This window comes from Streptomyces sp. NPDC091289, from assembly GCF_044757365.1.
GTDB lineage: Bacteria > Actinomycetota > Actinomycetes > Streptomycetales > Streptomycetaceae > Streptomyces.
In genome coordinates this window covers 54888-111200 of the sequence record NZ_JBIVUT010000025.1, presented here as the reverse complement: position 1 = coordinate 111200, position 56313 = coordinate 54888, and the positions used below count along the sequence as shown (strand labels likewise).

General features: G+C 72.3%; 53 protein-coding genes and 1 pseudogene (2 of these 54 running past the window's edge). 21 read left to right on the top strand and 33 right to left on the bottom strand.

The annotated features are described in order from the left end of the window. The 3 genes in view from ACIQPT_RS29750 to ACIQPT_RS29740 are tightly spaced (each overlapping or abutting the next) and all read right to left on the bottom strand, a layout consistent with a single transcriptional unit that may run on beyond the window. Positions 1-400, bottom strand: partial view of an error-prone DNA polymerase gene (locus tag ACIQPT_RS29750; RefSeq protein ID WP_401160297.1) — the beginning only. It extends 2825 nt beyond the left edge of the window; only the first 400 of its 3225 coding nucleotides appear in the window; it begins with the start codon at positions 398-400; its stop codon lies beyond the left edge, outside the window. Then, a complete protein-coding gene (locus ACIQPT_RS29745; protein WP_401160295.1) occupies positions 393-1952 on the bottom strand; it encodes a DNA polymerase Y family protein in 1560 nt (519 codons plus the stop codon). The genes ACIQPT_RS29750 and ACIQPT_RS29745 overlap by 8 nt, the downstream gene beginning before the upstream one ends. Then, entirely contained in the window at positions 1949-2566 is a 618-nt protein-coding gene (locus tag ACIQPT_RS29740) for a hypothetical protein (RefSeq protein ID WP_401160294.1), read from the bottom strand. Before ACIQPT_RS29740 ends, ACIQPT_RS29745 begins: the two co-directional genes overlap by 4 nt. Before the next feature lie 202 nt (positions 2567-2768). Here ACIQPT_RS29740 and ACIQPT_RS29735 point away from each other — a divergent pair, with 202 nt between their 5' ends. Both ACIQPT_RS29735 and ACIQPT_RS29730 read left to right on the top strand, forming a co-directional pair. Beyond that, on the top strand, positions 2769-3101 hold the full coding sequence (locus ACIQPT_RS29735; protein ID WP_401160293.1) for a hypothetical protein: 333 nt from the start codon (positions 2769-2771) through the stop codon (positions 3099-3101). Then, positions 3098-3544 (top strand): MerR family transcriptional regulator, encoded by a 447-nt coding sequence (locus ACIQPT_RS29730; RefSeq protein ID WP_401160291.1) that lies wholly within the window; start codon positions 3098-3100, stop codon positions 3542-3544. The genes ACIQPT_RS29735 and ACIQPT_RS29730 overlap by 4 nt, the downstream gene beginning before the upstream one ends. Positions 3545-3616: 72 nt before the next feature. Here the strand turns inward: ACIQPT_RS29730 and ACIQPT_RS29725 are convergent, their stop codons facing one another. The 3 genes from ACIQPT_RS29725 to ACIQPT_RS29715 form a co-directional block, all read right to left on the bottom strand. Next, positions 3617-4567: an arsenic resistance protein gene (locus ACIQPT_RS29725; RefSeq protein WP_401160346.1), complete on the bottom strand. Its 951-nt coding sequence runs from the start codon at positions 4565-4567 to the stop codon at positions 3617-3619. Between the two features lie 131 nt (positions 4568-4698). After that, the gene (locus tag ACIQPT_RS29720; RefSeq protein ID WP_401160289.1) at positions 4699-5142 is read right to left on the bottom strand and encodes a GNAT family N-acetyltransferase; all 444 of its coding nucleotides are present in this window, start codon (positions 5140-5142) and stop codon (positions 4699-4701) included. Between the two features lie 71 nt (positions 5143-5213). Then, the gene (locus ACIQPT_RS29715; protein WP_401160287.1) at positions 5214-5702 is read right to left on the bottom strand and encodes a DedA family protein; all 489 of its coding nucleotides are present in this window, start codon (positions 5700-5702) and stop codon (positions 5214-5216) included. A 469-nt stretch (positions 5703-6171) separates the two neighbouring features. Here ACIQPT_RS29715 and dhaK point away from each other — a divergent pair, with 469 nt between their 5' ends. The 4 genes from dhaK (at position 6172) to ACIQPT_RS29695 (ending at position 8863) form a co-directional block, all read left to right on the top strand. After that, positions 6172-7164, top strand: a complete 993-nt coding sequence (gene dhaK, locus ACIQPT_RS29710) for a dihydroxyacetone kinase subunit DhaK (protein WP_401160285.1) — start codon at positions 6172-6174, stop codon at positions 7162-7164. A gap of 131 nt (positions 7165-7295) precedes the next feature. After that, positions 7296-7907, top strand: a complete 612-nt coding sequence (gene dhaL / locus ACIQPT_RS29705) for a dihydroxyacetone kinase subunit DhaL (protein WP_401160283.1) — start codon at positions 7296-7298, stop codon at positions 7905-7907. Next, entirely contained in the window at positions 7904-8314 is a 411-nt protein-coding gene (locus ACIQPT_RS29700; protein WP_401160281.1) for a PTS-dependent dihydroxyacetone kinase phosphotransferase subunit DhaM, read from the top strand. The genes dhaL and ACIQPT_RS29700 overlap by 4 nt, the downstream gene beginning before the upstream one ends. A gap of 45 nt (positions 8315-8359) precedes the next feature. Continuing rightward, a complete protein-coding gene (locus ACIQPT_RS29695) occupies positions 8360-8863 on the top strand; it encodes an NUDIX domain-containing protein (protein WP_401160279.1) in 504 nt (167 codons plus the stop codon). Here ACIQPT_RS29695 and ACIQPT_RS29690 read toward each other — a convergent pair. The 6 genes from ACIQPT_RS29690 to ACIQPT_RS29665 all read right to left on the bottom strand — a co-directional run bounded on the left by ACIQPT_RS29690 (position 8827) and on the right by ACIQPT_RS29665 (position 15854). Continuing rightward, positions 8827-10575, bottom strand: coding sequence for an ABC-F family ATP-binding cassette domain-containing protein (locus tag ACIQPT_RS29690; protein WP_401160277.1), 1749 nt, complete (start codon positions 10573-10575; stop codon positions 8827-8829). The genes ACIQPT_RS29695 and ACIQPT_RS29690 overlap by 37 nt on opposite strands. A gap of 285 nt (positions 10576-10860) precedes the next feature. Continuing rightward, complete coding sequence (locus tag ACIQPT_RS29685) at positions 10861-11901, bottom strand: NAD(P)-dependent alcohol dehydrogenase (protein ID WP_401160276.1); 1041 nt, start codon at positions 11899-11901, stop codon at positions 10861-10863. A 133-nt stretch (positions 11902-12034) separates the two neighbouring features. Beyond that, on the bottom strand, positions 12035-12847 hold the full coding sequence (locus ACIQPT_RS29680; protein WP_401160274.1) for an SDR family NAD(P)-dependent oxidoreductase: 813 nt from the start codon (positions 12845-12847) through the stop codon (positions 12035-12037). Then, positions 12844-13578, bottom strand: a complete 735-nt coding sequence (locus ACIQPT_RS29675) for a TetR family transcriptional regulator (protein WP_401160273.1) — start codon at positions 13576-13578, stop codon at positions 12844-12846. Before ACIQPT_RS29675 ends, ACIQPT_RS29680 begins: the two co-directional genes overlap by 4 nt. Positions 13579-13653: 75 nt before the next feature. Continuing rightward, on the bottom strand, positions 13654-14853 hold the full coding sequence (locus tag ACIQPT_RS29670) for a PP2C family protein-serine/threonine phosphatase (RefSeq protein ID WP_401160271.1): 1200 nt from the start codon (positions 14851-14853) through the stop codon (positions 13654-13656). Between the two features lie 233 nt (positions 14854-15086). Next, the gene (locus ACIQPT_RS29665) at positions 15087-15854 is read right to left on the bottom strand and encodes a GNAT family N-acetyltransferase (protein ID WP_401160269.1); all 768 of its coding nucleotides are present in this window, start codon (positions 15852-15854) and stop codon (positions 15087-15089) included. 522 nt (positions 15855-16376) lie between these two features. Here ACIQPT_RS29665 and ACIQPT_RS29660 point away from each other — a divergent pair. Next, positions 16377-17270 (top strand): RNA polymerase sigma factor SigF, encoded by an 894-nt coding sequence (locus ACIQPT_RS29660; RefSeq protein WP_401160267.1) that lies wholly within the window; start codon positions 16377-16379, stop codon positions 17268-17270. A 325-nt stretch (positions 17271-17595) separates the two neighbouring features. Here ACIQPT_RS29660 and cobT read toward each other — a convergent pair whose 3' ends face one another. The 6 genes from cobT to ACIQPT_RS29630 form a co-directional block, all read right to left on the bottom strand. Continuing rightward, positions 17596-21255: a nicotinate-nucleotide--dimethylbenzimidazole phosphoribosyltransferase gene (cobT, locus tag ACIQPT_RS29655; RefSeq protein ID WP_401160265.1), complete on the bottom strand. Its 3660-nt coding sequence runs from the start codon at positions 21253-21255 to the stop codon at positions 17596-17598. Between the two features lie 333 nt (positions 21256-21588). After that, complete coding sequence (gene cbiE, locus ACIQPT_RS29650) at positions 21589-22827, bottom strand: precorrin-6y C5,15-methyltransferase (decarboxylating) subunit CbiE (RefSeq protein ID WP_401160263.1); 1239 nt, start codon at positions 22825-22827, stop codon at positions 21589-21591. A gap of 109 nt (positions 22828-22936) precedes the next feature. Then, positions 22937-23623 carry a GNAT family N-acetyltransferase gene (locus ACIQPT_RS29645; RefSeq protein ID WP_401160261.1) on the bottom strand — a complete coding sequence of 229 codons (687 nt, stop codon included), beginning with the start codon at positions 23621-23623 and terminating at the stop codon, positions 22937-22939. Positions 23624-23725: 102 nt separating this feature from the next. Continuing rightward, positions 23726-24592, bottom strand: a complete 867-nt coding sequence (locus tag ACIQPT_RS29640; RefSeq protein ID WP_401160260.1) for a MetQ/NlpA family ABC transporter substrate-binding protein — start codon at positions 24590-24592, stop codon at positions 23726-23728. Between the two features lie 87 nt (positions 24593-24679). Continuing rightward, entirely contained in the window at positions 24680-25351 is a 672-nt protein-coding gene (locus ACIQPT_RS29635; RefSeq protein WP_401160258.1) for a methionine ABC transporter permease, read from the bottom strand. Beyond that, on the bottom strand, positions 25348-26430 hold the full coding sequence (locus ACIQPT_RS29630; protein ID WP_401160256.1) for a methionine ABC transporter ATP-binding protein: 1083 nt from the start codon (positions 26428-26430) through the stop codon (positions 25348-25350). The genes ACIQPT_RS29635 and ACIQPT_RS29630 overlap by 4 nt, the downstream gene beginning before the upstream one ends. A gap of 601 nt (positions 26431-27031) precedes the next feature. Between ACIQPT_RS29630 and ACIQPT_RS29625 the strand changes: the two genes are divergently transcribed. Next, entirely contained in the window at positions 27032-27391 is a 360-nt protein-coding gene (locus ACIQPT_RS29625) for a hypothetical protein (protein ID WP_401160254.1), read from the top strand. A 1-nt stretch (position 27392) separates the two neighbouring features. Beyond that, positions 27393-27833 (top strand): hypothetical protein, encoded by a 441-nt coding sequence (locus ACIQPT_RS29620; RefSeq protein ID WP_401160252.1) that lies wholly within the window; start codon positions 27393-27395, stop codon positions 27831-27833. A gap of 37 nt (positions 27834-27870) precedes the next feature. Here ACIQPT_RS29620 and ACIQPT_RS29615 read toward each other — a convergent pair whose 3' ends face one another. From ACIQPT_RS29615 to ACIQPT_RS29605, 3 genes are all read right to left on the bottom strand, one after another. Next, on the bottom strand, positions 27871-28374 hold the full coding sequence (locus tag ACIQPT_RS29615) for a GNAT family N-acetyltransferase (protein ID WP_401160250.1): 504 nt from the start codon (positions 28372-28374) through the stop codon (positions 27871-27873). A 46-nt stretch (positions 28375-28420) separates the two neighbouring features. Beyond that, a complete protein-coding gene (locus tag ACIQPT_RS29610) occupies positions 28421-28966 on the bottom strand; it encodes a sigma-70 family RNA polymerase sigma factor (protein ID WP_401160248.1) in 546 nt (181 codons plus the stop codon). A gap of 132 nt (positions 28967-29098) precedes the next feature. Then, positions 29099-30253, bottom strand: coding sequence for a glycerophosphodiester phosphodiesterase (locus tag ACIQPT_RS29605; RefSeq protein WP_401160246.1), 1155 nt, complete (start codon positions 30251-30253; stop codon positions 29099-29101). Between the two features lie 263 nt (positions 30254-30516). On the opposite strand from ACIQPT_RS29605, the gene ACIQPT_RS29600 reads away from it, so the two are divergent. Then, on the top strand, positions 30517-31188 hold the full coding sequence (locus ACIQPT_RS29600; protein ID WP_073806017.1) for a 1-acyl-sn-glycerol-3-phosphate acyltransferase: 672 nt from the start codon (positions 30517-30519) through the stop codon (positions 31186-31188). A 97-nt stretch (positions 31189-31285) separates the two neighbouring features. Here the strand turns inward: ACIQPT_RS29600 and ACIQPT_RS29595 are convergent, their stop codons facing one another. Together ACIQPT_RS29595 and ACIQPT_RS29590 are read right to left on the bottom strand one after the other, a co-directional pair. After that, on the bottom strand, positions 31286-32830 hold the full coding sequence (locus ACIQPT_RS29595; protein WP_401160244.1) for an MFS transporter: 1545 nt from the start codon (positions 32828-32830) through the stop codon (positions 31286-31288). Beyond that, positions 32827-33375, bottom strand: a complete 549-nt coding sequence (locus ACIQPT_RS29590; protein ID WP_401160242.1) for a TetR/AcrR family transcriptional regulator — start codon at positions 33373-33375, stop codon at positions 32827-32829. The genes ACIQPT_RS29595 and ACIQPT_RS29590 overlap by 4 nt, the downstream gene beginning before the upstream one ends. 226 nt (positions 33376-33601) lie before the next feature. On the opposite strand from ACIQPT_RS29590, the gene rox reads away from it, so the two are divergent. After that, positions 33602-35029 carry a rifampin monooxygenase gene (rox, locus tag ACIQPT_RS29585; RefSeq protein ID WP_401160240.1) on the top strand — a complete coding sequence of 476 codons (1428 nt, stop codon included), beginning with the start codon at positions 33602-33604 and terminating at the stop codon, positions 35027-35029. A 96-nt stretch (positions 35030-35125) separates the two neighbouring features. Then, positions 35126-37291: an RNA polymerase recycling motor ATPase HelR gene (gene helR, locus ACIQPT_RS29580; RefSeq protein ID WP_401160238.1), complete on the top strand. Its 2166-nt coding sequence runs from the start codon at positions 35126-35128 to the stop codon at positions 37289-37291. A 40-nt stretch (positions 37292-37331) separates the two neighbouring features. Here the strand turns inward: helR and ACIQPT_RS29575 are convergent, their stop codons facing one another. From ACIQPT_RS29575 to ACIQPT_RS29565, 3 genes are all read right to left on the bottom strand, one after another. Next, on the bottom strand, positions 37332-38303 hold the full coding sequence (locus ACIQPT_RS29575; RefSeq protein WP_401160236.1) for an aldo/keto reductase: 972 nt from the start codon (positions 38301-38303) through the stop codon (positions 37332-37334). Positions 38304-38439: 136 nt separating this feature from the next. Then, positions 38440-39867, bottom strand: a complete 1428-nt coding sequence (argH, locus tag ACIQPT_RS29570; protein WP_401160235.1) for an argininosuccinate lyase — start codon at positions 39865-39867, stop codon at positions 38440-38442. A 112-nt stretch (positions 39868-39979) separates the two neighbouring features. Next, positions 39980-41176, bottom strand: a complete 1197-nt coding sequence (locus ACIQPT_RS29565; RefSeq protein ID WP_401160233.1) for an argininosuccinate synthase — start codon at positions 41174-41176, stop codon at positions 39980-39982. Positions 41177-41420: 244 nt separating this feature from the next. Here ACIQPT_RS29565 and ACIQPT_RS29560 point away from each other — a divergent pair, with 244 nt between their 5' ends. Both ACIQPT_RS29560 and ACIQPT_RS29555 read left to right on the top strand, forming a co-directional pair. Then, positions 41421-41846, top strand: coding sequence for a hypothetical protein (locus tag ACIQPT_RS29560; protein WP_401160231.1), 426 nt, complete (start codon positions 41421-41423; stop codon positions 41844-41846). Positions 41847-42097: 251 nt separating this feature from the next. Then, positions 42098-43210, top strand: coding sequence for a hypothetical protein (locus tag ACIQPT_RS29555; protein ID WP_401160230.1), 1113 nt, complete (start codon positions 42098-42100; stop codon positions 43208-43210). Between the two features lie 560 nt (positions 43211-43770). Here ACIQPT_RS29555 and ACIQPT_RS29550 read toward each other — a convergent pair. Then, positions 43771-44898 carry an IS630 family transposase gene (locus ACIQPT_RS29550; RefSeq protein WP_401160228.1) on the bottom strand — a complete coding sequence of 376 codons (1128 nt, stop codon included), beginning with the start codon at positions 44896-44898 and terminating at the stop codon, positions 43771-43773. A 123-nt stretch (positions 44899-45021) separates the two neighbouring features. Here ACIQPT_RS29550 and ACIQPT_RS29545 point away from each other — a divergent pair, with 123 nt between their 5' ends. The 3 genes from ACIQPT_RS29545 to ACIQPT_RS29535 all read left to right on the top strand — a co-directional run bounded on the left by ACIQPT_RS29545 (position 45022) and on the right by ACIQPT_RS29535 (position 47709). Beyond that, a complete protein-coding gene (locus tag ACIQPT_RS29545) occupies positions 45022-46263 on the top strand; it encodes a hypothetical protein (RefSeq protein ID WP_401160226.1) in 1242 nt (413 codons plus the stop codon). A gap of 42 nt (positions 46264-46305) precedes the next feature. Next, a complete protein-coding gene (locus ACIQPT_RS29540) occupies positions 46306-46905 on the top strand; it encodes a pyridoxamine 5'-phosphate oxidase family protein (RefSeq protein WP_401160225.1) in 600 nt (199 codons plus the stop codon). Positions 46906-46992: 87 nt separating this feature from the next. Continuing rightward, complete coding sequence (locus tag ACIQPT_RS29535; protein ID WP_401160223.1) at positions 46993-47709, top strand: L,D-transpeptidase; 717 nt, start codon at positions 46993-46995, stop codon at positions 47707-47709. 10 nt (positions 47710-47719) lie between these two features. Here ACIQPT_RS29535 and ACIQPT_RS29530 read toward each other — a convergent pair whose 3' ends face one another. The 5 genes from ACIQPT_RS29530 to argC are packed head-to-tail and all read right to left on the bottom strand — an operon-like array spanning position 47720 to position 52604. Then, positions 47720-48256 (bottom strand): arginine repressor, encoded by a 537-nt coding sequence (locus ACIQPT_RS29530; protein WP_366821952.1) that lies wholly within the window; start codon positions 48254-48256, stop codon positions 47720-47722. 25 nt (positions 48257-48281) lie between these two features. After that, entirely contained in the window at positions 48282-49487 is a 1206-nt protein-coding gene (locus ACIQPT_RS29525) for an acetylornithine transaminase (protein WP_401160221.1), read from the bottom strand. Beyond that, entirely contained in the window at positions 49484-50428 is a 945-nt protein-coding gene (gene argB, locus ACIQPT_RS29520; RefSeq protein ID WP_164613381.1) for an acetylglutamate kinase, read from the bottom strand. Before argB ends, ACIQPT_RS29525 begins: the two co-directional genes overlap by 4 nt. Then, the gene (argJ, locus tag ACIQPT_RS29515; RefSeq protein WP_401160219.1) at positions 50425-51579 is read right to left on the bottom strand and encodes a bifunctional glutamate N-acetyltransferase/amino-acid acetyltransferase ArgJ; all 1155 of its coding nucleotides are present in this window, start codon (positions 51577-51579) and stop codon (positions 50425-50427) included. Before argJ ends, argB begins: the two co-directional genes overlap by 4 nt. Continuing rightward, positions 51576-52604 carry an N-acetyl-gamma-glutamyl-phosphate reductase gene (argC, locus tag ACIQPT_RS29510; protein WP_401160217.1) on the bottom strand — a complete coding sequence of 343 codons (1029 nt, stop codon included), beginning with the start codon at positions 52602-52604 and terminating at the stop codon, positions 51576-51578. The genes argJ and argC overlap by 4 nt, the downstream gene beginning before the upstream one ends. Positions 52605-52662: 58 nt before the next feature. Here argC and ACIQPT_RS29505 point away from each other — a divergent pair. The 3 genes and pseudogenes from ACIQPT_RS29505 to ACIQPT_RS29495 all read left to right on the top strand — a co-directional run. Beyond that, a pseudogene (locus ACIQPT_RS29505) lies at positions 52663-52782 on the top strand (VOC family protein); the annotation flags it as partial. 132 nt (positions 52783-52914) lie between these two features. Then, complete coding sequence (locus tag ACIQPT_RS29500) at positions 52915-53547, top strand: ArsR/SmtB family transcription factor (protein ID WP_401160215.1); 633 nt, start codon at positions 52915-52917, stop codon at positions 53545-53547. Next, positions 53544-54914 (top strand): MFS transporter, encoded by a 1371-nt coding sequence (locus tag ACIQPT_RS29495; RefSeq protein WP_401160213.1) that lies wholly within the window; start codon positions 53544-53546, stop codon positions 54912-54914. The genes ACIQPT_RS29500 and ACIQPT_RS29495 overlap by 4 nt, the downstream gene beginning before the upstream one ends. Positions 54915-54977: 63 nt before the next feature. Here the strand turns inward: ACIQPT_RS29495 and ACIQPT_RS29490 are convergent, their stop codons facing one another. Next, a complete protein-coding gene (locus ACIQPT_RS29490) occupies positions 54978-55322 on the bottom strand; it encodes a hypothetical protein (RefSeq protein ID WP_401160211.1) in 345 nt (114 codons plus the stop codon). 280 nt (positions 55323-55602) lie between these two features. Between ACIQPT_RS29490 and ACIQPT_RS29485 the strand changes: the two genes are divergently transcribed. Continuing rightward, on the top strand, positions 55603-56313 hold the 5' portion of the coding sequence (locus ACIQPT_RS29485; protein ID WP_401160209.1) for a hypothetical protein. 294 nt of this gene lie beyond the right edge of the window; 711 of the gene's 1005 nt are visible here — the first part of the coding sequence; it begins with the start codon at positions 55603-55605; its stop codon lies beyond the right edge, outside the window.

Here is a 56313-nt window from a genome sequence, read left to right as displayed (position 1 = left end):
CCAGGTCGTGGACCGGGGAGTTCTTCGACCCGGCGAGCTGCGCGGCGGAGATCACCGCCGACAGCAGCTGGAACCCCTCCACGGTGCGGGCGAGCACCACCGGCGTTCCCAGCACGGGGTCGCCGGTTCCCCGTACGGGGTCGCCGAGGGTGAGTTCGGCGCCGTGGACGGTGTCGATCCCGTGCTCGCGGGCGGCGGTGTGCAGGCGGCGCGCGGCGTGGAGACCGTCCACGTCCGTCACCGCCAGCACGCCGATGCCGAGCCGGGCGGCCTCGGCGACCAGGTCCTCCGGACTGCTCGCCCCCCGGAGGAAGGAGAACGCGCTGTGTGCGTGCAGTTCGGCCCAGCCGTCCCCCTCCTCCGGGTGATCGGCGGTGGGGAGGCGCAGGAGTTCACCCATAGTGGGCCTCCACCCACCATCGGCCCCGGTCGACGAGGAGCAGCCATGCGTGCCCGTCGTCGGTGGTGACCTGCATCCGGGCGATCCGCCGGCCGCCGTCCCGTGTCCACCACTGCTCCAGTACGGGCCAGGGTCCGGCCCACCCGTTCACCCCGGCCCGGCGTCGCCCGTCGACCGAGAGGAACGCGGGCTCGGCCGACAGCTCCAGCCGGCCGGCCACGCCGACCGGTACGCCGTCGGTCCCGGTCAGCCGGGCCGGACGCCGCACCGGATAGACCGCGGCCGGGTGCGGGGCGGGCAGCCGTCCCGGCCACGGACCGCTCGCGGCACCCGCGGCACCCGGGCCGTCGTCGGGAACGTCGCCGACCGGGACGAGCCGGATGCGGTCGCCCGGTCCCCGGCCGCCGGCCTCGACGATCCGGGTGACCGCCCGGTGCCCGAGTACCGCCTGCACCCGGGCGGCGGCCCGCTCCACCTCCACCGGGGTGTCCCGTTCACCGTCGAACGCGCCCTGCGAGCCGGTGTCCGGAGAGAGCCCGTCGGGGCGCAGGGCGAGGCGGCGGATTCCCGGTTCGCCGCCGCCGGTGTCCAGCAGGCCCGCCTCGGACCAGGCGGCCAGCACACCGCGTACGCGCTCGGCCACCGCCCGGGAGGACAGCCGCCCCTCGTGCCGGAAGATCCGCGTCAGCGTCCGGCCGTCGGCCGTCTCGATCACGGCCTCCAGCCGCGCGCACACCACCCCCGCCGCCGCCAGGCGCCCATGCAGTTCGTCCGCGAGCGCGACCGCCACGAACACGACCGCGTCCGTCTGCTCCTCGGGGACCTCGAACAGCCGCCGCACCGTGTGGTCCTGGACGGCGGTCCGTACGGATACCGGCCGGGCCGGGCCCCCACGGGCGACGCGGTGGGCGCCGATGCCCTCCGGGCCGAGCCGTTCCGCGATCCGGCCCGTCGGCAGCCGTGCGAAGTCCCCGACGGTACGGATGCCGAGCTGCTTCAGCAGTTCGGCCAGGCCGGGCACGCCCAGCACACCCACCGGGTACGGGGACAGGAACGCGGCGTTCCCGTCCGCCGGGACGATCACCCCGTCGCCGCGACGGGCCGCGAGCGCCGCCACGAACGTGCTGTCGGCGATCCCGACACGGGCGGGCAGCCCCCGTTCGGCGACGGTGGTGACCAGCCGTACGGACAGCTGCGGCTCACCGCCCCAGTACCGCGCGGCGCCGCGAGCCGGGGCCGCGATCAGCCCGGGACGGATCACCTCCAGCCGCGGCACCACGTCGGTTTCCACGCGGTGCACCACCTGTTCGAACATCCTCACCTCGGCGGCGAGGTCCCGCTCGACGACCCGCAGCCCGGGGCACCGGGCCTGTGCGGCCCGCAGCCGCATGCGTCGCCGGACCCCGGCCGCCCGCGCGGCCGCGGAGCACGCCACCACCGCGCCCCGGTGCACCACCGCCACCGGCACACCGTCCTGCGCACCGCACGCCAGCACCGGGAAGTCGGGCACCCAGACCACGACCACCCGTACGGAATCGGATGCCCCGGTCATCCGACGACGCGGAGGTCCGCCCGCGCCCCGCTCCGCACGGCCTCCGCCGTCCCCCGCTCCACCCGGCCCACCCTGCCCACCAGACCGTCCGGGCCGGGCAGCCACAGCTCCGCGCTCCGGGGCGCGGCGGCCGCGCCGCGCCCGCCCGCCGTCACCGTCACCCGGCGGCCGCGCAACAGCCCGTGCCCCCGGCCCACCCCGGCCCAGCCCACCGGCGCCACCCGGAGCTGCACGTCCGCCCCGGGCCACCGGCCCGCCGCCAGCAGCACCGCTCCGCTGCGCCGCATCACGGCCCGCAGCCGGCGCACCGCCCGCTCCGGCACCCGTACCGAGGCGCCGACGAGCACCACCGGCACCGACTCCAGCAGCACGGCGAGCACCTGGGCGGCGCGCGGCCCCGGGTCGCTCACCACCAGGCCGGTGGCCAGATCCAGACCCGCCTGCGCCGCGGCCAGCCCGCCCAGCTCGGGCACCCCCACCGCCGCCCACGCCACCGACTCCGCTGCCGCCAGAGCGGCCAGCGCCAGCAGCAACGGCAGATCCCCGCCCGCGCCTACTGCCGTACCAGGGCGAATACCTCCTCCCGGCAGCAGGCCGGAGAGTGGCGACGCCACCGCACCGGCTCCCGCGCCTCGCTCCTCGACTACCTGCTGACCTGTCCACACTCTTCGATATTCGCTCGAACGTTCGAATAATTCAAGCCAGGCGTATATGGGCGCGGCTACGCATATAGGGGAGGAGTTGCATCCGGTACCCGGGTACAGGTCTACCGTCGGGAGTGTCCCCTGCTGGGCCATGGCGACAGGAGTGAGCACGATGACCGAGCCGGCCTGGGTACCGCCGTCCTGCACCCTGCCCACCGAGGAGCGGCCCCTGCGGGTCGCCGAGTGGGACGCCCTGTTCGCCGAGCGGCTGACCGCACTGTCCCGCCCGAACTCGCTGCGGCTACGCCTCGACCTGGCGGACGGTCCGGGGGTGGCGGAACGGGTCCGTGAACTGGCGTCGCGCGAGGGCGCCTGCTGCTCGTTCTTCACCTTCACCGTCACCAGGGGCAGCGACCTGGTTCACCTGGACATCTCCGTGGACCGGGCCCACGCGGCGGTTCTGGAGGCCCTCTCCGTGAGGGCGGGCGCGGGGGCACGGCGGTGAGCCAGGGCCTGCGCAGCGGGCAGGTGGCCGAGGCGGCCGGGGTCAACGTCCAGACGCTGCGCTACTACGAACGCCGGGGGCTGCTGGCCGAGCCGCAGCGAACCAACGGCGGACACCGGGTGTACGACCAGGACGCGGTGACCACGCTGCGGGTGATCAAGGCCGCGCAACGTCTCGGGTTCACGCTGGAGGAGGTCGCCGAGCTGCTGGAGACCGGCCGTCACCGCCACGGCCGCCCGGCCGCCGGCCTGCGGGAGCGGGCCGCGACGAAGCTCGCCGAGGTCGACGCGAAGATCGCGGACCTGACCACGATCCGTACCACTCTGGCCGCCGCCGTCGACGCGGGCTGCGACGACCTGACCGTCTGCGCGTCCAGCGCGTGCTGCCCCATCCCCTTCACCGGCCTCGCCGAGGAGAGCCGTCATGACGACCCCGGCTGCTGACCGAATCGGCAGGCCGGGGCAGCGACGCGGCCACCGGACACGGGCCGCCGGGCGCCCGGCGGCCCGTGCGGATCAGCCCCGGAGCGGCAGCAGTCGGGGGACGGCCCGGACGTAGATCACCATGCCGATCACCTCGACCAGGGTCTGGGTGACCACGACCACCGCGGCGACGGCCAGCGCGTCCGGCAGCGCCAGGGCGAGGGGCAGGACGACCAGGGAGTTGCGGGTCGCGCCGGTGAAGACGATCGCCCGCCCGTCCCGGGCCGGCAGCCGGAACAGACGGGCGACGCCGAACCCGGCGAACGCCATCACGACGAGGAACGCGACGTAGAACGGCACGACACGGCCCACGTCCCCCAGGCTGCCGGAGTCGCTGAGCTTCGGTACCTGGGAGGCGACCACGGTGAGCAGGACGGCGGCCATCAGCGGCACCATCGTCGTGCCCACCGCGTCGGCGGCCTTCTGTCCGGCCGGGCGGCGCGCGGCCCACGCCTGGGTGAGCCAGGCCAGCGCGAGCGGGATGACGATCAGTACGACGAACGCCTCGACGAACGGCCCGGCCTCCACCACGTCGGCCAGGTCCGGGCCCATGAACAGGAACAGGTAGACGGGCAGCAGCACCATCTGGGCGAGGAGGAGCAACGGGGTGGCGGCGAGCAGGCGTTCGCTGCTGCCGCCGGCGAGTCCGCTGAAGACGATCACGTAGTCGATGCACGGGGCCAGGAGGACCAGCAGCACGCCGAGGCGGACGGCCTGGTCGTCCGGGAGGAAGGTGAACATCGCGGCGACCACGAGCGGCACGACGACGAAGTTCACCACCAGCGTCGCGGCCAGGAACCGGCCCGCCCGCACCGAGCGGACCAGCTCAGCGGCGGGCACCTGGAGGAACGTCACGTACAGCAGCGCGGCCAGCACCGGGTTGATCGCGTGCTCCAGGCCCGGCCCCGCACCGGGGGCGGCCCAGCCCACCAGGCCCCCGGCGGCCAGGGCCCCCACATAGACGGCGACCTGATGACGCTCCATACCTGCGACCAGGCCGGACCCGGATGATGACGACAACGTACGTACTCCTTGCGGGGGATGGCGGAACAGGCGGCGGCCCCGAGTGGTCGCTCCGCGGTTCGGAACAGTTCCGCCGCGCGATGTCCGGCGGATCAGCTCAGACGCAGGTCGATCCAGTGCACGGTGTCCCCCTCGCGCAGCAGATAGCGTTCGAGCTCGACGAAACCGTGCTGTTCGGCGAAGCGCAGCCCGTCCGTATTGGACGCCAGTACCACCGTCTCGATCACCTGAGCGTCCAGCTCACGGGCCTGGCCCAGGGCGCGCTCGTAGAGCCGAGTGCCGAACCCGCGGCGGCGGTGCTCGGGCAGAACGCGCGCGATGACCGTCGCGGTGGCGCCGTTGCCCTCGGTCGGCGGGCGCACGGTGGTACATCCGATCAGGACGTCGCCGAGGTAGGCGACCTCCATGCGGTTTCGGCCGGTGCGGGCACGGACGTCGTCGAGCGACAGCACGTCGCCGGGGATGATCAGGTTGTGGACGTACTGCCAATCGCGGATCGAGGCGTCATCCACCGCTCGGATACGAAGATCGTTCATCGGAACAGCACATCGGTGTCCGCCGCGCACGTCAACCGGCGGTGCCGTGCAGCACGCGGTCACCGACGGGCTCACGATGCGTCGGCCGCGGCGTCACCCGAGGACGAGGACGGGACCGCCCTTCTTCTGCGGTACACCACCACCCCGCACACCGCGAGCAGGACCACTGCCACGGCGGACACCCCGAAGGCCGTCCGCTCGGCGAAAAGTCTTCCCAGCACCTTGAACACGCCGAGCCCCGCAGTCGCGTAGATCAGCGACCAGGCCGCTCCGCCCACGAACAGAGCGGGGAGGTAGCGCGACAACGGCATGCGCATGGTGCCCGCGAGGAAGTTGGCGGCGGTCTGGAAGCCGACCGTCAGGAAGGAGACGGCCACCACCGGCGCTCCCCACCGCTGGATCGCCCGCTCGGCACGCCGGAACTTCGCCGAAGAGATCCGCCCGGCGAACCTGCCGCGCCGGGCGCCGGCACCGGCGAGCCATCCGACGGCGAACGTCCCTCCGGCGCGCAGCAGGACGATGACATACAGGGCTCCGGCCGCGAGCGCGATCTTATCCACGACGCCCCGTCCCGGGCGCCGACCCGAAACCCACGTCCCCCGTCACCCGCACGGGCGCTCCCGCCCCACCGGGCGCACGACGCGCACGCGCCCAGTCACCGTCTCTCACCTGCGCTTCGCCCCTGCCTGTTCTGTCCGCCGGGCTCCCGCCCGCGGCACCGGAACCCGAACGCCCGGGTCCACACGCCAGGCAAGGCCACCCTAACCGAACAAGCAAACGGCAGACCCGGGCAGCCTGGTCTCACCCGGGCCCGGGTGAGACCTTGATCGGCTTCCCGCCATGAGCGGAGGTCGCGTCCTAGAGTTGGGTGAGGAGCGGTCGAGAAGGTCGGCGAGCAGTCAGCGTCCGTACCGCTACGGTACGCCTTCGACCGCCGTGGACCGCCAGGATCACCCCTTCCCTTCATCCCGTCCCGCCAGGCAGAACGCAGATCCCGAAGCCCTCTGCTGAGCCCACCAGGAGACAGACATGAAAATGTTGATCAACGTTCCCGAGACCGTGGTCGCCGATGCCCTGCGGGGCATCGCGGCCGCGCATCCCGAGCTGACCGTCGATGTGGAGAACCGGGTCGTCGCCCGGCGGGACGCGCCCGTGGCGGGGAAGGTGGGCCTCGTCTCCGGGGGCGGGTCCGGGCACGAGCCGCTGCACGCCGGGTTCGTCGGGCCCGGGATGCTGTCGGCCGCCTGCCCCGGGGAGGTGTTCACCTCCCCCGTGCCGGATCAGATGGTGCGGGCGGCGGCCGCCGTCGACAGTGGGGCGGGCGTGCTGTTCGTCGTCAAGAACTACACCGGTGACGTGCTCAACTTCGAGATGGCCGCCGAGCTCGCCGAGGACGAGGGGGTCCAGGTCGCCCAGGTGGTGGTGGACGACGACGTGGCCGTGAGCGACAGCACGTTCACCGCCGGGCGGCGCGGTACGGGAGCGACGCTGTTCGTCGAGAAGATCGCCGGAGCGCTGGCGGACGAGGGCGCTCCGCTGGAGCGGGTGGCCGCGGTCGCGCGGCAGGTGAACGGGGCCTCGCGCAGTTTCGGGGTGGCGCTCGGCGCCGTCACCACACCGGCCAAGGGCAGCCCCACCTTCGATCTGCCCACCGGGGAACTGGAGTTGGGCATCGGGATCCATGGGGAGCCGGGCCGTGAGCGGCGGCCGATGATGACGTCCGGGGAGATCGCCGACTTCGCCGTGAACGCGGTGCTGGAGGATCTGCGCCCCACCGGTCCGGTGCTGGCGCTGGTGAACGGCATGGGTGCGACACCGCTGCTGGAGCTGTACGGGTTCAACGCCGAGGTCCACCGGGTCCTGTCCGAGCGGGGCGTCGCGGTGGCTCGTACGCTCGTGGGGAACTATGTGACGTCGCTCGACATGGCAGGCTGCTCGGTGACGCTGTGCCAGGTCGACGAGGAGCTGCTGCGACTGTGGGACGCGCCCGTGCGGACGGCCGCGCTCCGCTGGGGCTGCTGACGATTCGCCGGCGGATCCCGTGACCGGGTACGCGACCCCCGGTGCGGGGTCGGCCGGCCGTACTGCCCGTACCGCACTGCCCGTGCCGCCGGGACGATCCGTTCCGGCGGGACCGAGGAACAGGAGATCATGTGCTCGACACCGACTTCTTCCGCCGCTGGATGACCGCTGTCGCGGCGTCCGTGGAGCGTGAGGCGAACCATCTGACCGAGCTGGACTCGGCGATCGGGGACGCCGATCACGGCAGCAACCTCCAGCGCGGCTTCACGGCGGTGACGGCAGTGCTCGAGAAGGACGCCCCCGCCACTCCCGGTGCGGTGCTCACCCTGGCCGGGCGGCAGCTCATCTCCACCGTCGGCGGGGCGTCCGGACCGCTGTACGGGACGTTGCTGCGCCGTACGGGCAAGGCGCTCGGGGACGATGCCGAGGTGACGCAGGAGCAGCTCGCCCAGGCGTTCGCGGCGGGGGTCGCCGCGGTGGGGCAGCTGGGCGGCGCGCAGGGCGGGGACAAGACGATGCTCGACGCGTTGCTGCCCGCGGCGGAGGCCCTCGCCACCTCGTTCGACGGCGCCGCGAACGCGGCCCGTGCGGGAGCGGAGGCGACGGTGCCGTTGCAGGCACGCAAGGGCCGGGCCAGCTATCTCGGCGAGCGCAGCATCGGGCATCAGGACCCGGGCGCGACCTCGTCGGCGCTGCTGGTCGAGGCCCTGGCGGCGACCGCGGCGGACGGAGCGGGCGCATGAGCGGCGAGGCGCAGGTGGGCATCGTGCTGGTCTCCCACAGCGGTCCGGTCGCCGAGTCGGTCGCCGAGCTGGCCCGGGGGCTCGCCGCCGGAGGGGTGACCGCGCCGGTCGCCCCGGCCGGCGGGCTGCCGAACGGCGGGCTCGGGACGAGCGCGGAGCTGATCGGCCGGGCCGCCGCCTCGGTGGACCGGGGTGCGGGCGTCGCGGTCCTGGTCGATCTGGGGAGCGCGGTCCTCACGGTGAAGGCCATGCTCGCCGAGGGCGACGAGCTGCCCGAGAACACCCGGCTCGTGGACGCGCCGTTCCTGGAGGGCGCGGTGGCCGCCGTGGTGACCGCCTCGTCGGGCGGCGACCTCGCCGCGGTGGAGGCGGCGGCCTCGGAGGCGTACGGCTACCGCAAGACGTGACGCCTCGCCTGGCGCCCCGCACTCCGCCGCAGCAGACTTGACGCCATGTCGACCGGCAGGCGCAGTGCGGGGCTTCTTCTCTTCCGGGTCACGGACGCCGGGGGCGAGCGGGATGTCGAGGTGCTGATCGGGCACATGGGCGGGCCGTTCTGGGCGGGGCGGGAGGCGGCCGCCTGGTCGGTGCCGAAGGGCGAGTACGGGTCGGAGGAGAGCGCGGAGGCGGCCGCCCGCCGGGAGTTCACGGAGGAGCTCGGCGTTCCGGTGCCGCCGGGTGAGTGGATCGCGCTCGGCGAGTCCCGGCAGCGCAGCGGCAAGACGGTGACCGTGTGGGCCCTGGAGGCGGAGCTGGATGTGGCGTCCGTCGTGCCGGGGACGTTCACGATGGAGTGGCCGCGCGGGTCCGGCGTGCAGCAGGAGTTCCCGGAGATGGACCGGTTCGCCTGGTGCACGCCGGAGCAGGCCGCCGAGCGGCTGATCGCCGGTCAGCGGGTGTTCGTCGACCGGCTGCGCGCTCAGGTGCGCGGGACGGCCTCCTCCTCCGACGCGTAGGCCGGGGCCGGGACCGGAACCGTGCCCACCTGGCGGCCGGCCCGCAGTTCCAGGACGTCGCCGGTGAAGCGGGACCGGAAGCTGCGGTCGTGCGAGACGACGACGACCGCGCCCGGGTACTGGTCGAGGGCCTGCTCCAGCTCCTCGACCAGGCTCAGCGCGATGTGGTTCGTCGGCTCGTCCAGCACCAGCAGATCGGCCGGCCGGGTCACCAGCCGGGCCAGGGCCAGCCTGCGCTGCTGGCCGACGGAGAGCGACGCGACGGGCACGTCGAGGTCCTCGGGGCGGAACAGGCCGAGGGCCAGGAGCTCGTCGGCGTACTCGTCGGGGAAGCCGGGGCGGCCCGCCGCGAAGGTGGCGAGCAGGGTGCGCCGGGTCGGCCGGGCGGGCAGTTCCTGCGGGAGGTAGCCGATGCGGGCGTGGCGGGTGACCGTGCCCGTGTCGGGGGCCAGGTCGCCCGCGAGGACCCGCAGCAGGGTGGTCTTGCCGGCCCCGTTCTCCCCGGTCACCAGGAGGCGGGCGCCCGATGCCACGCGCAGGGAGGGGAGGTGGAGGCGGTCCCCGACGGAGACGGCGTCCAGCTCGACGAGTGTCCTCGCGCCGCCCGCCGCACCGGCCCCGGTGACGCTCATCGCGGGGTCCGCCGCGCCGGTGCCGGTGGCCACGGCCGGGCGGCCGGTGAAGGCGAGCGGGCGGGGCGGGGGCGGCACGGGAGACCTGCGCAGGGCGTCCAGCCGGGTCCGGGCGGCTCTGACCTGGCCGGACAGCTTCGCCTCGTGCGAGCGGCGGTGCTTGCCGAAGCCCTGTTTCGGGTCCCCTCCGGTGGCCGCGAGCCGCGCTCCGGCCGCCTCGACCAGCTCCTCGGTGCGGGCCAGGTCCGCCAGGTACTCCTCGCGCGCCTGGACCCAGCGGCGGCGGGCGGCGGCCTTGGCGGTGCGGTAGCCGTCCCAGCCGTCCCCGTACCGGGTGACCGTGCGCAGGTCCCGGTCGACCTCCAGGATCACCGAGGTGACGCGCTCCAGGAACGCCCGGTCGTGGGTGATCGCCACGACGGTGCCCCGGTGGGCGCGCAGGTGGTCCTCCAGCCAGCCGACGGCGCGGGCGTCGAGGTGGTTGGTCGGCTCGTCGAGCAGCAGCAGCTCCGGGGCGGCGGCCAGGACGCAGGCGAGGGCGAGCCGGGACTGCTCGCCGCCGGAGAGTGTGGCGAGGGCGCGGTCCCGGGTGAGGTGGGCGAGGCCCAGTCCGTGCAGAGCCGCTTCGGTGCGGGCGTCCGCCCGGTAGCCGTCGCGGTCCTCGTAGGCGGTGAGGAGGTCTCCGTACGCGGCGAGTTCTTCGTCGGTGGGCCCCGGGTCGCCGGGCTTCCGCTCCGAGAGGCCCGCCTCCGCCGCGCGGATACGGTGCTCGAGGTCGCGCAGTTCGGCGAGCGCCGCGTCGACGGCGTCCTGCACGGTGTCGGCCGGGTCGAGGTCGAGGGTCTGGGCGAGGTAGCCGGTGGAGCCGGGGAACCGGACGGTGATCTCTCCGGTGTCCGGTTGTTCCGTTCCGGCCAGCAGCCGGAGCAGGGTGGACTTTCCGGAGCCGTTCTCGCCGATGACGGCGGTCTTCTCACCGGGCCGGACGGTGAGGGTCACCTGGTCGAGTACGGAGCGGTCCCCGTACGCCTTGGAGACGTCCTTCATGGCCAGTTGGGCGCGGTCGCGCTGGGGGTGCATGGGTGCCTTTTCCCTGTTTCCTGGGTGACGGCCCGCGGCGGCGCGTGCGGAGACGCGCGGTGGCGGGGCGTGGATGCCGGACGGCGGAGGGGACGGCGGCGGGCGCGCGGGGTGACGGTGACATCGTCAGCGTCACCGGGCGTCTCAGCGGGACGCGTGGTGCGGCGCGCGGCGGCCGTCCGGGCCGGGAATCAGCGGAAGAAGTAGAAGCGGTACGAACCCATGTCGGCCAGTCTAACGGCGGGCGGGCGGACCTGCCGAGAGTTTCCGCCCGCCCCGAGGAGTTCAGCCGTTGGGGAGGATGACGGCCCGGCCGTTGATCCTGCCGTCGTGCAGGCGCTCGTAGGCGAGCGGGGCCTCGTCGAGGGAGTACGTCTCCACATGGACGTCCACCGCCCCGGCGTGGGCCAGGTCGAGGACCTCGGCGAGCTCCTTGCGCGAGCCCCAGTAGGGGGCGCAGACGTTGGCTCCGTACGGAAGCGTCCCGAAGCCGACCGGGAGCGCGCCGCCGCCGATGCCGACGATGGTGACGTCGCCGTCCACGCGGGCGACGGCTCCGGCCGTCCGCACGGTGGGCGGCGCTCCGACGAAGTCGAGGACCACATGGGCGCCGAGTCCGCCGGTCAGTTCCAGGACGCGGGCGGCCGCCTTCTCGTCGGAGAGGACGGCTTCGTGCGCGCCGACGGTCCTGGCCAGGGCGAGCTTGTCCTCGGTGACGTCGAGGGCGATCACCCGGGCGGCCGTCATGGCGCGCAGCAGCTGGATCGCGACGTGACCGAGGCCGCCGGTGCCGATGACGACGGCGGTGGAGCCGGGCACCAGCTTCGCCAGGGAGCGCACGATCGCGTGGTACGGGGTGAGTCCGGCGTCGGTGAGGGGCACCGTCTTCACCGGGTCGAGGTCGCCGATCGCGATCAGGTGGCGGGGGTCGTCGACGATCATGTACTCGGCCATCGCGCCGGGTGCGCCGAGTCCGGGCGGCATGATGCCGAGCTCCTTGGCGCGCAGGCAGTAGTTCTCCTTGCCCTCGGCGCAGTTCACACAGGTGCCGCAGCCCCAGGGCCCGTACACCGCGACGGAGTCGCCGACCGCGAAGCCGTCGACGCCGTCACCGAGGGCGGCGACCGTGCCGACGCCCTCGTGGCCCAGCGTGAGGGGCAGCGGGAAGGGGATCTGGTCGGCGGGCCAACTCATCACGGCGATGTCGGAGTGGCAGACGCCGGCGGCGGTGACCTTCAGCAGGACCTGGCCGGGGCCGGGCTCGGGGTCCGGGACGGTGACCACCTCGGGGGCGGCGCCTGCGGCTCGGTACTGAACGGCTCTCATGGGTGCTTTCCTCGCTTCTTCTCTTCTTTACTTGCTCTCTTGTCGCCCCGTGTGTTCGTCGCTCCCTTTGTCGCCCCTGTGTCCCCCGTGCGCCACTCGGGCTCCGTCACAGGGCTCCGTCACAGGGCTCCGGTCACGGAGCGGAGTAGCCGCCGTCCACGAGGTGGTAGCTGCCGTGGATGAAGGAGGCCTTGTCGGAGAGCAGGAAGGCGGCGAGTTCGGCGACCTCCTCGGCGGTGCCGAGGCGTCCGGCCGGGTGCAGGGAGATCAGGTGCTCGCGGGCCCCCGGGTCGGTGTTCCGCAGGAGCGGGGTGTCGATGAAGCCGGGGCCGACCGCGTTGATCCGGACGTTCTGCCCGGCGTACTCGAGCGCCGCGGTCTTGGTGAGGCCGACGACGCCGTGCTTGGCCGCGACGTAGGCGGGCGATCCCGCGAAGCCGTTGGTGCCGAGGATGGAGGACATGTTGACGATCGCGCCGCCGCCCGCGGCGACGATGGCGGGCAGTTCGTAGCGCATCGAGTGGAAGACGCCGCTGAGGTTGGTGGCGACGACGCGGTTCCAGTCCTCGACCGGGTACTCACCGGTGGGGCTGCTGGGGCCCGCGATGCCGGCGTTGTTCACGGCCAGGTGCAGGGCGCCGAAGGTGTCCACCGCGAACCGCACGCCCGCTTCGACGGAGGCCGGGTCGGTGACATCCATCGCGACGGCGGCGGCCCTGGCTCCGGTGCTCTCCAGCTCGGCCGCGGCCTTGCGCGCGTTCCCCTCGTCGTGGTCGGCGACGACGACCGCCGCACCGCCGGCGGCGAGCCGCCGGGCCAGGGCGAGGCCGATGCCGGAGGCGCCGCCGGTGACGAGGGCGGTGCGGCCCTCGAATTCGGCCGAAGCCGAGGTCGATGTCGATGTCGAGGCCGCAGGGGTGGAGCTGTGCTCGGTGGGGGTGCTCATGAGGGTGCCTCTGTTTCTGCTGCTGCTTGTTCTGCTGCTGTTTCTGCTGTTTCTGCTGTTTCTGCTGTTTCTGCTGCTTCTGTGGTGCGGTGCTGCTCCGGAGCGGGGCGCGGTGCGCCGAGCAGGTCGGCGGAGAGCGCGTCGAATGCCTCGGTGACCAGGTCGGGCAGGGCGTCCGGGCGGCCCCCGCGCACCCAGGCGGCCTGGGCGGCGAGCAAGGCGCCCGCTCCCGCGGCGACGGTCACGGCGGGCCGGATGTCCTGCCGCGGATCGACGCCGAGCCGGTCGGCGACGATGGCGACCGAGTCCTCCTGGGCGTCCACCCGGATGTGGTGGAAGACGGCGTAGAGGGTCGGTTCCTCCTCGGCGACGACCAGCAGGTCGAAGATCCGGGGGCGGCGGTGCCAGGGCTCCGCCCCGGGGTCGGCGAGCCAGTCGAGGACGGCCCGCCGGTAGGCGAGGAGCGGGGGTTCCGGGGCCGGGCGGGCGCGGAGGGCCGCGTTGATGCGGTCGCCGTCGCCCCGCAGGGAGTCGAGGGCGGCGGCCTCCTTGCTCGTGAAGTACCGGCTGAACGTACGGCGGTCGACGTCCGCGGCTTCCGCGATCTCCTCGACCGTCACGTTCCGCAGCCCCCGGTCGAGCACCAGCTCGAACGCGGCCTGCGCCAGGGTGTCGCGGGTGCGGCGCGCCTTGCGGCTGCGCCGTTCCGGGATCTTCCGTTCCGGAGTCATACATGCACCGTACACCTGAAAATGTCCCCACGAGACATCAGTCTCGTGGGGACATCACTCGTCTCGTGCCGGAGGTCAGACCGCCGCTACGCGCAGGGCCGCCTCGTCGGCGGCCCCGGGCCGCCCGCTTCCGTCGGCGGTGGCGCGGCGCAGGGCGAGCGCGGCGACATCGTCGCGCCGGACGCCTCCGGAGAAGTCCTCCAGATCGACGTGGAGCGCGTCGAGCAGTTCGCGGGGCCCGTGCCCGGCCCAGGACCCGATCCGCTCGTCCAGCGGGTAGAAGTCACCGGCGGCGTCGCGGGCCTCGGTCACCCCGTCGGTGACGACGAGGAGCGTCGCGCCCCGCGGGAAGTCGAAGGACTCGGTCGTCCGGGCCTCCCGGCTGAGTCCGGCGAGGCCGAGGGGGACGTACGTCCGATGGAGCGTGACGGCCGAGGTCCGGCCGTCGTGCAGCAGGCGCGGCGGGAGGTGGCCGCAGTTCACGGCCTCCACCCGGCCGCTCCCGTCGAACCCGAGCACGAGCGCGGTGACGAAGCGTTCGGTCTCACCGGTCTGGGCGGAGAACACGTTGTGCCGGACGACGGCGTCCTCCAGCGCCTCCACCACACCGGTGAGCGTGGGTTCGCGGATGGCCGCCTCGCGGAACGCGGCGATGGCCGCGAATCCGGCGCCGATGGCCGCGAGCCCCTTGCCCTGGACGTCCCCGATGATCACGCGGGTCCCGTAGGGCGACTCGACGACCTCGTAGATGTCGCCGCCGACGAAGCGGTCCTCCTCGATCGGCTCGTAGAGCCCGTGCGCGAAGACGTGGTCGGTCACGACGGGGAGCGGCCGCAGGATCTGGCGCTGCAGGGTGACGGCGGCGGACCGCAGCCGCGCCATCTCGGTGGCGTGCCGGATACGTGCGGCGCAGGCGGCGACCCCGAGGGCGCAGGCCAGTACGGCGAAGCCGATGCCGAAGACGAAGTCCCAGAAGGTCCCGTCCGCGCCGACCCGGAAGCCGACGACGACCGTGGTGATCCACACCGCGACCCAGATCGTCTGGCGGAGACTGCAGTAGACGGAGGCCAGCGCCGGGACGACCACGAGCAGCGGGACCACCCGCAGGTCGTTGCCCGTTCTGACGTCGAGGAACACGACCAGCACCGTCAGCAGTGCAAGACCGCAGACCAGCGCCCCGTTGCCGATCCGGCTCCGGGACGCCGCCTCGATGCCCGTGTCCGGGCCGGGCCCGGCACCGCTCCGGCGCCGTACCTCGCTCCGCTTCTGTGCCATGTCCAGCAACCTCATGGGCACGGCCTGTCCTCCCGCTGGTCTCTCGGCGCCGCCCGCAGTTTCGGCCGGTCCCTTCCAGTTGACCGGGGTGCGGACGTCCGCGCAGGAGGGCTTAGGGCCCCGAGCGGGCGCCGAAGGTCCCGCTCGGGACTTCCGGCCCGGGACCTCCGCCCCGGTACGGGGTGACTCAGGTCCCGCCCTACCGGCACCGGCGCCCGTTTTCGGCCACCCGGTCAGCGCAGCGAGGGGCTGCGGGTCCCGTCGGCCGACGGGAGCGTGGCGGGGACGAGGGCGGCGAGGAATTCCGTACGCCGGCGGAGCCGGAAGCCGAGGGACTCGTAGAGCCGTACGGCTCCGGTGTTGGAGGCGGAGGCATGCAGGAACGGCGTCTCGCCGCGCTCCCGGACGCCGTGTGCGACCGCCAGGACCAGCCGGCTCGCCAGCCCCTGCCCCCGTACGGACTCGTCGGTGCAGACGCCGCTGATCTCGGTCCAGCCGGGCGGGTGCAGCCGCTCCCCCGCCATCGCCACCAGGGTGCCGCCCCGGCGGATGCCCAGATACGTACCCATCTCGACCGTGCGCGGCAGGAAGGGGCCGGGGCGGGTGCGCGCCACCAGGTCCAGCATCTCCGGCACGTCCTGCGGGCCCAGCCGGACCGCCTCCGGGTCGGGTGCCGCGTCCACCGAGTCGTCGACCAGCTGGACGCCATCGGCCCGGAAGACGATCTCCCAGTCCGGCGGCGGCGGTGCCTGGAGCGCGGCCAGGGCGACGGAACCGCCCGGCCCGGCGAGCGCCGCGAGATCCGCCCAGTCCTGGTCCTCCGGGGCGTCGGGCAGCGCGATCCAGGGGGAGACGTCGACGGGATAGCGCAGGATCCGCCCGCGGCTCTCGGCGAAGTGGGCGTGCGGACCGGTGAGCGAGGACCGGGCGGGGTTGTCCAGCGGATGGAGCCGGGAGGGGGCATCGGTCCGGGGCCGGGGCCGGGTGGGGTTCTGGGTCATGGTCTTCCTCGTTCCGTCCTTCGCTTCGCGCGGTTCCTCGGCGGCGGTCGCCCGGTCCCCCGGACGGCGGGTGCCCGGCGCCGGGGGGCTATGCCCCGCCAAAAGCGGAAAGCCGGTGGGTCCGGCACGTATTCCGCGAGGGGAGTCTGTTCATCACACCGCAATCAAGGGGGCGTGCAGATTGCCCCGGCGCGCGCCCGCGTGGGCGAGCGGCGAAATCGACTCATCCGTAGGCCAATACGCGCCGCTGCGGTCCCAACGGCCGCCCGCCTGTGGCACTCTGGTGGCGACCGCCCCACCGGGCTCCCCCGTACCGGTGGGGCGGTTCTTTGCGCCTCCGTGGCCGGTGCCCTTGGCCCGCCCTTCAGGTGACGGCACCTCAGAACCGAACCAGGCCTGCTTCCGGCCCACTCGCACCGTGTGGCCGGATCAACTCCCTCCGCCGCGCATGAGAAGCGCGCCCCCGGGAAGGCGAACAGACCTCAGGGCCCACGAACCAGGAACCAGGGAGCGTGAAGCGACATGACCGTGCACAGTGCGCAGACCGCGCGGACCGCGCGGACGGCCGGTACGGAGCGGGCGGCCGCCACCGAGGAGCTTCTTCCGTGGATCGAGGATGCCGGGAAGATCGCCCCGATGGACGCGCGCCGGCTGTCACGTCTCTTCTTCGACCGCCTCCAGGTCCTGGAGGAGGGCACGCACGAGTACCAGTACGCGCGCAACACCCTCATCGAGATGAACCTGTCCCTCGTCCGCTTCGCCGCCAACCGCTTCCGTAACCGTGGCAGCGGCGACATGGAGGACATCATCCAGGTCGGCACCATCGGGCTGATCAAGGCGATCGACCGCTTCGACCTCTCGCGGGAGGTCGAGTTCACGTCATTCGCGGTGCCGTACATCGTCGGGGAGATCAAGCGGTTCTTCCGTGACACGAGCTGGGCGGTGCATGTGCCGCGGCGTCTCCAGGAGCTGCGGGTCGACCTCGCCAAGGCGAAGGAGTCCCTGGCGGGCGACCTCGACCGGGACCCCACGGTGCGGGAACTGGCAGAGGACCTGGGGATCGAGGAGTCCGAGGTCACGGAGGGGATCGTCGCCTCCAACGGCTACACGGCGGGCTCCCTGGACATGCCGACCGACACCGCCGAGGCCGGGCCCGGTCAGAACGCGGGACGGACCTTCGCCGATGTGCTGGGCGAGCCGGACCCCGCCATGGAGACCGTGGAGAACCTCCACGCACTCGCACCCCTGCTGGGCGAACTGGACGAGCGGGAGCGCCGGATCATCGACATGCGTTTCGGCCAGGAGATGACCCAGGCGCAGATCGGCGCGGAGCTCGGGATATCGCAGATGCATGTGTCCCGGCTGCTGAGCCGGATGCTGGGCAAGCTGCGGAACGGGATGCTCCCCCAGGAGTGACCTGGCCGTCGCGAGCCGCCCCGTCGGGCGGCGGACGGCGGACGGTGGACGGTGGGCGGTGGACGGGAGTGGCGGGGGGGGGGGGGGGGGGGGGGGGGGGGGGGGGGGGGGGCGCCCCCGGGGGGGGGGGGGGGGGGGCCCCCCCCCGCCTGCGGCGGGCCCTCTCCCCTACCCGCCCCTTCCCGAAACCGGGGCTCCGCCCCGGACCCCGCTCCTCAAGCGCCGGAGGGGCTGGATATGCCCAAGCCTCTGGACAGGAGCGGGGAGCGGGGAGCGGGGAGCGGGGAGCGGGGCAGGAACTTCCAAAGACCGGCCGGGTGGCGCCCTACTTCTCCGTTACGCCCGCCGAGTCGAACGTCGCCACCTCGTGCATCGCGCGCGCCGCGCTCTGCACGATCGGGAGCGCCAGCAGCGCGCCGGTGCCCTCGCCCAGGCGCAGGTCGAGGTCGACCAGCGGGCGCAGGCCCAGCTTGTTGAGCGCGGCGACGTGGCCGGGCTCCGCGCTGCGGTGGCCCGCGATGCAGGCGGCCAGTGCCTCGGGCGCGATGGCGCGGGCGACCAGGGCCGCCGCGCCCGCGCTCACGCCGTCCAGGATCACCGGCGTACGCAGGGAGGCTCCGCCGAGGAGGAAGCCGGCCATCGCCGCGTGCTCCAGGCCGCCGACCGCCGCGAGCACGCCGATCGGGTCGGCCGGGTCCGGCTGGTGCAGGTCGAGGGCGCGGCGGACGACGTCGACCTTGCGGGCGTGCATCTCGTCGTTGATGCCGGTCCCCCGGCCGGTCACCTCGGAGGCGTCGATCCCCGTGTACACGCAGATCAGCGCGGCCGACGCGGTGGTGTTGGCGATGCCCATCTCGCCGGTGAGCAGGGCCTTGTTGCCCGCCGCCACCAGGTCGCGGGCGGTCTCGATGCCCACCTCGATCGCGGCGAGGACCTCATCGCGGCTGAGCGCGGGGCCCGTCGTGAAGTCCGCCGTCCCCGGGCGCACCTTGCGGGGCAGCAGGCCGGGGGTCGCGGGCAGGTCCGAGGCCACGCCGACGTCCACGACGCAGACCTCCGCGCCGACCTGGGCCGCGAACGCGTTGCAGACGGCTCCGCCGCCCAGGAAGTTCGCCACCATCTGGGCGGTGACCTCCTGCGGCCAGGCGGTGACGCCCTGGGCGTGCACCCCGTGGTCACCGGCGAAGATCGCGACGGCCGCGGGCTCCGGGATCGGCGGCGGGCACATCCGGGAGAGCCCGGACAGCTGCGCGGAGATGATCTCCAGCATGCCGAGCGCGCCGGCGGGCTTCGTCATCCGCTTCTGGCGTTCCCACGCCTCGCCGAGCGCCTTCGCGTCCAGCGGGCGGATCGCCGAGATCGTCTCCTGCAGCAGGTCGTGCGGTTCGGCGCCGGGCAGCGCGCGACGGCCGTACGTCTCCTCGTGGACGACCCACGACAGCGGGCGGCGCTTCGACCAGCCCGCCTGCATCAGCTCGGGCTCCTCGGGGAACTCGTCGACGTAACCGACGCAGAGATAGGCGACCACTTCGAGGTGCTCGGGCAGGCCCAGGGCCCGCACCATCTCCCGCTCGTCGAAGAAGCTGACCCAGCCGACGCCGAGGCCCTCGGCGCGGGCCGCGAGCCACAGGTTCTCGACGGCGAGGGCCGAGGAGTACGGCGCCATCTGCGGCTGGGTGTGCCGGCCGAGGGTGTGGCGCCCGCCGCGGGTGGGGTCGGCGGTCACGACGATGTTGACCGGGGTGTCGAGGATCGCCTCGATCTTCAGTTCCTTGAACTGCTTCGCCCGGCCCTTGGGCAGCGATTTGGCGTAGGCGTCGCGCTGGCTCTGGGCCAGTTCGTGCATGGAGCGACGCGTCTCCGCCGAGCGGATGACGACGAAGTCCCACGGCTGCGAGTGGCCGACGCTCGGCGCGGTGTGCGCCGCCTCCAGCACCCGGAGCAGGACCTCGTGCGGAATCGGGTCGCTGCGGAAGCCGTTGCGGATGTCCCGGCGCTCGCGCATGACCCGGAGCACCGCTTCCCGTTCGGCGTCGTCGTAGCCGGGGGCGGGCGGGGTGAACGGCTCGGCGGGCTCCTCGGGCTGCTCTGTCGGCACGGCCTGCTGCGGTGCGTCGGCCTGCGTCTGCGGTGCCTCGGTGTCCTGCGGTGCCTCGGCCTGTGTCTGCGGGGCGGCGGGCTCCGTCTGCTGGGCGGGCTCCAGCGGCTCCGGGAGCTCCGGGGTCTCGATGACCTCGGGGCCGGTGCCGTCCTCGGCGTCGGGCGCGACCACTTGGGCTGCTTCTGCCTCTGCCTCTGCTTCGGCTTCTGCTGCCGCTACTGCCGTCGTTGCCTCTGCCGGCTCGGGGGCCGGGGCCGGGGTGGCTTCCTGCTCCGTTACGGGGAGCTGCTGGGCCACCGCCTCAGCCACGGGCTCCTCGGCGACGGGCTCGGGCTGTACCGGCTCGGGGGCGACCGGGCTCTCGGTCACCGGCTCCGGAACCGCGACGGCCTCCGGGATCTCGGTCACCGCTACGGCCGGCACCGGCTCGGGGGCCGGCTCGACGGGCTGCTCCTGCTCGGGCAGCACCACCGGCACAGGCTGTTCCTGCTCGGGCCGTACCACCGGCTCGGCGACGGGCGGAGCCTGTGCCGGGGCCGGGGTCTGGGCCTGGGGCTGAGCCTGGACCTGGAGTTCGGGGGCAGGGGTCTCCGCCGGGGCGGCCTGTGCCTCGGGCTCCGGGGCCACCGCCACGGCGTGCGCCTCGGAGGTGGCCGCCATCTCGTCGGCCGGGTGCTGGACAGGTGCGTCCGCAGGAGTCTCCGGCTGGGTCGCCTCGGGCGCCGGGACGACGACCGGTCCGGCGGAAGGCAGCTCCACGGCGGCGGCCGGCTCGGGAACGACCGGCTCGGGAACGACCGTTTCTGCCGGAACGGCCTCCGGGGCCGACTCCGGCTGCGCAGCGGCAGCGGCCTGCACCGCCTGGTCCGGCTGCGTCGGCTGCGTCGCCTGGTCCAGATGCTCGACCGGGGCCGCCTCAGCCACCTCAGCCACCTCAGCCACCGGGGCGGACACCGTCACCGGCTCGGCCGACTGAACCGGCTGAACCGGCGGAACCACCTGGGCCGCCTCGACCGACTGCTCGGCCTGGGCCTCGGCCACCGCAGGCTCCGCGACGAGCGGCTCGGCCACCGGCTGCTCGGCCACCGCGGGCTCCGCCACCGGCTGCTCGGCCTCGGCCGGCTGCTCCAGCGGCTGAACCGCCTCTGCGACCGCCGCCTCCGCGACGGCCTGCTCCGGCTCCGGCTGCGCCGGCTGGGCCCCCCACGGGGCGCCGGCCTGCGGCGGGATCTCGCCCAGCTGCGGGCCCGGCAGGGCCGAGGGGTCCTCGGCCGGGATGTCGAAGTACTCGGGGCCCGTCGTCGGTGGGCCCGCGTGGCGTGCGGGAGCGGCGGTCCGGGTGGCTCCGGCCGGGCCGCGGTCGGCCAGCGAGCGCACGACGCCGCCCTGCGTACCGCCGTACGTCGGGGCCTCGGCGGAGGCGGGGCCCCGGTGCAGGGGGCGACGGGCGGGAGCGGCGGCCGCGTGGGCGCCGACCGGTGCCGGCGCCTGCGCGGGCGCCGGGATCCGTACGCCGTTGAGGTCCACGGAGCCGGTGTCGCGGCCACCGGACTCATGGGTGCCGTGCGTCTCGGCGGCAGCGGGGGCCGGGGCGGACTGGAGCTGCTGCGCGGGAACCTGGGGCTGGGGCTGCTGCCCACCGTTCTCCGGCGCGAGCGGCTGCGCGGCCGGCGCGCCGGGCTGGCCCTGTGCGGGGGCCGGGGCGGCCTGCGGGTCGCTCCAGGCGCCCTGGGAGGTCGGCATCAGCAGAAGGTCGTCGTCCTCGGGGGTGTGCTCGGAGGGGTCGAGGAAGGTGTACGCGTCCGGGGCGGGGATGCCCGGCTGCTCCACCATGCCTGCGTTCTCCGGCAGTCCCTCGCCCGGGATCTGGCCGGTGTCAGTCATGCGTACCCCTCGCCCATCGTCAGTGCTCCTTCGGCCCTTCGCCCGGGACGCCGAACCACGGCACGCCGGTGCTCGTCATCAAGAACGAGCGGGCTCGCCGCGCGGCACGAAACGCCCGCGGAGCTTCCTATTCTCGCGGCCGTTCGCCGCCGCGACAGGCAGTTCTGCCACGGCTCACTGTGGACTGCGCCACGTTGCGCGTCCCCCGGGTGGTGCCGTACCACAGTGCGGACCAAAACGGTCCACTTTTCCGGACATTGACGAACGAAGCGACGAACGGCCGGGCGCGGTACAACAATCGGCCAGCCTACCTCGCGTACCGGGCCGAACGGGTCAGGGGGCGAGGTCCGAACGCCGTGCGGACAGCAGGAACACGACCGACCTTTCGCGCTCGGTCCAGGCGGTGGTGTCCAGGTCGACGGACTGGAGCAGGGCGCATTCGACCGTATAGCCGTTGCCGGTGAGCGCCCCACCGAGGGCCTCGGCCTCGTCCCGGGTCGAGGCGTGGGTCACGATGCGTTCGGGGCGGCGGTCGGCGACCGCGGTGGCCACCGGCACTCCCCCGCCGCCGATCCGTACGACGTCCGGTTCGGGCAGCCGTTCCAGGACGTGCGGGGCGCGGCCGCGGACGACCTGGACGGGGACGCCGAAGGCGCGGGCGGCGGCCTCGGTGCGGGCGCAGGCGGCCGGGTCGGCGTCCACGGCGAGGACCGCCGCGCCGAAGCGGGCCGCCTCGACGGCCAGGGCGCCGCTGCCGGACCCGATGTCCCAGACCAGGTCGCCGGTGCGGGGGCCGAGGCGGGCGAGCTGGGCGGCCCGCAGGCCGGGGAACTCGCCTTCGCCGGACTCCTGCATCCGCTCGGCCCCGGCGGCCCGGTAGGCCTCGGCGGGCAGGGCCCAGCCCCGTATCCCCTGGGGGTAGGCGGGCTGGCGGCCGGCGATCCAGGCGCCGACGGCGGTGGTCTCGGGGCCGCCGCCGATGACGATGACGACGTTGGGGTCGCGCCAGACGTGGTCGGCCGCTTTGTCGGAGGTGAGGACGGTGACGCGCTCGCGGTCGGTGCCGAGTTCCTCGCAGATGACGAAGGTGCGGTGGATCCCGTCGAGGAGGAGGGCCAGTTCGGCGGGTCCGGCGCCCGGCGAGGTGAGGACGGCGACCTTGTGGTGGGCCCGGCAGACGTTGACCGCGCGGCGCAGGGTGCGGGGGTGGGCGACGACGATCTGGGCGTCGTCCCAGGGCATGCCGGCCCGGGCGAAGGCGGTGGCCACGGAGGAGACGGCGGGGACGACCTCGACCTCCAGGCCGTGTTCGCGGGCGCGGAGTGTGCGGACGACGCCGAAGAAGCCGGGGTCGCCGTCGGCGAGGACCACGGCGCTGCCGCGGTGTCCGGCGATCCTGCGGGCGGCCAGGTCGACGCTGCCGAGGCGGATGCGTTCGGCGTTCGGGGGCACTTCCGGCAGGGCGAGGTGGTGGGCGGCGCCCGCGACGAGCGTGGCGGCCGAGAGTGCGGCCGTGGCCGCTCTGGTCAGTGGCGAGCCGTCCCAGCCGATCACCGTGACCCGGTCGGCCATCGTCGTCTGTCTCCTGGGGTGTCGGAGGGAGCGGGGCGTGTGCCCGTGCACTGCCGGGCAGGGTGAGGCTATCCGGTCGGGACCGTGGGCCCGCGGGTGGCCTCGGGTGCTAACGCCAGTCGTTGTACGTGCCGTAGTCGCCGGCGTCGGCGAGCTGTTCGGCGACGCCTTCCAGGTCCTCGGGGAGGAGTCCCCAGACGATCAGGTCGGTGCGGATGTCGGTCCAGCCGCCGTCGGTGCCGTTCTCGGTCCGGGTGCGGGCGATGCGGGCGTTGCGCAGGACGCCCTCGCTGATGCAGCCGAGCTTCTGGGCGACCTGCTGGGATGCGGTGTTGTCGGCGGGGGTGCGCAGCTCGATGCGTTCGAAGCCCTGGTCGCGGAAGAGCCATTCGGCTATGGCGAGCACGGATTCGGTGGCGTACCCCTCGCCGCGGGCCCAGGGGGCGGTGATGTAGCGGACCTCGGTGGCCCGGGTGCGCCAGTCGGTGTTGAGCAGGCGGACGCTGCCGACGAGCCGCTGGGTGAGGAATTCGGTGACGGCGAGGGCGATGCCGTGGCCGGCGGTGCGTTCGGCAGGAGCGATCCTGCGGACCCAGCGTTCGGCGTCGACCTGGGTGTAGGGGTTCGGCCCGTCCATCCAGGCGGTGACCATCTCGTCGTTCATCATCTCGATGTACGCGGGGATGTCGGCCATCTCGAAGGGGCGCATCACCAACCTGTCCGTACTGATGGAGATGGACGGAAAGGTGGTAGTCATGCGCAGCTCCATGCCGAAGACCGGGTAAAAGCACAGCATGCAGCATCGGGTCCGCCTTGTGCATGGGCGGGTCGGCACGACGGAGCCCCGCACCTCCGGGGAGGGAAGTGCGGGGCTCGGTCGGCAAGTGCCGGGCAGGCGTCAGGACTTGGCGGGGGTACCGAAGGCCGGGACGATCGAGCCCTGGTAGGTGTCCTCGATGAACTTCTTGACCTCGTCGGAGTTGAGGAGCTTCGCGAGCTTCTCGACGCGCGGGTCCTTCTCGTTGCCGGCCTTGACCGCCAGGAAGTTGGCGTACGGGTTGCCCTCGGCCTTCTCCAGGGCGAGGGAGTCCTTGGCCGGGGAGAGCTTGGCCTCGATGGCGTAGTTGCCGTTGATGACGGCGGCGTCCACGTCGTTCAGGGCGCGGGGCACGGTGGCGGCCTCCAGCTCCTTGAACTCCAGGCCCTTCTTGTCGGTGATGTCGCTCAGCTTGGCGCTGGTGCCGACGCCGTCCTTGAGGGTGATCAGGCCGTTCTCGGCGAGCAGCTGGAGGGCGCGGCCGCCGTTGGTGGTGTCGTTGGGGACGGCGATGGTCTGGCCGGCCTTGATGTCCTTGAGGTCCTTGACCTTCTTGGAGTAGAGGCCGAGCGGCTCCAGGTGCACGTCGACCACGGGCACGATGGTGGTCTTCTGCTTCGCGTTGAAGTCGTCCAGGTAGGGCTTGTGCTGGAAGAAGTTGGCGTCGACCTGGCCGTCCTGGGTGGCGGTGTTCGGCAGGACGTAGTCCGTGAACTCCTTGACCTCCAGCTTGAGGCCCTCCTTCTCCGCCAGGTTCTTCTTGACGAAGTTCAGGATGTCGGCGTGCGGCGTCGGGGACGCGGCGACGACCAGGGCCTTGGAGGTGTCGGCCTTCGCGCCGGTCTCGCTCTTGGACGCCGGGTCGGAGTCCGTACCGCAGGCGCTCAGGCCCAGGGCGAGGGCGGCGGCGGAAGCGACAGCTGCGGTGATCTTGATGTTCTTGCGCACGAAAAGTGCCTCTTTCTTGTGGTGGTGGTGCGCCCGGACAAGGAGTTCGGGCTCGGTGGGGAAGAAAGTCGGGGGGGGCCGGTGGCCTCAGGAGACGGTGCGGCCGCGGCGGGCCAGCAGCCGGACGGTGAGGTCGCCGATCAGCTGGATCACGGTGACGATGACGATCAGCAGCGCGACGGTGATCAGCATGAACTGGTTGTCGAAGCGCTGGAATCCGTAGGTGACGGCCTTGGAGCCGAGCCCTTCGCCGCCGACCGCACCGGCCATCGCGGAGTAGCCGATGAGCACGATGAGGGTGGTCGTGACACCCGAGACGAGCGAGGGCAGGGCCTGCGGGAGGAGCACCTTGCGGACGATCGTGGGGATGGAACCGCCCATCGACTGGACCGCTTCGACGAGTCCGTGGTCGACCTCGCGGATCGCCGTCTCGACGAGCCGGGCGAAGAACGGGATGGCGCCGACGGCGAGCGGCACGATCATCGCGGTGGGGCCGATGAAGGTGCCGACGACCCAGGTGGTGAAGGGGATCAGGGCGATCAGCAGGATGATGAACGGCAGCGAGCGGCCGATGTTCACGATCACGCCGATGACCTTGTTCACCACGGTGTTCTGGAGCAGTCCGCCCTTGTCGGTGAGGACCAGCAGAACGCCGAGCGGCAGTCCGCCGGCGACGGTGACCAGCGCGGACCACAGCACCATGTAGAGGGTGTCGACGGTGCCCTGGGTCAGCAGGGGCTGCATTTCGGACCAGGTCACTTGACGGCCTCCTTGGTGAGCGGGGCGGGCGTCTGCTGCTCCGGCACGACGGTGATGGTGTCCTGCGGAGCGTTCGCGTCCTCGACGACCTCGGCCTGGAGGCCCTGCTCGCGCAGGAAGCCGATGGGGACGACGTTCTCCTCGAAGCGGCCGGGCAGCTCGATGCGCATCCGGCCGATCTGCTTGCCGCCGACGGTGTCCATCGCGGCGCCGAGGATCGAGATGTCGATGTTGTACGTACGGGAGAGCTGGGAGATGACCGGCTGGGAGGCCGACTCCCCCTGGAAGGTGACGTCGACGACCGTGCGGTCCGGGCCGGAGGCGGTCCCGCCGACCGGGAACAGCTCGTGGGCCAGTTCGGAGCCGGGGGTGGCGAGGAGTTCGCCGACGGTTCCGGACTCGACGATCCGGCCGCGCTGCATGAGGGCGGCGGAGTCGCAGATGGTCTTGACGACGTCCATCTCGTGGGTGATGAGCAGGACGGTCAGGCCGAGCTGCTGGTTGAGGTCGCGCAGCAGCTGGAGGATGGAGCGGGTGGTCTCGGGGTCGAGCGCGGAGGTCGCCTCGTCCGAGAGCAGCACCTGGGGGTCGCCCGCCAGGGCGCGGGCTATGCCCACGCGCTGCTTCTGGCCGCCGGAGAGCTGACCGGGGTAGGCCTTCGCCTTGTCGGCGAGGCCGACCAGGTCGAGGAGGTCCTTGGCCTTGCGGGTGCGCTCCTGGCCGGATATCCCGAGGATCTCCAGCGGCAGTTCCACGTTGTCCAGGACGGTGCGGGAGTCCAGCAGGTTGAAGTGCTGGAAGACCATGCCGATGCGGGTGCGCGCCCGGCGCAGCTCGGCGCTCGCCCGCCGGCCGCGGCCGGCCAGCGCGGTGAGGTCCTGGCCGGCCACCGTCACGGTGCCGGAGGTGGGGCGTTCCAGGAGGTTGACGCAGCGGATGAGGGAGGACTTTCCGGCGCCGCTCTGTCCGATGACGCCGTACACCTCGCCTTCGCGGACGTGCAGGTCGACGCCGTCGAGTGCGGTGACCTCACGGTCGCGCGACTGGTAGACCTTCGTGAGGCCCGTCGTGGTGATCACAGGGGTTTCCGTCACTGTCGAGTGCGCGGCGCGGTGTCCGCCGGGCACGGGGCATTCGTCCGAAGAGACTGTTCGGGCTGTTCGGCCGGGGGTCTCGGCATGGCTGTACGCGGCGGTCGGCCGGGGGGCAGCACATGCGCGGGCGCGCTCATTTCCGCGGGGTGCGGACGGCGCGGGCTCGGTCTCGCTTCGGGGCGCGAGGATCGGGCGGGGGCCCTCAGAAGGCGCGCATTCGACACATACAACGAGCACCGGGCGTGCTGATCGCCTCGGTCGCAAGGGTGCGGCTGCTCGTCGTGGTCATGGGCCAAGTAAAACAGACGTGAGGTCTCCGCGATCCCGGCTGTCCGGATAGCGGACAGTGCTGGATGGTCGGACGCCACCCTTCCGGTTCTGCCGCCCTCCGCCCCGTACGCGTCTGTGACCTGCGATGACAAGGGTGTTGCGGGGGTACGTTCAGTGCCGCCCGGGTGGCCGGGGAGCGGAACTTCGTCCGCCGGTTGTGGCCAAGGCCACGGTGCTCGGCGCCGGGGTCGTGGTCGCCTCCGTGGTGGCCGGGGCCGCACGCGGGCGGGCGTTCCGTCCGTAATACCCTCGACTCATGCTTGACGCCCTGACGGTCGCGGTCGCCGTGGCCGCGCTCGCCCTCGCCGCCTGGTGCGGACACGCCGCCTACCGGGACCAGCCGACGAAGGACTGGCACTTCATCGGGATGGCGGTCGTCACCGTGCTGGCGCTGGCCCAGTTGGTGGTGGGCGTCGTGCAGCTGGCGCGCGGGGAGCGGCCGGAGCAGGGGATGGCGGTGTTCATCGCCTATCTGATCGGTTCGTTCGCCGCCGTGCCCGCGGCCGGATTCCTGTCGTTGACCGAGCGGACCCGCTGGGGCTCGATCACGGTGGCGGCGGGCGCGATCGTGCTGGCGGTGCTGGAAGTCCGGCTCTATGACATCTGGGGAAACTGACGTGAGCGACACCGACCGCCCCGAGGTGGCCACGGCCCCGAAGCCGGCCTTCGAGCTGGGCACCGGTCCGGGCCGGGTCCTGGTCTGGTTCTACGGGGTGTTCACGGTCGCGGCGGCCTCACGCTCGATCGTCCAGATCATCATCGATTTCGACCGGGCGCCGCTGGCGTACGTGCTGTCGGCCGTCGCGGCCGTGGTGTACGGCTTCATCACGTACTCGCTGGTGCGCGGTGGGGAGAAGGCCCGCAGGGCGGCGCTGGTGTGCTGTGCCGCGGAGCTGCTGGGCGTGCTGGTCGTCGGCGCGTGGACGCTGGCCGAGCCGGCCGCCTTCCCGGACGCGACCGTGTGGTCGGACTTCGGGATGGGCTACCTCTTCATCCCGGTGATCCTGCCGGTCACCGGGATGATCTGGCTGCGCCGCGCGAAGACGGTGGCGGTCTGAGGGTCTCCCGTTCCGTCCCGCCGCGCGCGGCGCACGGTCAGGCGCTGGCCACGTAGTCCCGGTCGGCGGCGTCCTTCTCCAGCAGGATGAGGCGTACGCCGTCGGCTCCTGTGACGGCCCCGACCTGGGCGTATCCGGCCTTCCGGTAGAGCCGCAGATTGCTCTCGCTGCGGTGGCCGCTGTGCAGCCGGTAGCGGGTCGCCGCCCGCTCGGCGGTCAGCGCGGACTCGGCGGCCAGCAGCAGCCGGGCGCCGAGGCCGTGGCCCTGGAGCCGGGGGTGGACGCAGAGCTTGCCGATGAGGCCCGTGCCCTCGGGGTCGGTGAATCCTCGGACCGAGCCGACGACTTCGTCCCCGAGCCTGGCCACGAACACCAGGTCGTCGGCGACTTCGGCGCGCAGCGAATCGAGGCTCTGGACGAGCGGGTCGATCCGGTAGTTGTCGTACAGCTCCGCCTCGCGCTGGAAGCAGAGGTACTGAAGTCTGAATATCTGCTCGACGTCCTGTGCCGTCGCCGCCGAGATGGTCACGCTCATGCCCATGTGTGCACGCCTCCCGCTCACCTGTCCGCCGGTTGCCTACCGCTCCCTATCCCCGCACGGATGGGGCGACAACCTCCGCAGCCAGCATTCTGCGCAGACATCCAAGGCAACGGGAACGGATCGGGCCCAAGCTCCCCTGTGACATACCCAACTCCCCTGCGATTTCCCGGTAGGTCGGGTCGCCGGGGGCGAGCAGCGCCTCCAGCAGCCGGGGGCAGCGTCCGGGCAGTCGTGCCATCGCGGAGCGCAGCGCCCGGCGTTCGGCGGCCCCGAGGGCGGCACGTTCCGGACAGTCGGCCGGTCCGGTGGCGGGTTCCGTTCCGGCGTACGGGCGTTCCCGCCGGGCGGTGCGGCGTCCGCGGCGGGCCTCCGCCCGTACGGTGTCGCGCACCCAGCGGGCCGCGTCGGCGGGCGGCCCGGCGGCCGCGGGGCGCTCCAGCAGCCGCACCCAGACGCTCTGTTCGAGGTCGGCGGGATCGACCCCGGCGGCCGGGGCCTCCGCCCTCGCCTCCGCGCGGACCAGGGGGTGTAAGGCGCGGACGACGAGGGCGGTGGCGGCGGCCGGGTCGAGGTCATGATCGAGAAGCGTCATGCCCCGGCGGACGTAGGGGTGGCGGCCGCCGGTTGCCCCGGACGCCCGGCACCACCCGACCGGGGCATGCCGGGGTGGGCGGCTGACGGCCCGCCCCGCGTGCGGGCGCCCGGTGACGGCTTCCGTACGGTGTCAGCGCCCGGCGTGGTCCGCCGCCGCGAGCAGGGCCGTGTCCGGGTGGTCGGCGAAGATGCCGTCGATGCCGGTGGCGAGGTAGGCGGCGTAGGCGCCGAACACGTCCCCGTAGGCGTTGGGGTCGGTGCCGCGCCGGAAGTCGGCGGGCAGGAAGCTGTTCTCGTTGCGCATCGTGTACGGGTGCAGCAGCAGGCCCTTGGCGTGCGCGTCCCGTACGAGCGTGGTCGGGGTGGTGAGCCGTCCCGAGGCGTCCTTCGGGATGACCAGGTCGAGCGTCGGGCCGATGCCCTGCGCGAAGGAGGCCAGCCACTTCAGTCCGGCGGGCTTCACCAGGTCGGCCACCGTGCGCGGGTCGCCCGACTCGACGAAGTCCCAGGGGCGCTCGTTCGGGCCGGAGAGCAGGACGATGCGCGGGGTGTCGACGAGCCGGGCGAGGCGCTGGACGGAGCTGGGCTCGAAGGACTGGAGGATGAGCGGGGAGTTCTTCCGGTCCCGGCCGTGGCGGCGCAGCAGCCGGGCGAGGGGCTCCTCCAGGCCGAGGCCGAGGCCCCGGAAGTAGCTGGGGTGCTTGGTCTCCACGTACAGCCAGACGGGCTTTCCGCGCTTGCGGCCCTCCTTCTCCGCCCAGCGCAGGACCTCCTCGAAGGTGGGGATGGCCCAGCGGCCGTCGTAGAGGGTGTTGTCCGGGCGGTTGCCGGGGATGCGCTCCGTGGCCCGCAGGGTCTTGAGCTCGGCGAGGGTGAAGTCCTCGGTGAACCAGCCGGTGTAGGAGACGCCGTCGATGCTCTTGGTGGCCCTGCGGCCGGCGAACTCGGGGTGGTCGGCGACGTCGGTGGTGGCGGTGATGTCGTTCTCGTGGCGGCAGACGAGGTGCCCGTCCTTGGTCGGCACGAGGTCCTGCTCGACGATGTGCGCCCCCAGGTCGAGGGCCAGCTGGTAGGAGCCGAGGGTGTGCTCGGGGCGGTAGCCGCTGGCCCCGCGGTGGCCGATCACCGTCGGCACGGGCAGATCGCGCAGCGATCCGTGGCCGCCGCCGTGACCGCGGCCCCGCTCGGCGGCCTGGGCGGCGGGCAGGCCCAGGGCCGCGGTGCCGAGGACCGCGGCGCCCAGAAGGGTCCGCCGGCCAGGGGTCTTCCGCGCACGCTCCGTCATGAATGCTCCTCGCTCGGTGATGTCCGGGACCGGTCCAGCGAGGCCCGATCGTAGGCTGGGAGACGTACGAAAGGACGGACCGTCGGCCAACATGGCGGAAACACACGTCAACACTGCGTATCCGCTTCGTGAACCCGATGTGCGATCAGCGCATACCCGCGAGTATCGTCCTCACCTGCACCGACCATCATCCGTCGGCACCGGCCACCGCCCGGTGGATCTCACCCACCGCGGCCGGCCCGGCCACGACACCGGAGGAACCGTTGTCCCGTCTCACGGTCATCAAGGCAGTGCTCGGACCGATTCTGCGCCTGATGTTCCGCCCACAGGTGGAAGGCGCCGAGAACATTCCCGGGACCGGGCCGGTGATCCTCGCGGGCAACCACCTCACGTTCATCGACTCGATGATCATGCCGATCTGCTGCGACCGGCCGGTGTTCTACATCGGCAAGGACGAGTACGTCACGGGCAAGGGCCTCAAGGGCAGGCTGATGGCCTGGTTCTTCACCGGCTGCGGCATGATCCCGGTGGACCGGGACGGCGGCCGGGGCGGGGTCGCGGCGCTGATGACCGGGCGCCGGGTGCTGGAGGAGGGGCAGGCCTTCGCGATCTACCCCGAGGGCACCCGCTCCCCCGACGGCCGGCTCTACCGGGGCCGTACGGGCATCGCGCGGCTGACCCTGATGACGGGCGCGCCGGTGATCCCGTTCGCGATGATCGGCACCGACAAGCTGCAGCCGGGCGGCGCGGGCCTGCCCCGGCCGGGCAAGGTCACGGTGCGCTTCGGCGAGCCGATGGAGTTCTCGCGCTACGAGGGCATGGACCGCGACCGCTATGTGCTGCGGGCGGTGACGGACTCGGTGATGGCCGAGGTGATGCGGCTGTCCGGCCAGGAGTACGTGGACATGTACGCGACGAAGGCGAAGGCCGCCTGACCGCTCGTACGGCAGTCACGGCAGTCACGGCAGTCACGGCGAAGGGCCCGCACCCCCGGGGAGGGAGTGCGGGCCCTTCGCCGTGCGGTAGCGCGGTCTACGGGTGCTCGATGCCGTCCTCCAGCTTCTGGCCCCGCAGCAGGAACCAGGCGGCGACGGCCGCCGCCAGCAGTACCGCCGCGCCGACGCCCGCGGCCGACCGCAGTCCGTCGACGAACGCCTCCTGGGCCGCCGCCACCAGCGGCCCCGCCTGGGCGGCGGGCAGTGCCCCGGCGGCCTCGACCGCCCCGCCCAGCGACTCATGGGCGGCCGACTCGATGTCGGCGGGGATGCCGGACGGGGTCGGGAAGCCCCGGTAGACGCCGGTGACGATGGAGCCGAGCAGGGCGATGCCGAGGGCCGCGCCCAGTTCGTACGCGGTCTCGGAGACGGCGGACGCGGAGCCCGCCTGCTCCTTCGGGACGCTGGAGAGGATCACATCGGCGGTGACGGTGAAGGCGAAGCCCGCGCCGACGCCGACGACCAGCAGCATGGCGCCGAGCAGCGGGTAGCCGGTGTGCTGGTCGAGCAGGGTCACACTGCCCAGGGCGAGACCGACCGCGGCCAGGCCGCCCGAGACGACCGAGCGGACCGAGAAGCGGCGGGCGGCGAATCCGGCCAGCAGACCGGCGGTCACCGCGCCGATCGCGGCGGGAAGTTCGGCGAGTCCGGCCTCCAGCGGGCCCCGGCCCTGCACCAGTTGCAGGAACTGGGAGAGGAAGAAGACCAGGCCCGACAGGCCGAGGATGGTCAGCAGGTCGGCGAGGACCGCGCCGGAGAAGCCCCGGTGGTGGAAGAGCCGCATGTCCAGCAGGGGCGCGGGCAGCCGCAGTTGTCTGCGGACGAACCAGGCGAGCGCGCCGACGCCGAGGACGGCCGCCGCCCCGGCCTCCCAGCTCAGCCCGTGCGAGGCCGTCTCCTTGATGGCGTACACGACACCGATCATGCCGACCAGCGAGAGCCCGACACTGAGCATGTCCCAGGGGCCGGGGGCCGGGTTCTTGGACTCGGGGATCAGCTTGATGCCGACGACGACGAGGACGGCCATCACGGGCAGGTTGATGAGGAAGACCGAACCCCACCAGAAGTGTTCGAGCAGAAACCCGCCGACGACCGGGCCGACGGCCGCACCCGCCGAGGCCATGGCGCCCCAGATCCCGATGGCGAGGCTGCGCTCGCGCGGGTCGTGGAAGAGGTTGCGGATCAGGGCGAGGGTGGACGGCATCAGGGTGGCGCCCGCGACACCGAGCAGCGCCCGGGCCACGATCATCATCTCGGGCGTGGTCGCGTACGCGTTGAGCACGGAGACCGCGCCGAACGCGACGGCGCCGACCAGCAGCAGCTTCTTGCGGCCGATGCGGTCGCCGAGGCTGCCCATCGAGACGAGCAGACCGGCGATGACGAAGGAGTAGACGTCACCGATCCAGAGCAGCTGGTTGCCGGTCGGTTCGAGGTCCTCGCTGAGGAACGGGGTGGCGAGACCGAGGACGGTCGCGTCCACGGCCACCAGCAGCACGGCGAGGACGAGGACGGCGAGTGCGATCCACCGCCCCGGGCGGCGCACCTCGTCCGTGGTGTCCGGGTTCTGGTCGGTGCTGGTCATGGCTCAACGCTCCGGCGTGCTCCGCCGAGCAGCAACTCGACGATCATGTGTTGGAAGTCCTGTGCGGCGACCCGTCCCGCCTGGACGGCCCAGGCGCCGGTGCCGACGAGCCCGTAGAGGGCTTCCGTCAGCCAGGCGGGGGTGAGGTCGATACGGAATTCGCCGCGTTCCTGGCCGCGGCGGAAGAAGGCGGAGACACGGGCGTCGGCCCGGTTCCAGCCCTCGTTGACGTCGCCCTCGAAGAGCTGGTTCTCGTTGACGAGGAACGACAGCAGTCCGGCGCTGGGCTCGACGGCCGCGATGAGGCGGCGCAGCCCCTCCTCGGAGGTGTCCTCGTCGAGCCGGGCGGCGTCCAGGGCCGCCTCGAACTCCTGGATGCCGAGATCCTCCAGCGCCTTCACCAGCGCGTCGCGCCCGGCGAAGTGGCGGTGGAGGGTGGCCCGGCCGATGCCCGCCGCCTTGGCGACCTCGTCCATGGTGGCGGTCGATTTGTGGGTCAGCAGGGCGGCGGCGCTGCGCAGCACCTGCTCACGGTCGAGAGTCATGAGACGACCATAACCCATGTGAGACATCATCGTCTCATCGGAGGCATCGGTGGATCCGGTGAGGCGTCGCACGCGAGGAAGGCCCGGTGGGGAAACAAAAAAAAGTGGCCGGAGGTAAAACCACTCCTTGCCACTCTTAATTTATAGCGGATGGGGGGCCTTGCGGCAAGACCCCCCATATGCCGCAGAATCGTCCGCATTCGACGTCGACGAAGGCGGAATGGTGATGATCGACGTAATCGTCGTCGGCGGCGGGCCCACCGGACTGATGCTCGCCACCGAGCTGCGGCTGACCGGAGCGCACACGGTCGTGCTGGAGAAGCTGGCGGAGCCGACCCGGGAGACCCGGGGGCGTGGACTGCATGTGCGCAGCGTCGAGGTGATGGACCAGCGCGGACTGCTGGACCGGTTCCTCGCGGTCAGTGAGAAATTCCAGGTGGGCGGCTTCTTCGGCGGCATCCGGAAGCCCTGGCCGGACCGCCTGGACACCGCGCATCCGTACGGCCTTTCCACCCTGCAGCCGGTGACCGAGCGGCTGCTCCGCGAACGTGCCGTCGAGCTGGGCGCCGAGATCCGGCGCGGCTGGGAGGTGGCCGGGCTGAGTCAGGGCGCGGAGGAAGTGACCGTCGAGCTGGCGGACGGCACACAGCTGCGTTCGCGGTACGTCGTCGGGTGCGACGGTGGCCGCAGCACGGTGCGCAAGCAGCTCGGCGTCGACTTCCCCGGACAGCCCGCCACGGTCGAGACGCTGCTCGGCGACATGGAGATGACCGAGGACCCGGCGACGGTCGCCGCCGCCGTCGAGGAGGTCCGCAGGACGCAGCTCCGCTTCGGCGCCATCCCCAACGGCGACGGCACGTTCCGGGTGATCGTGCCCGCCGAAGCGGTGTCCGATGACCGGTCCAAGGCGCCGACCCTGGAGGAGTTCAGGCAGCGGCTGCGGGCCGTCGCGGGCACCGACTTCGGCGTCCACTCGCCCCGTTGGCTCTCCCGGTTCGGCGATGCCACCCGGCAGGCCGAGCGCTATCGGGTCGGCCGGGTCTTCCTGGCCGGCGACGCGGCGCACATCCACCCGCCGACCGGCGGGCAGGGGCTCAACCTCGGGGTGCAGGACGCGTTCAACCTCGGCTGGAAGCTGGGCGCGGCGGTCGACGGCCGGGCGCCGGACGGTCTGCTGGACAGCTACCACGCCGAGCGGCACCCGGTGGGCGCGCGGGTCCTGGACAACACCCGGGCGCAGATCACCCTGCTGGGCACCGATCCGGGCGCCGTCGCGCTGCGGGAGCTGCTCTCCCGGCTGATGGACTTCGAGGAGGTCAACGTGTATCTGACCGGGATGGTCACCGCGGTCGACGTCCGTTACGACTTCGGCGCGGGCCACGACCTGCTCGGCCGGCGGCTGCGTGACCTGCCGCTGAAGCGGGGCCGTCTCTACGACCTCACGCACGAGGGCCGCGGGCTGCTCCTCGACACCACCGGCCGGCTGTCCGTGGCGGGCTGGGCGGACCGGGTCGACCATGTCGTCGACGTCGCCGAGGGCCTCGACGCCCCCGCCGTACTGCTGCGGCCGGACGGCCATGTGGCCTGGGCCGGCCAGGAGCGGGCGGAGCTGTTCGACGCGATGGCCCGGTGGTTCGGGGCACCCGCCGCCTGAGGACGCGCCGCACCCTCCCGGCCTCGCCCCATCTCACCCCCGGGGGAATGCCGCCCCTATACGTACGCCTACGCACCGCAGATCGGAACCGACGACGTGACACCCCTGACCACCAGCGCGTTCGACCTCCCCGACCGTCTCTCCCCCAAGGCCGACCCGGCGCTGATCGCCGATGACGAGGGGCATTTCGCGGCCATCGCCCACCGCCTGGAACAGTCGATCGCCGAGCTGACCGACCGGCTCGCGGCCGAACGCAGGGCGCCCGGCGGGGCAAGCCGACAGGCGATGGACCGGGACGTGGAGATCCACCGGCTGACCGCCCGGCTGCGCACCCTGCGCCGGTTCGGCCTCGACCTGTGCCTCGGGCACATGGTCCCCGCCGACGGCTCCGGGCCGCTGTACGTGGGCCGGCTCGGGCTGACCGACAGCGCGGGCCGCCGACTGCTGGTCGACTGGCGCTCCCCGGCGGCCGAGCCGTTCTTCGGGGCCACCCATGCCGACCCGATGGGCCTGGTGAGCCGCCGCCGCTACCGCTGGAACGGCGGCCGGATCAACGACTACTGGGACGAGGTGTTCGCCCCGGAGGGGTTCGCCGGGCATGCCGCGCTGGACGACCAGTCCGCGTTCATCGCCAGTCTCGGCGGCAACCGGTCGGCCCGGATGCGCGATGTGCTGGGCACCATCCAGGCCGACCAGGACGCCGTCATCCGGGCGGGCTCCCGGGGCACGCTCGTCGTCGACGGCGGGCCCGGCACCGGGAAGACCGTCGTCGCGCTGCACCGCTCCGCCTATCTCCTGTACGCCGACCCGCGCCTGGGCCACCGTCGCGGTGGGGTGCTGTTCGTCGGCCCGCACGAGCCCTATCTCGGGTACGTCGCCGATGTCCTGCCGAGCCTCGGGGAGGAGGGCGTGCAGACGTGCACCCTGCGGGACCTGGTCGCCGAGGGAGCGGCAGCCGTGGCCGAGACCGATCCGGAGGTGGCGCGTCTGAAGGCGTCGGCGGACTTGGTGAGGGCCATCGAGCCGGCCGTCCGGTTCTACGAGGAGCCGCCCGCCGAGGGCGTACGGGTGGAGGCGCACGGGGCCGACCTCTGGCTGAGCGCCGCCGACTGGGCCTCGGCGTTCGGGGCGGCGGACCCGGGCACCCCGCACAACGAGGCGCGCGACCAGATCTGGGAGGAGCTGATCACGATCCTGGTGGACAAGCACGACGGCGACGCCCCGGAGGAGGCGCTGCGTGCCTCGCTGCGGCGGAACCGGGAGCTGTTCGCCCTCTTCGACCGGGCCTGGCCGCTGGTCGAGGCGGCCGACCTGGTCGGCGACCTCTGGTCCGTACCCGCGTACCTGCGTAAGTGCGCCCCCTGGCTGACCCCCGAGGAGGTCCGGCGGTTGCGGCGCGCGGACGCCCAGGCGTGGACGGTGTCCGACCTGCCGATTCTGGACGCGGCCCGGCAGCGGCTCGGCGACCCGGAAGCGTCCCGGCGCAGACGGCGTCACGAGGCGGCGGCCGCCGCCGAACGCGCGCGGATGGACGACGTCGTCGACAGCCTGCTCGCCGACGAGACCCTGGTCGACGCGGACGCGGACGGCGAGGGCGCGCTGGTGATGCTGCGCGGGGCGGATCTGCGGGAGTCGCTGGCCACCGCCGACCGGCCGAGCGGGGTGGAACCCGACCTGCTGGCCGGGCCCTTCGCGCACATCGTCGTGGACGAGGCCCAGGAGCTGACCGACGCGCAGTGGCAGATGCTGATCCAGCGGTGCCCGTCCCGGAGCTTCACCGTCGTCGGGGACCGGGCGCAGGCCCGGCACGGGTTCCCCGAGTCGTGGCGGGAGCGGCTGGAGCGGGTCGGGCTGGACCGGATCACGTTGGCCTCGCTGACCATCAACTACCGGACGCCGGAGGAGATCATGGCGGAGGCGGAGCCGGTCGTCCGGGCCGTGCTCCCCGACGCCAATGTGCCGGTCTCCGTCCGCGGCAGCGGCATCCCCGTCGCCCACGGGTCCGTGGAGGACCTGGACACGGTCCTGGCCGACTGGCTCGCCGCGCACGACGACGGGATCGCCTGTGTCATCGGCGACCCGGCGTTCCGGGCGACGCCCCGCGTGCGGTCGCTGACCCCGGAGCTGTCGAAGGGCCTGGAGTTCGACCTGGTCGTGCTCGTCGACCCGGAGCGGTTCGGGGAGGGCGTCGAGGGGGCGGTGGACCGCTATGTCGCGATGACCCGGGCGACCCGGGAACTCGTCGTCCTGACGAGTTCCTGATGAGCTCCTGACGAGTCCTGAGGGTCGGCGGGTCGGGATCTCAGTGCCAGGGCAGGCCGGCGCGGTGCCGCCAGTAGGCCTCCGGCTCCTCGACCAGGGCGTCGAGGCGGGCCCGCTGCTCGTCGTCCAGGTCGACGACGGCGGCGTGCAGATTGCCGGAGAGCTGGCCCACCGTGGCGGCGCCGGAGAGCACGACGTCCGCCCAGGGCTGGTGCAGGACCAGGGCGAGGGCGACCGCATCGCCGCCCACACCCGCGCCGGCGGCGATCTCCTGGAACACGGCGGGGGCCTCGTCCCCGGCGAGGCGCCCGTTGGCCATGCCCTCCTTGACGATCACGGTGAGCCCGGCGTCGTGGGCCTCGGCGAGCGCGGGCGCGGCCGAGGTCTCCAGGGCGTTGAAGGTGGCCTGGACCGTACGGAAGAGGGGTTCGCCGTCGACCGTGACGGCCAGGGCCGCCCGGATCGCCTCGGCCTGGGCGGGCCCGCTGGTGGAGAGGCCGACGGTGACGCCGTCGGCGGCCAGGGCGGCGAGGCGTTCGTGGAGCTCCTTGTCGGCGAGGGCCGGGCTGTCGGGGGTGAGCGAGTGGATCTGGTAGAGGCTGAGCCGGTCGCCGATCAGGGCCCGGGTCTCGGCGTACTGGCGCTCGAAGGTGGCGAGCCCGTGGTCCTTGACCTCGTGTTCCTCGGCCTCGACGCCCCAGTCGGCGGTGTACGTGTAGCCCCATTTGGAGCCGACGACGAGGTCGGTGAACGAGGGCCGGGCGTTCAGCCACTCGGCGAGGAACTCCTCGGCGCGGCCGTAGGAGCGGGCGGTGTCGACGTACCGGACGCCCTGGGCGTAGGCGGCGTCCAGCAGCTCGTGGGTGCGGGCGCGCAGGGCGTCGACGTCCCGGTCGGCGGGCAGGTCCCGGTCTCGGTGGAGATTGATGTAGCCGGGCCTCCCGACGGCGGCCAGGCCCAGTCCGATGTGGGCGGTCGGGGTCGTCGCGGCGGCCAGGGCGGCGAAGGGCATCGCGGGCTCCTCGGGGTCGGGTTTCGGTTACTCCTACCCCGGTGAGCGCGGCCCGCGACACCCTTCGTCCATCCGGCGCGACACCTCGTCCATCCGGCGCGCGACACCGCTTCGGCGCGCACCCCGCCCGGTACTCCTACTGGCGGGCGGTCGCCCAGGCGTGCTGGGCGGCCAGGTCTTCCTTCACCTCGGCGAGCTGGACGGCGACGGCGGAGGGGGCCGTTCCGCCCCGGCCGTCGCGGGAGGCGAGGGCGCCCCGCACATTGAGGACGGTGCGGACCTCGGGGGTGAGGTGCTCGGAGATCGTGGCGAACTGCTCGTCGGTGAGCTGGTCCAGCTCGATGCCGTGCCGCTCGCACTCCTTGACGCAGGCGCCGGCCACCTCGTGCGCCACCCGGAAGGGGACACCCTGCTTGACCAGCCACTCCGCGATGTCGGTGGCGAGCGAGAAGCCCGCCGGGGCCAGCTCCTCCATGCGCTCACGGTTGACGGTGAGGGTGGCCATCATGCCGGTGAAGGCGGGCAGCAGGACCTCCAGCTGGTCGCAGGAGTCGAAGACGGGTTCCTTGTCCTCCTGGAGGTCCCGGTTGTACGCGAGCGGGAGCGCCTTGAGCGTGGCGAGCAGGCCGGTCAGATTGCCGATGAGGCGACCGGACTTGCCCCGGGCCAGCTCCGCGATGTCCGGGTTCTTCTTCTGCGGCATGATCGAGGAGCCGGTGGAGAAGGCGTCGTGGAGGGTGACGAAGGAGAACTCCTTCGTGTTCCAGATGATGATCTCCTCGGCGATCCGGGAGAGGTTGACGCCGATCATCGCGGTGATGAAGGCGAACTCCGCGACGAAGTCCCGCGCGGCGGTGCCGTCGATGGAGTTGGCGACCGAGCCGTGCTCGAATCCCAGGTCGGCGGCGACCGCCTCCGGGTCGAGCCCGAGCGAGGACCCGGCGAGCGCCCCGGAACCGTACGGGGAGACGGCGGTGCGCTCGTCCCACTGGCGCAGCCGCTCGGCGTCCCGGGAGAGGGACTGGACGTGGGCGAGCACATGGTGGGCGAAGAGGACGGGCTGGGCGTGCTGGAGGTGGGTCCGGCCCGGCATCGCGACGTCCGCGTGCGCCTCGGCGAGGCCGACCAGTGCGCTCTGGAGGTCGGCGATCAGGCCGCCGATGGTCCGGGCGTGGTCGCGCAGGTACATCCGGAAGAGCGTGGCGATCTGGTCGTTCCGGGACCGGCCGGCCCGCAGCTTGCCGCCGAGGTCCGCGCCGAGGCGCTCGAGGAGTCCGCGCTCCAGGGCGGTGTGGACGTCCTCGTCCGCGATGGTTCCGGTGAAGGAGCCGTCCGCCACATCGGCTTCGAGCCGGTCGAGGCCTTCCCGCATCCGGGTCAGCTCGTCCTCGGTGAGCAGGCCCGCCTTGTTGAGGACGCGGGCGTGGGCGCGGGAGCCGGCGATGTCGTACGGCGCGAGCCGCCAGTCGAAGTGGACGGAGGCCGACAGCCTGGCCAGCGCCTCGGCCGGTCCGTCGGCGAAACGCGCGCCCCAGAGCCGGACGTCACCGTTGTTGCTGCTCACTGCGTGCTCCTCAAAGACAAAGGCAAAGGTGCGGGTATGCGGCCGCCTCCCTGCCGCGCTGGACGGGGAGGCGGCTGTTCAACGAGGGGAGGTGGGGCGAGGTCGCGTCGGGCTATGCCTGCAGATCGCGCTTCGCCGCGATCTTCGAGGAGAGGCCGAAGATCTCGATGAAGCCCTGCGCCTTGGACTGGTCGAAGGTGTCGCCCGAGTCGTAGGTGGCGAGGTTGAAGTCGTACAGCGACTCGCTGGACTTCCGGCCGGTGACGACGGCGCGGCCCGCGTGCAGGGTCATCCGGATGTCGCCGGTGACGTGCTGGTTGGCCTCGTTGATGAAGCCGTCCAGGGCCCGCTTCAGCGGGGAGAACCACAGGCCGTCGTAGACCATCTCGCCCCAGCGCTGCTCGACCTGCCGCTTGTAGCGGGCCAGCTCGCGCTCGACGGTGACGTTCTCCAGCTCCTGGTGGGCGGTGATCAGCGCGATCGCGCCGGGCGCCTCGTACACCTCGCGGGACTTGATGCCCACGAGCCGGTCCTCGACCATGTCGATCCGGCCGATGCCCTGGGCGCCGGCCCGCTCGTTGAGCTGCTGGATCGCCTGGAGGACGGTGACGGGACGGCCGTCGAGGGCGACGGGCACGCCCTCCTTGAAGGAGATGACGACCTCGTCGGCCTCGCGCGGGGTGGCGGGGTCGGCGGTGTACTCGTAGATGTCCTCGATCGGCGCGTTCCAGATGTCCTCCAGGAAGCCCGTCTCGACGGCGCGCCCGAAGACGTTCTGGTCGATGGAGTACGGGGACTTCTTGGTGGTCGCGATCGGGAGGTTCTTCTCCTCGCAGAAGGCGATCGCCTTGTCCCGGGTCATCGCGTAGTCGCGGACCGGGGCGATGCACTTCAGGTCGGGGCCGAGCGCGGAGATACCGGCCTCGAAGCGGACCTGGTCGTTGCCCTTGCCGGTGCAGCCGTGGGCGACGATCCCGGCGTTGTGCTTGTGGGCGGCGGCGACGAGGTGCTTGACGATGGTCGGCCGGGAGAGGGCCGAGACCAGCGGGTAGCGGTCCATGTAGAGCGCGTTGGCCTTGATCGCCGGGAGGCAGTACTCCTCGGCGAACTCGTCCTTGGCGTCCGCGACCTCGGCTTCGACGGCACCGCAGGCGAGCGCGCGCTTGCGGATGACGTCCAGGTCCTCGCCGCCCTGGCCGACGTCCACGGCAACGGCGATGACCTCGGCGCCCGTCTCCTCGGCGATCCAGCCGATGGCGACGGAGGTGTCCAGACCGCCCGAGTAGGCGAGTACGACGCGCTCGGTCACGAGTTTCTCCTTACGGTGCAATCACTGATGGGTATAACTATGCGTTCCTCCGTATGCTTTGTCAAAGTGGCAGGTCAGGGCAGTGGAAGTGGTAGCGCGGGCGGAAATCTTCGGTGCTCTTCGGCCGGAAGGCCTCTAGTGCCGTATCAGGCAATGTTCGCCCTGTTCTGATGGGTGGGTTGCCGCCTGGCAGCGTCGCTCTCTTCGGCTGGGGCAGCCTGCTGGAGTCTTGATGGGGTGCACGGTGACTTCTCCAGATGGCGATGTCCTTGCCGCTGCGGTGGCAAGGGCCGCGACGACCTTCGGCGGCATGACGGCCCAAGCGGACGAGACCGTGTGCGGCCGGTGCTTCGATGAGGTCGAGGTCGAGCTGCTGCGGACTCCTGACGTCCGTCTCCCGACGGATCTTGTCGGCCGGGTCGCGCAGAAGGATCCTTTCCATTGGGACGACCAGCCCGCGATCATCCGTCGGGTCCTGCCGCAGCTCGTCGTGGTGCTCGCCGAGGGCGCGGTCGAGTCCGCTCTCATGGCTCGTGGACTGGCCGCGGCGGGCTGGTCGCGGGGGCCCCGCGAGCAGGCTGGGGCGGTGGCTGGTTTCCTGGAGGCATGGTGGACACAGGCCCTGCTGGCTTCGTCGACTGCAAGTGACAGCAGTTGTCGATGGTTCTGAGCGGCATTCAGCACTCGAGGGGCGAGAGAATGTTGACGAGTTCCGACGGCGCTGCGGGCACTCGGAGGCCGGAGTCGGGCACAGCGGGGCTTCGCCTCGGGTACGCGGAGGGTTGGTCGGCGAGACACTCAATGCCTACGGCCGAACAATCCTCGTGCCCGCGCGGATGGGAAGGCACTTCTGTGGCCGGCCAAACGCGTCTACGATCTTGTGCCTGGGGTTGGGAAGGACGTGGGCGGGGAGGCGAACGGGTGGCCGAGGTTGTGTTCGGCAGGTGGCGTGGGCTGTTCCGGCAGCAACGCCCGCAGGAGGCGGCGGTGCTCGAAGCCGACATAACAGCCTTCGGCGAGGAGCTGGCGCGCTATGAATTCGTCCCGGTCGACCAGGGAACCGCCGCTCTCGCCCTTGGCGACTACGAGCGGGCGCTCGATGCCTACGAGCGGGCGAAGCGGAACGTGGCGGGCGACCACGGCCGCAACAATCAGAAGGCCGAGGCCGCCGTGCTCGCCTTGGAGGAGGGGCGACACGCACTGGCCTGCGCGCAGGCGAGTGCTGCAGGGATGCCCCTGCCGAAACTCCAGCTCCCATGCTTCTTCGACCCGCGCCACGGACCGTCGGTGACCCGGGTCTCCTGGAAGCCTCCGGAGGGGGAGCCGCGTCCCATCGACGTCTGCGCGGCGGATGCGGTTCGACTCAGGGAGAACCGGCCCCCCATCGCCACCGGCGGGCCCTTGGGTCGGGGCCCGGATCGTGCCCAGCCCAAGGAGCAGTCTGCCGAGCCCGTGGGGCGGTTCTCCGCCCCTGCGCCGGGCGGGCGTCGGCATCCCTACCGCATCTGGCCACCTGGCACCCCCGTCGCACAGCGCGCAGAGGGCCAGGGCGAGGGCAAGGCGAGGCTCCGGCGCCCGGAACCGGGCCAGCCGGTGCTCCTGGTGGTCCGGCTCGACGGTCCCGGCCGCGTGGACCTCCCCGGCTTCCCAGCCTCCCGCAGCGTCACGGCCGGTTCCAGCCTGCGCCGCATGATCGTCCCACTGCCTGCGGACGGCAGTGAGTACATCGGGGTCCGGATCCGGACGACAGGGCCGTGGCGTGCCTGGCTCCATCCACCCCAGCACATCCCCGTTCTGGAGTCCCGGCTCAACTCCCGCGGCCCATACGTCTTCCGGTACACCGGCGGCCCGGCCACCCTGATGCTCAGACAGCACGGAAGCGGCACGCTCCGCCTCCACGAGCTGACGGAAGCCTTCGAGACGGGGCTACCGCTGTTCACAGGCAACGGCACCTGCAACGGCCAGGCCCGCCTGACCGGCCCTACCCTGATCCGCGTTCGCTCCAGCAGGAACTGGCACCTCACTCTCCAGTGAGCGCTCCCCGCAGAAAGGCGAACGGAGCGGGCCACCTCGGCAGCAGTGGTGCGCCAAGAGAGGCGCCGTGAACGACGCCCGTGCCATCGCCGACGCGCCTCGAACCATGAGCACCTGGATACCGCCCCTGGCAAGAATCCCAGTGCCTCCCGAACTCATCGATATCGCCGGACCGCTGATCCAGGCACCTCCCGAACACGTCGACAAGTGACTTCACTACTGCTCGACAGAGCCACCCTGCGGATGGAGTCGCTACCGACCCCGGCGTGCAAGGTCTTCGAGAGCTGTGTGACCGCGAGTTCCTCAGTCGCCCCGTGGCTCGCCCGCTGGGAGGCGGAGAGGGGCACGGTCGCCCGCCACCATCTGACTGAGAGCGTCGGCTGGTGCGGGAGGAGCTGACGTCCGACGACTCGCCGTTTACCTGGTGGTGGGGCACCGCGGCGCAGGAACAGGCTGCCTGGCACGAGGTTAAGACATGGCTGGCCGCTCAGACCCAGGCAACCGTGGTGCCGGACGGACTGTGGCCGGACCGGCAGTAGTGACCGCCGACGAAGTCGGGTTCAGGCGACATTCGCTCTGGCCACGACCTTCCGGAGGCGCTGGTCAGCAGCATGATTGTTCCGCCAGATGATGTAGCGACGGATCATGCTGCCCTGCTCTTTGTGATCGGCGTGTTCCGTGCCGTCGAGGGTGAAGTAGCGCAGGGCCGTGAACTGGGCCTCGATGCGGTTGAGCCAGGAGCTGTTGGTCGGGGTGCAGGCCATCTCGACGTTGTTCGCCGCAGCCCAGGTGCCGACGCGCTGGCACCTCTTCGTGGTCAGGTGCGGTGAGAAGTTGTCACTCACGATCGCGATCCGGACCTCGGGCGGGTAGAGGCTGCGCAGATAGCGGCAGAACTCCAGGAACTGGGTGCGTTTCTTGATCGGTTTGATGTGGCCGTAGAGCTTGTCCTTGGCCAGGTCGAGTGCGGCGAACAGGTGCCGCACTCCGCCGTAGCGGTTGTAGGTCGCCCGCCGTCGTGGTTCGCGGTCGGGGTCCCTGTGCTTGCCGCCACGCTCGGCCCATTGCCGTCCGGGGTGGGGCATCAGGTTGAGCGGGCCGAACTCGTCCATGCAGAAGATGACTTCGGGCTCGCCGTCCTCGGGTATGACCTCGCCGTCGGCGATTGCATAGAGGTGCTCGACGCGGGCCTTCTTGGCCGCGTAGTCCGGGTCACGGGAGGCCTTCCAGGTCTTCAGGCGTTGAAAGGAGACGCCTTCCTCGCGAAGCAGGATGCGCAGGCCCTCGTGGCTGATGTCGTCGACCACCCCCTCGGCGACCAGGAATTCCGCCGGCCTGGTCAGGCTCCACGTCGAAAACGGCAGGTCGTGCTCGGTCGGCTTGGACTTCGCGATCTTCTTGATCTCCCGGCGCTCGGGCAGGGTGAAGGTCCTGGGACGGCCGCCGGAGTACTTCGGATACAGCGAGTCGAAGCCGTCCGTATTGAAGTTGTGGATCACATCCCGTACCCGGTCATGGCCGGTGAACGACACCTCGGCGATCTTCGCCACCGGCATGCCCTGCGCGGACAGCAACACCATCTGGGCACGCCGCCAGGTCACTACCGACCCGGTGCCCCTGCGGATGATCCGCAGCAGCCGCCTTCCCTCGGCGTCATCGATCTCGCGCACGCGTACTCGTTCTGCCACCCAGACAGGGTGACCGTCACGCGCCGTGCGGCACAGCACCCGGACGGCACGTCACATCACAACAGGGCAAACGTTGCCTGATCCGGCACTAGCATCGGCATCCGACGACAGGGAGGGGCCGCGGTGAGGGACGGCGAGCGGGAGGCGTTGGAGGCCGTGGTGCTCGTGTCCGAAGGCGTGCCGCCGCACGAGGCGCTGGACACGGGTTCGGCCGAGGCATGGGTGGCCTTCGACACCGCCGTACGGGAACTCGCCCACCGGCCCTGGAGACTGCCGCACCTGGACGAGAAGCGGCCGGGGCTTTCGGCCCTGTTCGGCTTTCGTCCCTCGCCGCCGCCACCGCGTCCACCGGCGCTGGCCCTGTGCCACCCGGACGGAAGGGTCCGCGAGGCGGCGCTGGACGGGATCGACGCCGCCCCGGAGCTGCATCCGCTCCTGGTGGTGCGGTGCGCGGACTGGGCCGAGCCGGTGCGCGAGCGCGCCAGGCTGCTGCTCGGCAAGCTGTCCGCGCGTGAGCTGGTCCCGCTCACCGAGCTGACCCTGCGGTTGTCCCGGCGCGCTCAGGGCCACTTCGCCCGCGCGCTGCTGGAGCGCGCGCTGCGGGAGTGGCCGGCGGCGGACGTCCTGGCGCTGGCGGCACATCCGGACCGTGCGACGTACCGGTTCGCGTACCGGGGCGCGGTGGACCGCGGGCTACTGACGCCGTCGGAGCTGGCCGCCACGGCGGCGACCTGCGGCGATGTCACGCTGCAGGACCTCTGCGCGGAGGCCGCCGTCGCGGCGCCGACCGGCGCGGCGGAGCAGGCCGCCGTGCTGGACCGGCTGCTGACGGCCCGGGCCGCGCGGGTGCGCGCGGCGGGAGTGACCGCGTTGCGGCGGGCCGGGCGGCACGGTGAGGCGCGGACGTTCCTCGCCGATCGCTCCCCCGTCGTACGGGCCTGCGCGCGCTATGTGCTGCGGCAGGGCGGCGTCGATCCGCTTCCGGTCTACCGGACCCTGTGCGCCGAACCGGACGCGCATCCGGCGGCGGCCGCCGGACTCGGCGAGTGCGGCGAACGCGCGACGGACGCCCGAACGCTGTGGCTTCTGGTCGAACACCCGCTGCCCGTCGTGCGCCTGAACGCGATCACCGGACTGCGCGCACTCGACGAGGCGGTACGGGAGCGGCTGACGCCGTTGCTGGACGACCCGAGCCCGGCCGTGGTGCGGGCGGCGACCCGGGCCCTGTTGCCGGAGGCCGCCGGGATTCCGGAGTCCCTGCTGCGCGAGCGGTCCGCGCCGGACCGGCCGCGCGCGGTGCGGGTGGCGGCCGCGCGGTTGCTGCGGGCGGCGGAGCGGCACCACCGGCCGCCGCCCGGATACTGAAATGCCCTGATCAGCAACCCTGCCGGAGCGGATAATCACCTCATGGGAAAAACGCATGAGCGTATCGAAGGACGCCTCAGAACCTTCATCGAGGAACAGCACATCTTCTTCACGGCCACCGCCCCGCTGGACTCCGACGGCACGGTGAACCTCTCCCCCAAGGGCCTCACCGGCTCCTTCGCCGTCCTCGACGAGCGGACCGTCGCCTATCTGGACTTCGCCGGGAGCAACGCCGAGACCGTCGCCCACCTCCGCGAGAACGGCCGCATCACCCTGATGTGGTGCGCGTTCCAGGGCCCGCCGAACATCGTGCGGGTGCACGGCCGCGGTGAGCCGGTCTTCCGCGACGACCCCCGTTTCCCCGGGCTCCTCGACCGCTTCCCCGGCGTCGACCCGGCCCCGCACGGGCTGCGCGCGATCATCGTGGTGACCGCCGAACTGATCCGTGACACCTGCGGGTTCGGCGTGCCGTTCCTGAGCTACGACGAGGACCGCACACTGCACGCGGACCGGTTCGAGCGCGACGACGACGAGAGCCTCAGCGCCTACTTCGCGAAGAAGCCGGACATCGCGACGAGCATCGACGGACTGCCGGGCCTGCCGCTCCCGCTCCCGCCGCTGCCGGCCGCCCTTCCGGAGTGAGCCGGGCCGCGCCTCCAAAGTGAGCCGCTGGGCCGTACGGAGCAGGTCCGGTGGGGCGGGTCCGCCGGCCGCCGTACGGTCCGGAGCATGCGCAGATCACTGGTGACCGCCGCCGTACTCCTCGCCCTGGCCGGCTCCCTCGGGGCCGGGCCCGCCGCCGCCTCCGCCACCGACGTACCGCCCCTGCCGGACCGGCTGGCGGACACGGGCGGCGGCTCCCAACTGATCACCGCCGAGGCCCCGGACACCGGCTCCACGACGGGCACGGTGACCTGGTGGGAGCGGCGCGGGGGCCGGTGGGCGGAGGCGGGATCCGCGCCCGCACGGTTCGGGGCGAACGGGCTCGCCGATGGCGCGACCCGGGAGCAGGGCACGAACACCACGCCGACCGGTCTTTACGACCTGCCGTACGCCTTCGGCATCGAGGACGCCCCGGCGGGGACGACGTATCCGTACCGCGAGGTCACCGAGGACTCCTGGTGGTGCCAGGACAACGCCTCGGGCGCGTACAACCGTTGGGTGGAGCCGCGCCCGGCGGACTGCCGGGCGGCGGAGGCCGAGCATCTGGTCTCCTACGGCACGCAGTACGCCCGGGCGCTGGTGATCGGTTTCAACTACGACCGTCCGGTACGCGGCCGGGGCGCGGGGATCTTCCTGCATGTGAACGGGCGCGGGGCGACGGCCGGCTGTGTCTCGGTCCCGGCGGACGCGATGGCGCGGATCCTGGCCTGGGCGGACCCGGAGCGCGCACCGCACATCGCGGTCGGGACCAGCTCGGGCCCGACCGCGATCACGCGCTACTGAACGGAACCGCTCAGCGGTCGTTCTGAGCGAGCCTCAGCAGGTGGTCGGCGAGCGCCTGACCGCCGTTCGGGTCGCGGCTGATGAGCATCAGCGTGTCGTCGCCCGCGATGGTGCCGAGGATGTCGTGCAGTTCGGCCTGGTCGATGGCCGAGGCGAGGAACTGGGCGGCGCCCGGCGGGGTGCGCAGCACCACGAGGTTGGCCGAGGCCTCCGCCGAGATGAGCAGTTCGGAGGAGAGCCTGCGCATCCGCTCCTCCTTGGCCGAGCCGCCCAGCGGGGCCTGCGGGGTGCGGAATCCGCCCTCGCTCGGCACCGCGTAGATCAGCTCGCCGCCGGTGTTGCGGATCTTCACCGCTCCCAGCTCGTCGAGGTCGCGGGAGAGCGTCGCCTGGGTGACGCTCAGCCCGTCGTCGGCGAGGAGCTTGGCCAGCTGGCTCTGCGAGCGGACCGGCTGCCGGTTCAGGATGTCCACGATCCGGCGGTGGCGGGCGGTGCGGGTCTGCGGCACGGACGGCCCGCCGTGCTCGGTTTCCTGCGCCTCGGTCATCGTCGTCGCCTCATTCTCCGGAGGGTCATGCTCCGGATCGTCCGTCCCCGTGTGCCGCGTCGAGAGCGCTCGGCAGGATCTCCAGGAACGCGTCCACCTCCGCGTCACCGATGATCAGCGGCGGCATGAGCCGTACGACATCGGGGGCGGGCGCGTTCACCAGGAGGCCGGCTCCCTGGGCCGCCTGCTGCACCTGCGGTGCGAGGGGTCCGGTGAGCACGATACCCAGCAGCAGGCCACTGCCGCGGACATGGGAGACCAGCGGGTGTCCCAGCGCCTCCACGCCGTCGCGGATCTTCTCCCCGAGCCGCTTGACCTCGTCGAGCGCGCCGTCGGCCGCGAGGGTGTCGATGACGGCGAGTCCGGCGGCGCAGGCGACGGGGTTGCCGCCGAAGGTGGTGCCGTGGTGCCCGGGCTTCAGCAGGTCGGCGGCCGGGCCGAAGGCGACGGTCGCACCGATCGGCAGTCCGCCGCCGAGTCCCTTGGCGAGGGTGACGATGTCCGGCTCGACGCCTTGGCGGGCCTGGTGCTCGAACCAGTGGCCGCAGCGGCCGATCCCGGTCTGCACCTCGTCGAGGACGAGGAGGGTGCCGGTGGCACGCGTGATCTCCCTGACGGCCTCCAGATAGCCCTTGGGCGGAACGACGACACCGTTCTCGCCCTGCACCGGCTCGATGATGACCAGCGCGGTGTCGGTGGTGACGGCTGCGCGCAGGGCGTCCACGTCCCCGTACGGCACATGCGTGACATCGCCGGGCAGCGGCCGGAACGGCTCCTGCTTCCCCGGCTGGCCGGTGAGGGCGAGCGCGCCCATCGTCCGGCCGTGGAAGCCGCCGTCGGTGGCGACCATGTGGGTGCGCCCGGTGAGCCGGCCGATCTTGAAGGCGGCCTCGTTGGCCTCCGCGCCGGAGTTGGCGAAGAAGACCCGGCCCTGACGGCCGAACAGCTGGAGCAGCCGCTCGGCGAGCGCGACCGGCGGCTCGGCGATGAACAGGTTCGATACGTGACCGAGGGAGGCGATCTGGGTGGAGACGGCCTCGACGACGGCGGGGTGGGCGTGGCCGAGGGCGTTGACCGCGATGCCGCCGACGAAGTCGAGGTAACGGGTGCCGTCCTCGTCCCAGACGTACGCGCCTTCGCCGCGGACGAGCGGCAGGCGGGGCGTGCCGTAGTTGTCCATCAGCGCGCCCTGCCAGCGCGAGGTGAGTCCGCTGCTGTCGGTGCCGGTCATGATGCCCCCTGTTCAGGCCCTGTGTGTACGTCGGCTGCGTGTACGTCGATGGGGGCGTCCGGCACGACCATGGTGCCGATGCCCTCGTCGGTGAAGATCTCCAGCAGGATCGAGTGCTGGACCCGGCCGTCGATGACGCGGGCGGTCTCGACGCCGTTGCGCACGGCGTGCAGACAGCCCTGCATCTTGGGGACCATGCCACTGGACAGCTCCGGCAGCAGCTTCTCCAGCTGGCTCGCGGTGAGCCGGCTGATGACGTCGTCGCTGTTGGGCCAGTCCTCGTACAGCCCCTCGACGTCGGTGAGGACCATCAGCGTCTCGGCGTTCAGGGCGGCGGCGAGCGCGGCGGCCGCGGTGTCGGCGTTGACGTTGTAGACGTGGTGGTCGTCGGCGGAGCGGGCGATGGAGGAGACGACCGGGATGCGGCCGTCGTCCAGCAGCGCCTGGATGGCCCCGGTGTCGATGGCGGTGATCTCGCCGACCCGGCCGATGTCGACGGACTCGCCGTCGATGGTGGGCCGGTGCTGGGTGGCGGTGATGGTGTGGGCGTCCTCGCCGGTCATGCCGACGGCGAGGGGGCCGTGCTGGTTGAGGAGGCCGACCAGCTCGCGCTGGACCTGTCCGGCGAGCACCATCCGGACGACGTCCATCGCCTCGGGGGTGGTGACGCGCAGCCCGGCCTTGAACTCGCTGACCAGGCCCTGCTTGTCGAGCTGGGCGCTGATCTGCGGGCCGCCGCCGTGCACGACGACGGGCTTGAGGCCGGCGTGCCGCAGGAAGACGACGTCCTGGGCGAAGGCCGCCTTCAGCTCCTCGTCGATCATGGCGTTGCCGCCGAACTTGATGACGACGGTCTTGCCGTTGTGCCGGGTCAGCCAGGGCAGCGCCTCGATGAGGATCTGCGCCTTCGGGAGTGCGGTGTGCTTCCGCGCGGCGCTCATGAGCTGTACGCGCTGTTCTCGTGGACGTAGTCCGCGGTGAGGTCGTTGGCCCAGATGACAGCGGACTCGGTACCCGCGGCGAGGTCGGCGGTGACCTTGACCTCCCGGAAGCGCATGTCGACGAGGTCGCGGTCCTCGCCCACTCCCCCGTTCTTGCAGACCCAGACGTCGTTGATGGCGACATTGAGCCGGTCCGGCTCGAAGGCGGCCTTCGTGGTGCCGATGGCGGAGAGGACGCGGCCCCAGTTGGGGTCCTCGCCGTGGATCGCGCACTTGAGGAGGTTGTTCCGGGCGATGGACCGGCCGACCTCGACGGCGTCGTCCTCGGTGGCCGCGTTGATCACCTCGATCCGGATGTCCTTGGACGCGCCTTCGGCGTCGCCGATGAGCTGCCGGGCGAGGTCGTCGCAGACAGCCCGTACGGCCTCGGCGAACGCGCCCCGCTCCGGGGTGATGCCGCTGGCGCCGGAGGCGAGCAGCAGCACGGTGTCGTTGGTGGACATGCAGCCGTCGGAGTCGACCCGGTCGAAGGTGGTGCGGGTGGCGTCGCGGAGGGCGGCGTCCAGCTGTTCCGCGGGCACATCGGCGTCGGTGGTGAGGACGACGAGCATGGTGGCGAGGCCCGGGGCGAGCATGCCCGCGCCCTTGGCCATGCCGCCGACGGTCCAGCCCTCGCCGCCCGCGACGGCCGTCTTGTGCACGGTGTCGGTGGTCTTGATGGCGATGGCGGCCTTCTCACCGCCGTGCTCGCTGAGCGCGGCCGCGGCCTGCTCGATACCGGGGAGCAGCTTGTCCATGGGGAGCAGGAGACCGATGAGCCCGGTGGAGGCGACGGCGACCTCACCCGCGCTGTGGCCCTCCAGCACCTCGGCCACCTTCTCGGCGGTCGCGTGGGTGTCCTGGAACCCCTGGGGTCCCGTACAAGCGTTGGCGCCACCGGAGTTGAGGACGACGGCGGTGACCTCGCCGCCCTTGAGAACCTGCTCCGACCAGAGCACCGGGGCGGCCTTGACACGGTTGGAGGTGAAGACGCCCGCGGCGGCGCGGCGCGGCCCGTTGTTGACCACGAGGGCCAGGTCCGGGTTCCCGCTGTCCTTGATTCCCGCGGCGATGCCCGCCGCGGTGAATCCCTGTGCTGCCGTGACGCTCACGGTGCGACTCCGATCGTCGAAAGACCTGTGTCCTCGGGGAGTCCGAGGGCGATGTTCATGCTCTGGAGGGCGCCGCCCGCGGTGCCCTTGGCGAGATTGTCGATGGCGCAGATGACGATGATCCGACCGGCGGCGGGGTCGTGGGCGACCTGGACCTGTACGGCGTTGGAGCCGTACACCGCGGCGGTGGCGGGCCACTGCCCCTCGGGCAGGAGGTCCACGAACGGCTCGTCCGCGAAGGCCTTCTCATACACCGCGCGCAGGCTCTCGGCGCTCACGCCGGGCTTCGCCTTCGCGCTGCACGTGGCGAGGATGCCGCGCGGCATGGGCGCGAGGGTGGGCGTGAAGGAGACGGTGACCGGCTCACCGGCGGCGGCGCTGAGGTTCTGGATCATCTCGGGCGTGTGACGGTGCCCGCCGCCGACGCCGTACGGGGTCATGTTGCCCATCACCTCGGAGCCGAGCAGATGCGGCTTGGCCGCCTTGCCCGCCCCTGAGGTGCCCGACGCGGCGACGATCACGGCCTCGGGCTCGGCGAGGGCGGCCTCGTACGCGGGGAAGAGCGCGAGGGACACGGCGGTCGGGTAGCACCCGGGCACGGCGATCCGCCGCGACCCGGCGAGCGCGGCCCGCCCGCCCGGCAGCTCGGGCAGCCCGTAGGGCCAGGTCCCGGCGTGCGCGGACCCGTAGAACGTCTCCCAGTCACCGGCGTCCTTGAGCCGGAAGTCGGCCCCCATATCGACGACGAGGACCTCCTCCCCGAGCTGCTCGGCGACGGCGGCGGACTGCCCGTGCGGGAGCGCCAGGAAGACGACGTCGTGCCCGGCGAGGACCTCGGCGGTGGTGGGCTCCAGCACCCGGTCGGCCAGCGGCCGCAGATGCGGCTGGAGCGATCCGAGCGCCTGCCCGGCGTTGGAGTGCCCGGTGAGGGCGCCGATCTCGACCTCCGGGTGCGCCAGCAGAAGGCGGAGCAGCTCCCCGCCGGCGTATCCGCTCGCCCCTGCCACTGCTGCTCGTACCACCATCGGTAACCCTCCTGATCGATGGCATGACTATACGCATCGACGCACTTTTATGCAAAGCGCCCGGCTGCTCTCCCTCGGCGCCCGGCGCGCCGACACCGTGCGGGACGAGCAGCACTGGGTGACCCTCCTCGACCCGGAGGGCAACGAATTCTGCGTCCTGGGTGAGCGGAAGAGCTGAGCGGGTCCGGGCAGCCGTTCGGGCGCAGCGCTTCACGAACGAACCGTAGAGACCTCCGCAAAGGGGTCTTCGCAAAGAGTTCTTCGCGAAGACCCCTTTGCGAAGAACCCTTTGCGGTCTACCTTGTATCCCATGACTGATGCGGTGGAGAGACCGGACGGCCCGGACGTCGAAGAGGACTCGGTGGTTCTGGATGCCAAGGGGCTCCGTGCCCTGGCGCATCCGGTACGCGTGCAACTGGTCGGGCTGCTGCGGAAGTACGGCCCGTCGACGGCCACGCGCCTCGCGGAGCGGCTGGGCGTGAACTCCGGGACTGCCAGTTACCACCTGCGTCAGCTCGGCGCGGCCGGTTTCGTCGAGGAGGACACCGAACGCGGCAACGCGCGGGAGCGCTGGTGGCGTTCGGTGCACCGGACGACCTGGTTCAACGATCCGGAGCTGACCGAGCGGGAGCCCGAGGCCGCGCTGGCCTACCAGCAGTCCGTCGCCGCCATCTATACCCTGCGCACGCAACAGACCCTGAACGGGCTGCAGACGATGCCTCGCGTGTGGCGCAACACCTTCGACATGAGCGACTGGGCCCTGCGGCTCACCCCCGAGGAAGCCGTCGCGCTGGAACGGGAGTTGAAGGACGTCATCTCGCGTTACCGGCGGGACGACCCGGGTGCGGCGGCGAGCGCCCCCGAGGGAGCCGAACGGGTCGCCGTGATCACGCACATCCTTCCCGAGCTGGACACCCCCGCGGCGGACACGGGGACCTCATGACGGCGGCCGCCCCGGGCGACCTCGGCGGCATATCCGGCGAGAAGTCCTTACGGCCGCTGGGCGGGGTGCTGGCGGCCATCGCCGTGTCCCTGACCGGCACCCGCATCTCCTTGGTGGCCCTGCCCTGGTTCGTGCTCGTCACGACCGGCAGCGCGACCCTGACCGGGCTGGTCGCCTTCTGCGAGATGGCGCCCTACGTCCTGGTCAAGGCCTTCACCGGCCCCCTGGTGGACCGGACCGGACCGCGGGCCGTCTCCTGGACCACGGACCTGGCCAGCGCGGTCGCCGCCGCGTCGATCCCGCTGCTCCACACCCTGGACCTGCTGTCCTTCCCGGTCCTGCTGGGCCTGGTCGCGGTGATCGGCGCGGCTCGTGGCCCGGGCGATCTGGCCAAGGAAGTCATGGTGCCGGAAGCGGCCGAGCGTGGCGGGATACCGCTGGAGCGGGCCACCGGCCTGTCCGGCGTGGTCGAGCGGCTGGCCTCCACCGTCGGCCCGGCGGCGGGCGGCGTCCTGGTGGCCCTGCTCGGCCCCCTGCCCGGCCTGGTCCTCAACGCGGTCTGCTTCGCCCTAGGCTCGGTGATCGTCGCCGTCGCGCTGCCTCGCGGTATGGGGCGTCCGGCCGTGGACACCGCGGCACCGGTCGACGGGGCGGAACCGGAACCGGGCTACTGGCGCCGGTTCGGCGAGGGTTTCGCCTTCCTGCGGGGCGAGCCGTTGCTGCTGGCCGTCATCGTCATGGTCGGGATCACCAACTTCCTGGACGCGGCGCTGACCACCCTGCTGCTGCCCGTCTGGGCCAGGGAATCCGGGAACGGCCCGACGGCGATCGGCCTGATCGGCAGTGTGATGGGGGCCGCCGCGGTCGCCGGGAGCCTCATCGCCGCGATGGCCGCGCACCGACTGCGGCGCAGGATGGTGTTCCTCGGCGGGTTCCTGCTGGCCGGGGCGCCGAGGTTCCTGGTGCTGGCCGTCGACGCTCCGCTGGGGGCGGTGCTCGCCGTCTTCGCCGTCAGCGGGTTCGGGGCCGGGTTCATCAACCCCGTACTGGGGGCCGTCCTCATCGAACGGGTGCCACGCAGGATGCTGGGCCGCGTCAACGCCCTCGGCGACTCGCTGTCCTGGTCCGGCATCCCGCTCGGCGGGCTGCTCGCCGGTGCGGCGGTGACCGCCGTCGGACTCACACCGGTTCTGCTCGCCTGCGGAGCCGCGTACTTCCTCACCACCAATCTGGCCGGACTGCGGCCGGAGTGGCGCGAGATGGACCGGACGCGTGGGCGAGGCGCGCCGCGGCGGCGAACCGAGGAGAAGGAAGAGAAGGAGAAAGAGGAGGACGGTTCGCAGGACCGGGCGAATACAGCGACTTGACGCTTACGGGGACGTGTTGCCCGGAGCCGACCGTCCGGCCCGGGCAACACGCATAGCGGCTCGTCAGATGAAGAGCACCGAACGCACCTTCAGCCGCTCCGACGCCCCGCCGGTGTGCGGGCGGAGGGGGAAGGAGTCACCCTCGCAGTCGGTGTCGGTGAAGACCTGCGCCCAGGCGTCCGTGCGGTTCTTCGGGGAGTGTCCGGGCTCGGGGTTCTCCTGGTCGACGCCCGGCAGATTGACGCACTGGCCGCTCGGCGGGCTGTTCAGGAAGCCGGTCGCCTCGTATCCCTCGACGGTCACGTAGTCGTAGCGGAACTGCCCCTCGGCCGCCGAGGCGGAGGAGGGGACGGCGGCGAGGAGCAGCGCGGCGCCGAGGACGGCGGGGAGGGCGGAGCGAAAGCGCATGGGTGAAATCCTTCTGGTGATGGGGGTGTTGCCGTGGCCCTCTCTTCCCGGCAGGCAGGGCCGGTCACGGGTGGGGGCCACACGCGGGTACGTGTTTCCGCAGACGCACGGACGCACGGGCCACCGAAGCGACCGCGCCGTGACGTTGCGTACCCATGGTGGCACACAAAGCGACCGACCATGATCCAGAACCGTGCCGGGTCCCCTCGGCGTCCTTCCCGAAACGGAAGACAGAAGACGGAAGAACGGGACCGAACGGAACGTGCGGAAGGCTCGCCCCATGACCCCACAGCACGACCGCCCGGCACCACCGACGAGCGGGAGCCCTCAACTCGGCCTCCTGGCAACGACGTTCGGCGTCCTGCGGCGGCAGCGGGGCACCTTGGCGGGTGCGACGGCGCGCGTCGTCGGTCTGTCCGGCCTGGCCGGACTGCTGGTGACGGCCGCGGTCTTCGCACTCGCCTGGCCCGTCTTCACCCGTATGCGGAACCAACGCATCTGGTACCAGCACATCGAGGACCCCTATCTGCACGACCACACCGATCTGACGTTGGTCGCCCTCGGCGCGCTCCCGCTCTTCCTGGTGCTCCTCGGCACCGGCAGCGCGGCCCTGCAGACGGTGTGCTCGCGGGCGGTCGCGGGCCGGTCCCGCGAACTCCCGCGCGCGGCCCGGCCACAGCGGGCCCCGGTCTCCGAGCGGCTGCGACCGGTGCTCGCCGTGTACGCGTTGCGCGGCCTGATCGTCTGGCCCCTGCCCCTGCTCGTCGCCTTCGTGGCGGACCGTCTCACCGGCTACCACCTCGACACCCCGGAGCCCCTGGAACGCGGATCGTGGCCCCACACGATGGTCGAAGTCTCCCCCGCCGCCGCCGTGTTCGTCGCCGTGCTGCTGCGCCTCGCCCTCACCCTCGCGCCGGCCGCCGCGGCCGATGGCCTCGGGCCCCGCGCGGCTCTGCGCCGTTCCTGGTCGCTGACGTGGACGCGTGCCGGA

Coding starts and splice junctions, on each gene's coding strand:
- argC (WP_401160217.1), bottom strand. CDS start 52,604: ATGGTGGTACGAGCAGCAGTGGCAGGGGCGAGCGGATACGCCGGCGGG.
- ACIQPT_RS29495 (WP_401160213.1), top strand. CDS start 53,544: ATGACGGCGGCCGCCCCGGGCGACCTCGGCGGCATATCCGGCGAGAAG.
- ACIQPT_RS29625 (WP_401160254.1), top strand. CDS start 27,032: ATGCTTGACGCCCTGACGGTCGCGGTCGCCGTGGCCGCGCTCGCCCTC.
- ACIQPT_RS29525 (WP_401160221.1), bottom strand. CDS start 49,487: ATGACCGGCACCGACAGCAGCGGACTCACCTCGCGCTGGCAGGGCGCG.
- ACIQPT_RS29595 (WP_401160244.1), bottom strand. CDS start 32,830: ATGACCAGCACCGACCAGAACCCGGACACCACGGACGAGGTGCGCCGC.
- ACIQPT_RS29685 (WP_401160276.1), bottom strand. CDS start 11,901: ATGAGAGCCGTTCAGTACCGAGCCGCAGGCGCCGCCCCCGAGGTGGTC.
- ACIQPT_RS29490 (WP_401160211.1), bottom strand. CDS start 55,322: ATGCGCTTTCGCTCCGCCCTCCCCGCCGTCCTCGGCGCCGCGCTGCTC.
- argB (WP_164613381.1), bottom strand. CDS start 50,428: ATGAGCGCCGCGCGGAAGCACACCGCACTCCCGAAGGCGCAGATCCTC.
- ACIQPT_RS29645 (WP_401160261.1), bottom strand. CDS start 23,623: ATGCTGTGCTTTTACCCGGTCTTCGGCATGGAGCTGCGCATGACTACC.
- ACIQPT_RS29675 (WP_401160273.1), bottom strand. CDS start 13,578: ATGACTCCGGAACGGAAGATCCCGGAACGGCGCAGCCGCAAGGCGCGC.
- ACIQPT_RS29720 (WP_401160289.1), bottom strand. CDS start 5,142: ATGAACGATCTTCGTATCCGAGCGGTGGATGACGCCTCGATCCGCGAT.
- ACIQPT_RS29615 (WP_401160250.1), bottom strand. CDS start 28,374: ATGGGCATGAGCGTGACCATCTCGGCGGCGACGGCACAGGACGTCGAG.
- ACIQPT_RS29725 (WP_401160346.1), bottom strand. CDS start 4,567: ATGGAGCGTCATCAGGTCGCCGTCTATGTGGGGGCCCTGGCCGCCGGG.
- ACIQPT_RS29700 (WP_401160281.1), top strand. CDS start 7,904: ATGAGCGGCGAGGCGCAGGTGGGCATCGTGCTGGTCTCCCACAGCGGT.
- ACIQPT_RS29540 (WP_401160225.1), top strand. CDS start 46,306: ATGGGAAAAACGCATGAGCGTATCGAAGGACGCCTCAGAACCTTCATC.
- ACIQPT_RS29610 (WP_401160248.1), bottom strand. CDS start 28,966: ATGACGCTTCTCGATCATGACCTCGACCCGGCCGCCGCCACCGCCCTC.
- ACIQPT_RS29500 (WP_401160215.1), top strand. CDS start 52,915: ATGACTGATGCGGTGGAGAGACCGGACGGCCCGGACGTCGAAGAGGAC.
- ACIQPT_RS29665 (WP_401160269.1), bottom strand. CDS start 15,854: ATGACCCAGAACCCCACCCGGCCCCGGCCCCGGACCGATGCCCCCTCC.
- ACIQPT_RS29535 (WP_401160223.1), top strand. CDS start 46,993: ATGCGCAGATCACTGGTGACCGCCGCCGTACTCCTCGCCCTGGCCGGC.
- cobT (WP_401160265.1), bottom strand. CDS start 21,255: ATGACTGACACCGGCCAGATCCCGGGCGAGGGACTGCCGGAGAACGCA.
- ACIQPT_RS29670 (WP_401160271.1), bottom strand. CDS start 14,853: ATGGCACAGAAGCGGAGCGAGGTACGGCGCCGGAGCGGTGCCGGGCCC.
- ACIQPT_RS29660 (WP_401160267.1), top strand. CDS start 16,377: ATGACCGTGCACAGTGCGCAGACCGCGCGGACCGCGCGGACGGCCGGT.
- dhaK (WP_401160285.1), top strand. CDS start 6,172: ATGAAAATGTTGATCAACGTTCCCGAGACCGTGGTCGCCGATGCCCTG.
- ACIQPT_RS29605 (WP_401160246.1), bottom strand. CDS start 30,253: ATGACGGAGCGTGCGCGGAAGACCCCTGGCCGGCGGACCCTTCTGGGC.
- ACIQPT_RS29575 (WP_401160236.1), bottom strand. CDS start 38,303: ATGCCCTTCGCCGCCCTGGCCGCCGCGACGACCCCGACCGCCCACATC.
- ACIQPT_RS29680 (WP_401160274.1), bottom strand. CDS start 12,847: ATGAGCACCCCCACCGAGCACAGCTCCACCCCTGCGGCCTCGACATCG.
- ACIQPT_RS29745 (WP_401160295.1), bottom strand. CDS start 1,952: ATGACCGGGGCATCCGATTCCGTACGGGTGGTCGTGGTCTGGGTGCCC.
- ACIQPT_RS29695 (WP_401160279.1), top strand. CDS start 8,360: ATGTCGACCGGCAGGCGCAGTGCGGGGCTTCTTCTCTTCCGGGTCACG.
- ACIQPT_RS29735 (WP_401160293.1), top strand. CDS start 2,769: ATGACCGAGCCGGCCTGGGTACCGCCGTCCTGCACCCTGCCCACCGAG.
- cbiE (WP_401160263.1), bottom strand. CDS start 22,827: ATGGCCGACCGGGTCACGGTGATCGGCTGGGACGGCTCGCCACTGACC.
- rox (WP_401160240.1), top strand. CDS start 33,602: ATGATCGACGTAATCGTCGTCGGCGGCGGGCCCACCGGACTGATGCTC.
- ACIQPT_RS29690 (WP_401160277.1), bottom strand. CDS start 10,575: ATGCACCCCCAGCGCGACCGCGCCCAACTGGCCATGAAGGACGTCTCC.
- ACIQPT_RS29530 (WP_366821952.1), bottom strand. CDS start 48,256: ATGACCGAGGCGCAGGAAACCGAGCACGGCGGGCCGTCCGTGCCGCAG.
- ACIQPT_RS29590 (WP_401160242.1), bottom strand. CDS start 33,375: ATGACTCTCGACCGTGAGCAGGTGCTGCGCAGCGCCGCCGCCCTGCTG.